This window comes from Georgenia sp. SUBG003 (assembly GCF_000715355.2).
In the GTDB taxonomy this organism is placed as follows: domain Bacteria; phylum Actinomycetota; class Actinomycetes; order Actinomycetales; family Actinomycetaceae; genus Georgenia.
Genome location: NZ_CP180204.1, coordinates 2233247 through 2288056, shown reverse-complemented (window position 1 = coordinate 2288056; position 54810 = coordinate 2233247). Strand labels below are relative to the sequence as shown.

Here is a 54810-nt window from a genome sequence, read left to right as displayed (position 1 = left end):
TCGTCCGCTGATCGTGGTGGGGGTGGACGGGTCCGAGGCGAGCAGGTCAGCTCTGCGGTGGGCGGCTCGCCAGGCGGCGCTCACCGGAGCGGAACTACGAGCGGTACAGGCGTGGCACCTCCCGATCGGCTACGGCATGCCGGTCGCCTACCCCGACGTCGACGTCGAGGCCCACGCCATCGCCGGCCTCAAGCGCATCATCGACGAGACACTGGGCGACCCTCCGGACGTCGCTGTCTCCCCCGTGGTCGTGGAGGGGCATCCCGCGGAGGTTCTGACCGAGATGGCGACGCGGGCGGATCTTCTCGTGGTCGGCAGCCACGGGCGAGGCGCGTTCGCGGGGATGCTTCTCGGCTCCGTCAGCCAGCACTGCGTGCAGCACGCGACCTGCCCCGTGCTCGTCGCACGCACCGGGGCCTGAGGCGCGTCAGCCCCGTAGCGCCGTGGGTCCGGGTCGGCCGGCCCGCCGACCGCACCGCGGCGACGACCGCTGCAGGGCGGCCGGATCGTCGTCGCCATCTCGGTGGGGCCCAGCCGAGGTGCCCCCTCTCAGCCCAGCGCGGAGTCGATGAACGGCCGGGTGGGTGCGGCGCGGTCGAGGAAGGCCGTGTCGCCGTGCAGCAGCTCGCGCGCGGCAGCGACCAGCCCGGCGAGCGCGTTCCACGCGAAGGCGCCGCCGACCGAGATGCGGGCGACGCCGGCCTCGGCCAGCTCGGCCGGCGCCGAACCGCCGCGCATCAGCAGGACGTTGACCGGCCGGTCGGTCTCCGCGCACAGGGTGCGGATCTCTCCCAGGTCGGTGAGCCCGGGCGCGTACAGGACGTCGGCGCCGGCCTCCTGGTACGCCTGCAGCCGCGCGAGCGTGTCCGCCAGGTCCGGCCGCCCGTGCAGGTAGTTCTCGCACCGGGCCGTGAGGACCATGGCCCCGGACGACGCCGCAGCCGCCTCGACCCGCTCGCGCGCCAGTCCGCCGTCGTAGACCGGATCGTCCTGCCGGCCCGTGTGGTCCTCGATGGAGCAGCCCGCCAGCCCGAGCCCTGCCGCGGCGGCCACGGTGCCGGCGACGGCGGCCGGCTCGTGGCCGTACCCGTTCTCCAGGTCGGCCGAGACCGGGACGTCGACCGCGCGGGCCAGGGCGGCGGCGTTGGCGAGCGCCTCCTCGCGGGTGATGTCGCCGTCGTGCCTGCCGAGCGTCGCGGCGAAGCCGCTGCTCGTCGTCGCGACCGCGGCGAACCCGAGCGCGGCGAGGATCTTCGCGGACCCGGCGTCCCACGCGTTGGGCAGCAGCAACGGGTTCCCGGGGCGGTGCAGGGCGCGGAACTGCTCGGCGAGGCTCTGTGCGGACATGCGTCGACGTTATCCGGACGTGCCGACGTCGTCGACGACGGCGTGGCCGGCGGCCCGGCAGCGGCGCGTCCGGAGGTCGCGCGCCGTGCCGGGCCGACAGGCCGGAGGGGCCGGCCGCCTACCCGGCGAAGTCGGCCTTGCGGATCAGCGCGTGGATCCCGGTGGTGCGGTCGACCACCTGGGAGACCTCGAAGTCCGTGGCCGCGCTGAGGTAGGCGTAGGCCACGGGCGCCGCCATGCCGAGCTCCTCGGTGAGGAAGGCGAGCGCGTGGCGCACCGCCGTCTTCATCGCGACGTCCAGGCTGGTGGCGTTGCCGCCGTTCTCCGGCCCGTCCGGGTCGCTCAGCCCGATGGGGATCCAGAAGTCCGGCGTCTCGGCGAAGGGGTAGTCGAACGCCACCCTGGGTGCGCCGTCGCCGCCGCGCGGGATCACGGTGAGCCGGAAGGTCGCGCGCAGCGAGCCCTCCATCGCGGTCAGCGCCACCTCGCCGTCGCCCTGCGCCATGTGCGGGTCGCCGCTGTAGAACATCGCGCCGGCCACCTGGACCGGCAGGTAGAGGGCGGAGCCGACGCCGAGGTCGTTGATGTCGATGTTGCCGCCGGCGTCGGTGGGCGGGACGGAGTCGACGGTCGCGGTGGTGTCGCGGGCGACGCCCATGGTGCCCATGAACGGCGCGAGGTCGAAGCCGGCCGGCACGTCGCCGGGCAGCACGCCGCGGTAGCGCCCGCCGGCCTTCTCCACCTCGGTGAACACGCTGACGTTGCCGCCCTCGTTGAGGAAGGGGGCGAACTCGGGCACCCCGCGGAACGCCTCGGGGTACTCCCCCGGCAGCGCGCCCTTGCCCTCGCGGTTGGAGATGACGCCGTACGGCACGCGCAGCGCGAGGTCGAGCACCTCGATCTTGAGCACGTCGCCCGGCTCCGCGCCGCGCACGGCGATCGGCCCCGTGATGACGTGCGGGCCCGGGCCGTCGTGCGCGGCGCCGGCCGCGACCTCGGCGGCGTCGGTGAGCACCTGCTCCTCCGCGACGCCGAAGGACGTGAAGTAGCCGACCGGGTCCTTGCCCTGGTCCTCCAGGACGCCCTCATGGGAGATGGTGTCCAGCGTGACCGTGGCGCCGGAGTCGACGACGGCGACCGGCTCGGTGGTCCGGTTGGGCAGGCGGCCCCAGAGCACCTCGTCGGGGCGGGCCGGCACGTACAGGCCGCGGGTCTTCCCCGTGCCGGGCTGGAGGATGGGGAACCCGGGACCGACGGCGGGGCCGGTGGCGCCGCGCGGGGCGGCCAGGTGGACTGCGGCCTGCCCGGCCGAGTTGCCGCCCCCGGCCACGTACACCAGCTTCCCGCGCATGGCCCGAGCCTCCGAGACGGTGGCCCCGTAGAACACCCCCCCGCCCGGTCAGTGCTTCCAGCTCCGGGACGCCGAGGCGCCGGTAGGCGGCGCCGGTGGCGACGATCACTACGGTCGAGCTCCGCACGGAGGAGTTGTCGCTCAGCCGCACGGAGAGGAGGTCGCGGATCCGGCGAGCCCGGTGGCGGCGCGCATGAAGTGGAACCGGCACCGAACGTCCAGGCCTGCTCGTAGGCGCGGAACGCCAGCCGGCTGCCCGAGATGCCGCTGGGGAAGCCGAGGTAGTTGCGGATGAGTGAGGAGGTGCCCGCCTGACCACCCACCGCCTCGGTCTCGAGGACGATCGTGCGCAGCCCCTCGGACGCCGCGTACACCGCCGCCCCCAGCCCGGCCGGGCCGGCGCCGACGATCGTCAGGTCGAACTCCTCGTCCGCGCGGACGGGTTCGAAGAGGCCGAACGCGTCCGCGATCTGGATGTCGGTCGGGTTCTGCAGCACGGTCGGGTCGCGCCGGAAGTGCAGCAGCACCACGGGGAGTCTCGGGAGCACCGCACCGGCGCCGAGCCAGAGCACGTCCGCCCCGGTCGTGGAGAGCGAGGGCCGCGTCGGCCTCCCCCGGCCCCGACGGCGGCGCGGCCGCGTCGTCGCCGCTGATGGTCAGCAGCACGTCGAACGACGCCTGCCGGGGAGCGACGTTGGCGCTGTTGCCCGACGTCGCGTCGTAGGGGAACTCGTAGCCGATGGTCACCTCCGTCGTCTCGCCGCGACCGAGCCTCACCTGCCCGATCTGGCGCTCCCCGTCGGTGTCGAGGTCGCTCAAGGAGGCCGAGCCGGCACCGTCGTCGGTCTCCCAGCTCAACGTGACGTCGTCGTAGAAGTCCCCCTGGTCCCCCGCTCCCGCGTACGGGTCGCCGAGGGGGGCGCCGCTGCCGTCGGGGTCCTCGTGGCCAGGGTTGTGGTGCTCGTCCGGGGCTCCCGGGTCAAGCAGCTCGACGTTGACGATCTCCGCCGTGAGAACGCCCCGCCGGGGGCCGTCGTTGCGCACGCTGAGGGTCCGTGCGGCGGTGTCCCCGGGCACGGAGACCGGCAGACCCACGAAGCTCTCGGTGGTCGAGGCCGCGTACCCGGAGCCGTCCCAGGACAGCGAGATGGCGTCCTCACCCTTCGTCGCGGCGCCGGCGGGGGCGGCCACGACCGCCACCAGCACCAGTGCCGTCAGCGACGTCCGGCACCATGTCTTGGTCGTCATGCCGCCTCACTCCCCCGGCCTGGTCGTGGTGTGGGTGAAGCCGAGAAGGTGCGCCGGCTCGTCGGCGGGGTCCGCGTCGCTGACGACGCGCGCCTCCCACGTGTCCTCGTCGGTGTAGGTCTGCCCGTCGACCTCGACGGAGACCGTGGCGGTGTTGGCGTACGTGCCCTCGCCCGGCAGGTCCCCGAGAGTGGCCACGACGCACCAGTACTGCGTCCCCGTCCAGGCCTCCCGGTACCCTGCCTCGACGGCCGTGGACGTCGCCCGGGTCCCGTCCCACCCGGCCGGGCCCGGCTCGTAGGTGCCGTCGCCGTCGGCGTCCGGGGGGCGTGTACGTGGCCACGAGCTCGCCGCCTGCCGTGACCGGGCAGTCGGCGGAGGGCACCTTGTGCACGCGCACGGTCGAGTTCCCGAAGATCGAGTCGGTGGGCAGGTGCGGCAGGTCGAGCGCGTAGCGCAGCCCCTTGTTGCCGTCGGCCCGCGCGTCGACCTGGATCCCGACGGCGACGCTGCCGGTCTCGAGCAGCGTCTCCGCCTCGCCGGGACCGAGCGGGAAGGCGAGCTCGTCGGCCGGTCCGGTCGCGACGGCGCGGTCGGCCGCGCCCGGCTCGCCGACGGCGAACCCGACCATGCCGGAGCCGATCTCGGCGCCGAACTCCTCGTGGTCGTCCCACAGCGCGAGGGCGGTGCCCGTGCCGGCCCCGAGGGCGACGGCGAGGGCGGTCGCGCCGACGAGGGCGCGTCGCGGTGACCTGGTGGTGCTCATCGCCCGAACCCCGTTCCGGTACGCACCTGGTCGAGGTCGACGACGATCGTGCCGAGGTCGGTGAGCTCGGCCGGGTCGGTCCCGGAGAAGGTGGTGTAGCGATCCGGCTTGGCGTCGTCGAGGTCGAGACTGACCTCGACGGTCCAGCTGTCACGGCCGACCGGGAGGTCCGCGACCTCGACCGGCTGGCCGAGCGCGGCCGAGGCGACTTCGTCGTCGTCGGAGTCGAGCACCCGGTAGGTGGCGGTGACACCGTCCGGCAGACGGGGCTGTGAGCCCCAGCCGACGCTGAGCAGCCCCAGCATGTTCTCGCCCTCCAGGGTGGTGGTGAAGCGCTGGCTGACGGTGAAGCTGTCGCCGCTCATCGCGACGAACCGCGCGAAGGACTCCCGCGTCGTGGCGGACTGCTGGTCCACGACGTCGGCCGAGGTCTCCTGCCAGGCGAAGCTGTCCGGTGCCAGGGCGATGTCGAGGTCGCCGGAGACGATCGCCCCGGCGGGGGCCTCGCCGTCGGCGGTCCAGAGGGAGTAGGTGGCGGCGCCCGCACCGACCGCGACGACCAGCGCCGCGCCGGTGACGGCGATCCGCGACGTGGCGGTCATGACGGGACTCCTTGCTCGGCGGTGGCACGGCCGGCGCCCGCGGCGGTCTCGGTCCCCTGGGCCTCCTCGGGATCCGGGGCACCCGGTCCGGGCGCGCCGTCGTCCGTGGGGCCCGGTCCGGGTGCGCCGTCGTCCGGGATGGTGCGGCGCTGCGGCCGCAGGAGCATGAACGCGGCGTAGGTCAGGAGGGCGGCGCCGGTGGCGACGACGATCCCCTGCCGGCTTCCGCCGGCCCAGACGGCGAGGTGGCCCACGTACGGGACGTGGTAGACGACCTCACCCATGATCTGGTCGGCGACGATCGGGGCGTCGTCGGCCCCGTTGGCGTCGCCGCGGGTGACGAAGGTGGTCCCCGACGACCCGACCTGCTTGGCCACCACGCGGTGGGTGATCAGCGTCGGGTCGTCGGAGACGGGCTGGAAGGTGACCACGTCACCGATGCCCACGTCGCCGACCTCCACCGGCCGGACCACGACCATGTCGCCCGGCGAGAGGGTCGGCTCCATCGAGCCGGTGAGCACGGTCAGCGCGCCCCCGCCGAGCAGGCGGGGGACGAGCGCGAGAGCGACCGCGAGCGCGACGGCCACGACCAGGACGGTCGTCGTCACGACGGAGGTCAGGCCGGCGAGCCGGCCCTGGCCGTTGAGCCTGGCGCTCATGTCGCTCTCCTTCCTTCGGGTCTGTGGAGGGGCGGCCGTGCATCCGCCCCTCCACGGTCGGGGGTGGGTCGGGGGTGGCGAGCCCGCGGACGTGCTCAAAGGACGGGACTCCTCCGCACCGACCCGACGGGTCAGCCGTTGTATCCGGGCGCGTCCTCGCGGACCTGGTCGAGCGTGATTCCGAGGTTCTGCAGGTCGGCCTGCGACTTCACGAGGTCGCGTCCGTCCTGGTCCTCGAACGTCACGGTGACGACGACCTCGAGGTCTGCGTCACCGCCGAGGTCAGCGGGCAGAGTGGGCAGGCCGCCCGGGTTGCTGTTGTCCTCCGACGCGAACTGGACCTGCGCCTCGGTGCCGAGCGGGACATCGGTCGCTCCGGAGAACGCGGAACCGCCCGCGCTCCTGAGCGTGTACGTGATGTCCAGGCCGTCGAGCAGCTCCGGCTGGTCCGTGAGGTCCACGCCGTCGAGCGCGAGGCCGAGGTCGGCGACGATGTTGTCGCCCTCGAGCGCGGCGTCGATGCCGAAGGTGCCCTGGATCGTGTCACCGGGAACCACCTTGTCGGCCGTGAGGTCGAAGGAGTGCGGGCTGTCGGTGCGGTCCGCGGAGATGTCCTTCCACACGGAGTCGCCGTGCGCGGCGACGGCCAGGTTGCCGGAGGTGATCACGCCGCCGTCGACCTCGTCGCTGTCGCTCCAGAGGGCGAACGTCGTGCCGCCCGCGAGGATCGCGACCCCGGCGACGCCTGCCAGAGCGCCTTTGGTCCTGTTGTTCATCGTCATTCCTTTCGGGGGATGGCTGCTGCTTCCAGCGGGCCAGGGGGTCAGCCCGTCACTGCCTCGCGACGGGGCCGTCTCCGGTGCAGGTGAACGAGCCACCGGCACCGAGGCTTGAGATCGTGCAGATCGGGTCGTCGGCCGACGGGGCGACGACGTCGTCCGTCACCACGAGGTCCTCCAGGTCGAGCTCGCCCGTGTTCGTCACGGTGTAGCTCCACCAGACGGTCGTGCCGGAGATGACCTCCGGACGCCGCATGCCGTCCGGGTCGAAGACGAGCTCGGCGTAGCCACCGCTGACAAGCTCCTCGCCGTCGGCCGGCTCCTGGCCGGCCGGGACGAGCCATGCGCGCTTGACGACGTCGACGCCGACCTCGAGCTCGCGGTTGTCGACGTAGCAGGTGACGGCGGAGCCGGCGGGGACCGCGACCTCGAACCCGTACGGGGCCTCGGTGGGGTCGCCGTCGGTGACCGCAAGGGCCTTCCCGCCGGCGGAGCAGACCGCGTTGCTGCCGTCCTGCGGCGCGATGGTGTAGCCCGGCTTCATCCCCTCCTCGACCGAGAGGACGGCGGTGTCCGTGCCCGAAGGGATGGAGAGCTCGAAGACGGTAGATCCGTCCGCACCGGTGATCCCGCTGCCGTCGACCGTCACGCCGGCAGGCGCCTCCGCGAGAAACTGCCACTCCGCGCCCGGCTCGTCCGGAGGCCGCACGCCGGACGGCGTCAGCCGGGGCGTGACCGTCTTGACGACCGTCACGGTGGTGAGTCGGTGGTTGACCAGGTCGCCGAGGTCGAGTGCCGGACCGACGAGCGGCGCGGGGCTCTCGTCCGTGACCGAGAAGACGATGGGCTCCGGGATCCGTTGCGGGTCGTAACCCGTCGGCACGCCGGTCTCGGTGAGTGTCCACGTGCCGGTGTAGAGGCCCTCGACCCTGAGCTTCCCTGCGACAGGGTCCGAGTCGTCCGCGCCGTCGTCGGCCACGACGACCTCGTGGTCGGCGCCGAGCAGGTCCCGGGCGTCTCCGCCGGTCGGCGTCAGGGTGAACGTGGCTCCGGCCACCGGGCTGCCGTTCTCGTCGACCTTGGCCCAGCTCGCGGTACCGAGCGGGTCGACGAATGTCAGCGTCGTCCGCCCGTAGGCCGCAGCGGTCCAGGTCTGGCTGCGGGCCGTCGGGAGGAGGTAGCCCTTCGGGGCCTTCGTCTCGGTGACCGTGTAGGGGCCGAACTCGTCCGTCTGGAGAGAGATGGTGCCGTCCCGGGTGGCGTCCGGGTCGTCGGCACCACCGTCCGTGACCACGAGACTGGCGTCGTCGCCGAGCGGACTGGGCTCGATGGTGAACGTCGCGCCCGGCACGACGTCACCGGCCTCGTTCTCCTTGACGATGGTCAGGTCGGCGCATCGCGGCGGGATGCTGACAGGGACGACGGCGTGGTCCTTGAGCTGGGACGTCATCGACTGCGACTGGCGGCTGCGCAGGTTCGCCTGCACGAACCCCGCCCGGGTGCAGGTCGTCGCCTGGTCCAGCTGGGAGAGGTTGAACGCCGCCTCGACGAACGTGCTCGTCGCCATGGGCGGGAACGGCCCCGTGGCAGGCAGGCTGCCGGCGTTGGAGAAGCCGAGAACGGCTTCGCCCGAGAACCCGACGGTGGCCCATGACCCTGCCGTCGCGGTGCCGGACCATCGCGCGACCTCCACCAGGGAGAGCGGCCCGTTCCCGGACTGCGTGAACCCGACACGGAGATCGCCGTCGGTTCGGTCTGGAACGCTGACGCCGCCACCGTTGACGACGTTGCTCCGCTGGTTCAGCTCGAGGGAGTAGCCGATCGACCCCGATCCGGTGTCGCGCGAGAAGCCCAGGTAGAGCCACTGCGTGCCGGCGTCCACGCGGTCGTGCGTCCAGATCCCGTCGATGTCAGCCTGGCCGCTCGCGGTACCGCTGCCGGGCTGCCAGCCGGAGGGCGCGTCGTTCTCCTTCGTGTCCCGCGAGCTGAACTGCGTGGAGTCGTTCAGCCCGTCGGTCGCGGAGTCGGACGAGACGTTGTCCCAGTCGTCGCCGGTGCTGCCCGGCAGGTCCCCGTGCGTGACGTTGCCGTCGACCTCGAAGCCGCCCCGCAGCGCGGCACCGGCGCTGACGACGGCCGTCGGCGTGATCTCCAGCGCGCCCGCCAAGGTGCCGGTCCCGGTGCTCGCGGACGGGTAGGCCGCCGGGGCGGTCCCGGCAGGGTCCGAGGACTCGACCGACGGGTCGGTCGTCCCGCCGCCCGCCGGCTCGACGTCCGGCACCAGCGGCTCGGCGCCGCCGGCCGGCAGGTCCGGCTCCGTGTCCGCGGCGGTCTCCTGGCAGCCGGGGACCGGCTCGCCGGCCGCGAGCGCCGTCTCGACCTGCTCCGGAGACGCCGCCGCGAAAGCCTCGGCGTCGGGCGTGCTCCCGTCCGGGCAGAGAAGCCCGGACCCGGCGTCGCCCGTGGGGGCCGGTTCCGCCGTCGTCCCGTCCGTCGTCGTCCCGGAGGCGGAGGTCTCCACCGCGGCCACGGCGGCGGTGCCGCTGCACAGGAGCAGAGCGCTCAGCAGCCCGGCGACGGAGGTGCGCGTCCGGGCGAGGGCGCTCGTGCGGCGTCGTCCTGGTGCTCGGCGCATGTCGCTCACTCCCCGGGAGGCCCTGGAGGCCAGCTCGCACGTGCCCGGGTCGGACCCTGCGGCGTCGGCCTCTCACTGCGTCCATCGCACCAGCGGGACCTCACGGGACGGGCTTTCTATACGGACGAAGACCGGATGATCTGCAGGAGGTGGTGCTCCGGACCTCCCGGGGTCAGCACGGGGTGGTCGTGAGGTGACGTCGGGGCGAGGTCGCACGAACCGGCTCACCCCTCGTGTGAGGCTGGATCACCCGCGCGGCGGCGTGGAGGCGCGGCCGCGAGCGCGGCCGCGGCCCGGGGGCGAGGGACGGGGCGGGCCGCGGAGATCCTCGTCGGCCCGCACGCACGAGAGCGGGGCCGCCCATCCCGGGGGAAGGTGGGCGACCCCGCAGTCTCTGTGGCCGGGCGGTGGTGACGCGCCGCCGTTGCCGCGCCACCGCCGTCGGCGGCGGCTCCCCGTCCTGCCCTGGAGCCGTACGTCTAGGACACCGCGGACGGCGGAACTTGTCAGCGAGAGCAGAAGGGGATGCCAGGATGAAATCCGGTCCTCACCCTCCGTACGAGTCGCGCGGCCGGGCGGGAACCGCTCCACGCGCGCGTCACGAACGCTCCCCCGGTCGCCGGCCACGGGGCGGGAGCAGCTGTGCGGAGGTGCCCGGTGCTGCGGGGAGAGTCAGTCCTGGGGCGGGAGCAGGCCGAGGAGACGCCCGCGCTCGAGCGCCTCGGCGCGTGAGTGCACGCCGAGCTTGCGGTAGATGCTGCGCACCTGCGTCTTGACCGTGCTCTCGGAGACGAACAGGCGGCGCGCCATGATCGGCACCGGCCGGCCGGTCGCGAGCTCGCGCAGGACGTGGATCTCCCGGCCGCTGAGCGGCTCGACGCGGACCGCCTCCGGGAAGGGCCCCGAGACCGAGGCCTGGTCCAGCTTCTCCAGCAGGGCCTTGCTCTGCGGCAGGCCGGCCGCCACGTTCTCCAGGTCCGCCCGGGGCACGAGCAGGAACGGGCGCAGCATCCCGGTGCGCTCGACGATCCGCGTGGCCAGGTGCATCGCCTCCTGGGCCAGCGCACGCTGCCCGGTGCGGTGCGCCGCGACCGTCCGCACCAGGCTCAGCTTCAGCGCCACCCTCGGGCGCACGGGCGCGATCGACGGGGCGTCGCGGGTCAGGTCGAGCGCCAGCTGGTCGTCGCCGGAGTACAGGGCCAGGCGTGCGAGTGCGGCGCGCAGCAGCCCGCTCTCGAGCCGTCGGGGCCCGGCCTGGCTGCCGATCTCCCGGCCGCGGGCGAGCTGGTCGGTCGCGATGCACAGGTCGATCAGCGCCGCGGAGAGCAGGGAGCGTCCGAGCCACGTGCCGGGCCGGTGGCGGTTGCGGTCGCGGTACTGCTCCACGTCACCGAGCACCTCGGCGGGGCTGCCCAGGTGCAGGGACCGGCTCACCCACACGTAGACCACGAGGGTCTCGAGCCACTGGTGCGCCTCGGGCAGGTCGGGCGGCTGCGCGGGCAGGTCGACGTCCTCGAGGCGGTCGAGGCGGAGGAACGCGGGCACGACGATCCTCGCCACGGTCTCGAGCGGCCCCGGCGGCGGGTCCGGGCGCTCCAGCACCCATTCCATCCAGCTGGTCGCCCCGTGGAGGTGACCGAGGAGCGCCGTGGTCAGCGCGACGCCCGCGCCGGCCTCGCGCACGAGCGTCCGGTCCTCGTCGGTCGCCCGCCGCACGGCGTCGTAGCAGGCGAACGCCGCTCCGATCGTGTCCGCCTCGCCGAGCAGGACGTGGGCGAGCTCGAGGAGGGTCCTGGAGACCCCCGGCTCGTCCGCCTCGTCGTGGGCGATCGCCAGGGTGCTGCTTCCGGGGTCGATCACGGGCAGGTCGGACTGGACGGCCTCGAGGAACCAGCGCGGCAGCTCCGGCGGGGCGACGTGGTCGCGCAGGGCCACCATCGTCGGAGTGCTCGCGAGCGTCTCCGGCTGCAGGTACGCCAGGGCGTCCCGCAGCTTCCCCCGGTCCGCCGCGAGCAGCCGCTGCCAGGACTGCTCCACCACCTCGGCGACGAGATCAGCGTCCTGCGACCGCACCGCGTGCTCGAGCGCCTCCGGGAACTGCCCCGCCGCGCGGCACAGCCGGGCGACGTCCGCGTTCAGCCGCCAGTAGCGGGCCGGGTCGTCCTCCCGCAGCAGGACGTTGGCGGCGTCCCGGATGATGGCCGGGTACGCGAAGGTGCCCTCCCCCTTCGTCACGAGTAGCCCGGAGCGCCGCATGCGGACGAGGATGCCCTCCATCTGCTCGACGTTCTCCGCGCCGACCAGCTGCCCGGCCAGGTCCGGCGTGAACGACTCGGGCACGGCGAGGGACGTCAGGACCGCGTCCACGCCGTCCACCGCCAGGTCCTGGAGGACGATGCGCAGGTAGTCGGCGATCGAGAAGAGGTCGACGACCGGCTCCCCGTCCTCCGTGAAGCTCGCGGTGAGCAGGGCGACCCGCACGAGCCCGGGCCACCCGGACAGCCCGGCGCACAGCCCGGCCGCCGCCCTCTCGGTCACGGGCACACCCAGCTCCTCGCCGAGCAGGCGGACCTGGTCGGCGGTCAGCACGAAGTCGGCCGCCTGCAGCACCACCGCCTCGGGGGCGGCGGCGCGGGCGAGCGAGACCACGGGCCTGACCGCCCGGGTGAGCAGGACCAGGTGGAGGTTCTCGTGCCGCTGGGCGAGGTCGACGAGCTCCTCGTCGACGCTGACGTCGGTGAGCCGTTCAAAGCTGTCCACCACGATCACCAGGTGGCGGAACCGCTTCTGGGCGGCCAGGCCGAGACCGCGGCCGTCGATGACCGGTCCCGGGTCGTCGTAGCCGGCGCGGACGACGGCGTCGTGCAGCTCGGCCCAGAACTCGTCCCGCCCGACGGCGTGCGGCGGCAGCCCCACCCAGACCAGGTCGTGGTCGGGCAGGTCCGGCCTGCGGAGCCAGGCGGACGCCGTCGTCGTCTTGCCGTATCCGCGCGGGGCTTGCAGCACCACGAGCGGCGGCAGGTTGTGCAGCGCCCGCTCGGCCGCCGGTGACGGCGTGAAGGCGGCGGGCACGCGAGGCAGGCCGCGGCCGTCCCCCCTGTGCTGCTCGGTGCTGTGGGACGGCGCGCTCATCTCACCCCGTCCCGACGTGCCCCGCCGGGCCCGCCCGGTCCAGCTCGTCCGCGCGGCGCAGGGCGCCGGAGCGGTTGGTGACACCGAGCTTGTGGTAGACGCTGCGCAGGTGCGACTTGACGGTGTTGACCGACAGCCCCAGCACCTCCGCGATCGGCACGGCGCCGGTGTGCTGGTGCAGGGCCTGGAGCACCTCCAGCTCCCGGGGGGGTGAGCAGCTCGGTCAGGCCGCCGTGCGGTTCCTCGACCGTCTCGCGCTCGCTCGGCCGGTACGCCTCGGGCCAAAGCTCGAGCACCCGCTGGTCCCCCGCCGCCAGCGCCGTGAACACGCTGTGGCGCAGCACGAGCAGGGGCCGGCGCTGGCCGGAGGCGTACGCGGTGCGCGCCGCCTCGGCGAACGCCGCGCGCGCCGCCGCTCGCTCGCCGAGCGCGTGGTGGGCTCCCGCGAGCACGAGCTGGCACTCCATGACGGAGCGCTGGGACAGCGTCGGGTGCTCGAGGGCCTCCCGTGCGCGGGTCGCCGCCTGCCGGTACTCGCCGCCCACCAGCGCGAGGCGGGCGTGCGTCGCCAGGCTCACCGCGTTGACCGGCAGGTTCCGTGCCACGTGCCGCGCGTCGTCGTACAGCCCGCCGGCCAGGAGGACCTCGACCTCGGTGGCCCGCAGCACCATCTCGGCCATGCGCCCCTGCGGCAGGTAGTGCCGGGCGGCCCGGACGTTGGCCGCCCAGCGGGCGATGTCGCCCGGCTCGCCGGCGACCGACGCGTGCACGGCGCGGACCATGACCTCGAGACCCCAGATCTCGTCGCGCCGCGTGCGCTCGAGCATCACGGACACCGCCCCGGCGGCGGCGGGGTCGAGACGGTCGAGGGCGACGAGGGCGTGGATCAGGCGCTCCCAGTAGGCCACGTACCCCGCGAGCTCCGGGGACCGCTCCTCGGAGTTGCGCAGGGACTCGTCCGCCAGCCAGGAGGCCGCGATGTCGACGTCGCCGTAGATCCCGTGGGTGCCCGCCAGCCCGAGCGTGGCGAGCCCGACGCGTCCGGCCCCTCGTCGCCCTCCTGGGCCATCGTGCGGGCACGCCCGAACGCGTACAGCGCGGAGGACTCGTCGCCCGCGAGCACCGCGGCCACCCCCCACTGCAGGAGGGCGAAGGTGGTGACTCCCATGCCGTTGCGCAGCGCCGCCGGCCCGATCTCCGCCGTCAGGCCACGGATGTCACCGGTGGGCCAGATCAGGTCCCGGCCCGGCCGGCCGGCGGCGAGCGCGCCGTCGACCTCGTCGCGGGCCACCTGGAAGCGGGGGTGCTCGGCCACGACGTCCGGCGGGATCAGCTGCGCGGCGGCCATCAGCACCGCCGGCTCCTGGGTGACGAGGTGGTGCCACTCGTCCTCCATCACCTGTTCCGCCGTCGCCCACGCGCCGGCGTGGATGGCGTGGACGAGCGCCGCGACGTGGTCGCGCTCGTGCAGGCTGCGGGTCATCAGCGCCCGGTGCACCTCGCGCAGCTCCTCCGGGCGCGACTCCGAGAGCATCCGGACGAGCGCCTGGCGCACGATGGGCGCGTACGAGTACACGCGCCGCTCCCCCACGATCTCCTCGCTGAGCAGCCCGGCGGCCCGGACGTTGCGCAGGATCGTCAGCGTGGACTCGCCGGCGGCGACCAGGTCCGCGAGCTCGGCGTCGAAGGACTCCGGGACGGCCGTGCGCAGCAGGAACGTCCGCACCTCCTCGTGGCGCAGGTCGCGCACCATGGAGGCGATGTAGTCGTCGGCGAGGGCCAGGTTGATCTTCCCTCCGTCCCCGCGCGAGCGGACCAGGACGTCTCGGATGGCGGCGGGCCAGCCGGCGAAGCCGGTGGCGAGGCGCTCGGCCTCGCGCTCGCTGAGGGGGACGTCCAGCCGGTTGGCGAGGGCGAGGACCTCGGGCGCCCGCAGCTTGAGCTCCCGCGGGGAGATCAGGGCGACGTCGACCGACAGGCTGCCGGAGGTCTCGATCACCCGGGTCGTCCGGCTGGCGACGACGACGTAGAGCTGGTCGTTCTGCCGGACCAGCTCGACGAGCTCGTCGTCGATGTCGGCGGCGGTCTCCAGCCGGCCCGCATGGTGGTAGTCGTCGATGACGACGGTGAGCGGTTCCGCGCGTCGCGTCAGCCCCTGGACCACCCGGGTGCGGTGGTCGCCGGACTCCCCGTCGAGCACGCTGGCCTGCGTGAGCTCCGCGTCGACCGCGCGCCAGAACTCGTCCGGGTCGTTCGCGTCACGGGTCAGGGAGAGCCGCACCACCTGGTGGGTGGGCGGCGCGGAGGAGAGCCAGGCGCTCAGGGTGGCGGACTTGCCGTAGCCCCGGGGGCCACGTACCACCGTCAGCGGCGCCTGCTCGACGAGAATCTCGAGGACCGCCTCGTCCACGACGAGGTCTCTGGGGACTCGCGCGCGGGAACGCGTCGCTCGCAAGGCTGTCGCCACGGCCCACACCCCTCGTACGAACCCGGCGGCGGCCCAGGGGTGGCCTCCGTCCGGATCATCAAGGTACCGAGGAAGCCCGAAACACACGGCGCTTTCAGGCTCCCAGTTCTTGCTATCCACCGCCTCTCCTGATATTGGTTCTGGCCGGTCCGCGTCCCGTGGGTGGTCGACGCCGACCTTCGGCTCCCCGCAGCGGCGTCCCGCCGCGCGGCCCGCCTGGGACGGAGGTCCCTCCTGCGGCCGGCCTTGGACGGAGGTGTTCTCGCGTCGCCGGCCTGCGGCCTCTCAGTCCAGCGCAGCGACGGCGACGCCCCGGGCGGCGAGCTGCTCCGCCCCGCCGTCGGGGGCGGTGAGGACCCAGATGCCGTGCTCGCCGATGGCGACCGTGTGCTCGAAGTGCGCGGCGCGTGAGCCGTCGAGGGTGACGACGGTCCACTCGTCGTCGAGGATCTCGCTCTCGGGGCTTCCTGCCGTGAGCATCGGCTCCACCGCGAGGCACATCCCCGGCCGCAGGCGCGGTCCCTTCTCGCGGGTCCGGTAGTTGAGCACCTCGGGCGGCTGGTGCATGGCTGAGCCGATGCCGTGGCCGACGTACTCCTGGACGATCCCGAGGGTCACGCCCCGCTCCTCGGCGGCGCGTTCGACGACCGTCTCGACGGCGTCGCCGACCACTCCGAGCCGGTCACCGGTGGCGAGCGCCGCGATGCCCGCCCACATGGCCTCCTCGGTGACCTCCACGAGCGCCCGGTCGGCCGCCGACGCCTCGCCCACCACCATGGAGAACGCCGCGTCGCCGTGCCAGCCGTCGACGATGGCGCCGCAGTCGAAGGAGACGAGGTCCCCCTCGGCGACGACGCGCTCGCCCGGGATGCCGTGCACGATGACCTCGTTGACGGAGATGCACACCGTGGCCGGGTACCCGTAGTAGCCGAGGAAGTTCGACGTCGCCCCGGCCCTGGCGATGACGTCTGCGGAGACGGCGTCGAGGTCCGCCGTCGTCATCCCTGGCGCGACGGCCTCCCGCAGGGCGGCGTGGATGTCGGCGACGACGAGCCCCGCCCTGCGCATCGTGCGCACCTGGTCCGGGGTCTTGTACTCGATCTTCTCGCGGCCGAACACGTCCGCTCCTTCCGGGTACGACGGCGGCGCGGCCCTGGCGTGCCGGGCCGCGCCGTGTCGCGTCGTCGGTGGTCAGGCCAGCTTCGGCTCGAGGGCCGTCATGATGCGGTCGGTGACCTCGTCCAGGGAGCCGATGCCGTCGACCTGCACCAGCAGGCCGCGCTCGGCGTAGAGATCCGCGAGAGGGGCGGTCTGCTCGGCGTAGACCTCGAGGCGGCGCCGGATCACGGACTCGGTGTCGTCCGCCCGGCCCTGCTCGGCGGCCCGCTTGAGGAGGCGGGTGACCACCTCGTCGGTGTCGGCGGTCAGCTCGACGACGGCGCCCAGGCGCGTGCCCGAGCTCGCGAGCATGCCGTCGAGCTCGGCCACCTGGTCGGCGGTGCGCGGGTAGCCGTCCAGCAGGAAGCCGTTCGCGGCGTCGGGCTGGGAGAGGCGGTCGCGGACCATCGCGTTGGTGACCTCGTCCGGCACGTACTCGCCGGCGTCCATGTACCGCTGGGCGCGCCTGCCCAGCTCGGTCTGCTCGGCGACGTTCGCGCGGAAGATGTCGCCGGTGGAGATGGCCGGGACCTCCAGGCGCTCGGAGATCCGGGCGGCCTGGGTGCCCTTGCCCGCCCCGGGCGGACCGAGCAGGACCAGACGTGCGCTCATCGCAGGAACCCTTCGTAGTGACGCTGCTGGAGCTGGGAGTCGATCTCCTTGACCGTCTGCAGGCCGACGCCCACGACGATGAGGACCGAGGTTCCGCCGAACGCCATCATCTGCTGGTTGATGCCCATCTGGGCGAAGATGACGGTCGGGATGAGAGCCACCAGCGTCAGGTAGATGGCCCCCACCGTGGTGATGCGGGTGATCACGTACTGCAGGTACTCGGCCGTCGGCCGGCCCGCGCGGATGCCGGGGATGAAGCCGCCGTAGCGCTTCATGTTGTCGGCGACCTCTTCGGGGTTGAACGTGATCGAGGTGTAGAAGAACGTGAAGAACAGGATCAGGAGGGCGAAGATCGCGAGGTACAACGGCGCAGCCGGGTCCGCCACGTTCACGAGGATCCACTGCACCCACCCGGCGGACTGGTCCGCGAACTGTGCGGCCAGCGTCGGCAGGGCGAGCAGCGAGGACGCGAAGATCACGGGGATCACGTTCGCCATGTTGATCTTGATCGGGATGTAGGTGGACGAGCCGCCGTACATCCGCCGCCCCACCATGCGCTTGGCGTACTGCACGGGCACGCGCCGCTGGGACTGCTCGACGTAGACGATGAGCAGGGTGATCAGCAGGATCAGGCCGATCACCACGAGGAGGCGGGCCACCCCGCCGTTGCCCTGGAGGACGGAGCCGAAGGCGCCGGGGAACGAGGCCGCGATGGACGTGAAGATCAGCAGCGACATGCCGTTGCCGACGCCGCGCTCGGTGATGAGCTCGCCCAGCCACATGATCAGGCCGGTGCCCGCCGTCATGGCGGTGATGGTCAGCAGCAGGTTGACCGGCGAGTCGTCGGGGATGGGCAGCACGGGGCAGCCGGGGAACAGCTGGGTGTTCGCCACGGTGACGATGACGGCGGACTGCAGCACCGCCAGGAAGATCGTCAGGTAGCGGGTGTACTGGGTGAGCTTGGCCGTGCCGGCCTGGCCCTCCTTGTGCAGCTCCTCGAAGCGTGGGATGACCACGCGCATGAGCTGAACGATGATGCTCGCCGTGATGTACGGCATGATCCCCAGCGCGAAGACGCTCAGCTGGAGCAGCGCCCCTCCGCTGAAGAGGTTCACCATGCCGAGCAGGTCCGCGGTTCCCGCGCTCGCGAGACACTGCTGGACGTTGGGGTACGAGACCCCGGGCGCGGGGATGAACGTGCCCAGCCGGAAGATCGCCATGATCCCCAGCGTGAAGAGCAGCTTGCGCCGTAGGTCAGGCGTGCGGAACGCCTGGGCGAATGCGCTGAGCAATCTTCCTCCTGCTGATCGGGCCCGTTCCGGGGCCGTGCTGCCCGCCTTCTGCGGCACGGGCCGTCGGTCAGACTATCGCGCCGGGATGCGGTTCATGTCACGCGCCGACTGGTGACACGGGTACGGGCCGGCGCGACGGGAGCCGGGGGGTGCGAGGCGCCGACGCCGGAGCGGCGGGCGCCCGCGCGCTCCCGCAACGCTCATGCTTTTCCTCCCTCAGCGGTCCGCTGAACGGTAGCGCGCGCCGCGGCGGTCGCGGGGCGAATCGGTAGCCCTGGCCGGCGGGCGGCGCGGTGCCCGCGCGGGCGCGCTCGGTAAGGTCGGGCGTGAGAGGCCCGGCGCGACGCCCGGCCCGGCGGCCCAGGAGGTGCGATGAGCGGCGAGATCGAGAACTGGCTGACGGACATGGACGGGGTGCTCGTCCACGAGGGGCTCGCCCTTCCCGGCGCCGCGGAGTTCATCGCGCGGCTCACCGAGCGCGAGCGCCCCTACCTGGTGCTCACCAACAACTCGATCTACACCCCGCGCGACCTCTCCGCCCGCATGGCGACCTCCGGCTTCACGGTCCCGGAGGAGCGCATCTGGACCTCCGCGCTCGCGACGGCCACGTTCGTCTCCCAGCAGATGCCCGGCGGGCGCGCCTACGTCATCGGCGAGGCCGGCCTGACGACGGCGCTGCACGAGAGGGGCTACATCCTCACCGACACCGACCCGGACTACGTGATCCTGGGCGAGACCCGCACGTACTCCTTCTCGGCGATCACCCGGGCGATCCGGCTCATCAAGGACGGCGCGCGCTTCATCGCGACCAACCCCGACCCGACCGGTCCCTCCAGCGAGGGACCGCTGCCGGCGACGGGCGCGGTGGCGGCCATGATCACGCGGGCGACGGGCCGCAACCCATACTTCATCGGCAAGCCCAACCCGGTGATGATCCGGGCGGCCCTGAACCGCATCAACGCCCACTCGGAGAACACCGCGATGGTCGGTGACCGGATGGACACCGACATCCTCGCCGGGATGGAGGCCGGGCTGCGGACCTACCTCGTGCTCACGGGGTCGACGACGGAGGCCGAGGTCGAGAAGTACCCGTTCCGGCCCAGCGAGGTGCGGGCGTCGATCGCCGACCTGGTCGATCTCGTCTGAGCCGGGCCCACCAGCCCCCGGGGTCCCGTCCTACCCGAGGTCGAGGTCGGCCAGTCCCAGCGCCGCGAGGTAGGGCACGCCCGTCCCGCCGATCCGCTCGCGCGCGCCCGTGTCGCGGTCGACGACGACGGCGACGGCCGCCACCTCGGCCCCCGCCTCCCGGAGCGCCTCGATCGCCGTCAGCGGGCTGCCGCCGGTGGTGGAGGTGTCCTCGAGGACGACGACCCGCCGGCCGGCGACGTCGGGGCCCTCGATCCGGCGCTGCATGCCGTGGGACTTGGCCTCCTTGCGCACCACGAAGGCGTCGACGTCGAGCCCGCGCGAGGCGGCGGCGTGGAGGATCGCCGTCGCCACCGGGTCCGCGCCCATCGTCAGCCCGCCCACGGCGTCGATCTCACCCGGGCCGAACCCCGCCTCCTCCAGCATGTCGAGCATGACGTGGCCGATGAGCGGGGCCGCCGCGTGGTGGAGGGTGGCGCGCCGCATGTCGACGTAGAAGTCGGACTTGAGGCCGGAGGCGAGGGTGACCTCGCCGCGCACGACGGCGAGCTCGCGGACGAGCTCGGCGAGGCGGGCGCGGGGGGTGTCGTTCGGGATGTTCACAGCGGCCAGCGTAACGGCGGGCACGGCCTGTCCCGGCGTCCGTCCGGCGGTCACGGCGGCGCCCGCCGCCCCCGGCCCGTCGTTCGTCAGACCATCGCCCGGCCGCTGGTAGCGGGGCCGGCCACCCTTCGCACCAGGGAGCGTGGGACCAGCCGCAGGACCGCCCCGGCGGCGGCGTAGCGCACCGACGGTGTGACGATCACCTTCCCGCGACGCACGGCCTTCAGCGCGTCGGCGGCGACCTTCTCCACGCCCACCCACGCGCCCTCCGGCCACACGGACGCGTCGAGGCCCGCGCTGGCGTGGAACTCGGTGCGGACCAGGCCGGGGCACAGGGCGGTGGCGGTGACGCCGGTGCCCTGCAGCTCGACCGCGAGCCCCTCGGTGAACGTCACTACCCACGCCTTGTGCGCCGCGTACGTCCCCATCGTGGTGAACGCGGACATCGACGAGACGTTGAGGATGGCGCCGCGGCCGCGGGCCGTCATCTCCTCGGCGGCCACCTTGGACAGCACGAGGACCGAGCGCACCATCACGTCCAGCGCCAGCTCCTCGCGCGCGAGGTCGCCGCCGAGCAGGTGCTGACCGAGCCCGAGGCCGGCGTTGTTGACCAGCAGCCCGACCGGCCGGCCGCCCCCCGCGCAGGCGTGCCGCGACGGCCTCCCGCCCGTCCGCCGTCGCCAGGTCCGCGGGCAGGACCTCGACGTCGACGCCGGCGGCGGAGCGGATCTGGTGGGCGATGTTCTCGAGGCGGTCCGCCGTGCGGGCGACGAGGACGAGGTGGTGGCGCGCCGCGGCGAGCTGCCAGGCGAGCTCGAGGCCGATCCCGGAGGTGGCGCCGGTGACGAGGGCTGTTCCCATGCGGCCAGGGTATGGGTCGGGGCCGGTAGCGTTCTCGTCCATGAGGCTGGCGACGTGGAACGTGAACTCCGTCCGGACGCGGGTCGACCGGGTGCTGGCGTTCCTCGAGCGGTCCGGCACGGACGTGCTCGCCATGCAGGAGACCAAGTGCCGGGAGGACCAGTTCCCCCACCTGGCGTTCCAGGCGGCCGGCTACGAGGTGGTGCACCACGGCCTCAACCAGTGGAACGGCGTCGCCGTCGCCTCGCGGGTGGGGATCTCCGACGTCGAGACGGCCTTCGAGGGCATGCCGACGTGGGGCGACCCGCCCGGCGCGGAGGCGCGGGCGCTCGGCGTGACGTGCGGCGGCGTACGCGTGTGGAGCCTGTACGTCCCGAACGGGCGCCTCCTGGACGACCCCCACTACGCGTACAAGCTGCAGTGGCTGGCCGCGCTGCGCGGCGCCGCCGCCGGGTGGCTCGCCGCCGACCCCGACGCGCAGATCGCGCTGGTCGGCGACTGGAACATCGCCCCTCGTGACGAGGACGTCTGGGACATGTCGGTGTTCCAGGGCGCCACGCACGTCTCCCCTGCCGAGCGCGAGGCGTTCCGCGCGTTCGAGGACGTGGGGTTCACGGAGGTCACGCGGCGCCACGTCGACCAGTACACCTACTGGGACTACCAGCGGCTGCGGTTCCCCCGCAACGAGGGCATGCGCATCGACTTCGTCCAGGCCTCCCCCAGGCTCGCCGCGGACGTCGTGGGCGCGCAGATCGACCGCGAGGAGCGCAAGGGCAGGGGCGCCTCGGACCACGTGCCCGTGATCGTGGACGTCGAGCGGGCATGAGCGCCGGCCCGCCCCCCGAGCCGCCCCGGCGCCGGCGCGCTCTCCTGATCACGGGCCGGCACCGGCGGGGCGCCTGACCACGGGCCGGCACCGGCGCCTTCCAGGTCCGTCCACCTAAGGGTCGCTACAAGCACGGTGCGATATCCGCACCGTTCTTGTAGCGATGCGGACCGTGGCCTGCGAAGACAGAGCCTGGCAGGGTTGACCCCCACCGGGCTCTTCTCTAGCCTTCCAGTAGGGGGAAGTCAGATTTCACATCGCGAAAGGGGGGTGCTGATGGCTCTGCAGGTCTCCTACACCGTGAGCGCCTCGATCCTGCTCACGGCGGTGCCGCTGCTGGAACGGCCGGTCGCGGTGAAGGCCGCCGGCTTCGACGGCGTCGAGCTGTGGTGGCCGTTCCCCGTCGCCGCCCCGGACGCCGACGAGGTCGACGCCCTCGTGCGTGCGCTGGAACGGGCCGACGTCCAGCTGACCGGCCTGAACTTCGTCGCCGGCGACATGCCGGCCGGCGAGCGGGGACTGATGTCCTGGCCCGGCCGTCAGGCGGAGCTGCGCGCGAACCTCGACGTCGTCACTGCCATCGGGGAGCGCACGGGGTGCCGTGCGTTCAACGCCCTGTACGGCAACCGGCTGGAGGGTGCCGATCCCACGGCGCAGGACGATCTGGGCGCCGAGAACCTGCACCTGGCCGCACAGGCCGTGGCCCGTATCGGCGGCACCGTCCTGCTCGAGCCCGTCTCCGGGGTCCCCGCGTACCCGCTGAAGACCTCCGCCGACGCCGTCGCCGTCCTCGACCGCGTGGCGAGCGAGCACGGCTCGACCAACATCGGCCTGCTCCTCGACGTCTACCACCTCTCCGTCAACGGAGGGGACGTGGACGCCGACATCGCTGCCTTCCGCGACCGGATCGCGCACGTCCAGGTCGCCGACGCCCCCCGGCCGTGGCGCACCCGGCAGCGGTGCCCTGCCGATCGCCCGGTGGATCGACGATCTCCGCGCCGGCGGCTACACCGGCCCGGTGGGCCTCGAGTACAAGACCGACGACGCCGACCCGTTCGCGTGGCTGCCGCGCGAGCAGCGCGCGGCCGAGCCCGCCGCGACCCGCTGAAGGAGCACGCATGACCGCCACTACCACGACCCGCAGCACCGACAACGAAAGGGCCACGATGACCCGCATCGCCTTCATCGGCCTCGGCATCATGGGCAGCCCCATGGCCGTCCACCTGCAGAACGCCGGCCACCGGGTCACCGGCTACAACCGCAGCCCGGAGAAGACCCAGGCTCTCGTCGACGCCGGCGGCACCGCGGCGTCGTCGGTGGCCGAGGCCGTCGCCGACGCCGAGGTGGTCGCGCTGATGGTCCCGGACTCCCCGGACGTGGCCGAGGTCCTGACCGGTGAGGGCGGTGTTCTCGAGGCAGCCCCGCCGGGCGCCTGATCGTCGACTTCTCCACGATCCGGCCCGACGTGACCGTCGAGCTCGCCGAGCAGGCGCGCGCGAAGGGCTTCCGCATGATCGACGCCCCCGTCTCGGGCGGCGAGGCCGGCGCGAAGAATGCCGCGCTGTCGATCATGGTCGGTGGGCCGGAGGAGGACTTCGCGGCTGCCCGGCCGATCCTGGACGTCGTCGGAAAGACGGTCGTCCACGTCGGACCCACCGGCTCCGGTCAGACCGTCAAGGCCGCGAACCAGCTGATCGTGGCCGGGAACATCGGCCTGCTGGCGGAGGCGATCGTCTTCCTCGAGACCTACGGCGTCGACACGACGGCCGCCGTGAAGGTGCTCGGCGGCGGGCTCGCGGGCTCGGCCGTGCTGAACCAGAAGGCCGAGAAGATGCTGGACCGCTCGTTCGAGCCCGGCTTCCGCATCGACCTGCACCACAAGGACCTCGGCATCGTCACCACGGCGGCCCGCGAGGCCGGGGTGGCCATCCCGCTCGGCGCCGTCGTCGCCCAGCTCATGCAGGCCGCGCGCGCGAACGGCGACGGCTCGCTGGACCATTCCGCTCTCCTGCGCACCGTCGAGCGCCTCTCCGGCCGCGGAGCCTGACCCGCCGGGCACAGGCACGACCGCAGCACGGGCCCGCCCACGACGCCGGCCGGGAGCGCGGTGCAGGTCCCGGTCCCCTCCATCGCGGCGCCGGTGACCAAGATGGCGAGGACCGTCCTCGAGGCCGCGCAGGTCCCGGTGTCCTCGCCCAGGCGTTCCAGCTCGTGCGCTCCGGCCGCCCGGGACCGGTGCGCGACGAGTTCGAGGACCCCGCCGTGAGCGCGGAGGATTCCCCGACGGCTCTCGCTCTGCTGGACTAGGCCCATGAAGGTGCTGCTCGCTCCGGACAAGTTCAAGGGCTCTCTCACCGCGGCCGACGTCGCCGCGCATCTGGCGGCGGGGCTGCGCCGCGCGGTGCCGGGCGTGGAGGTCGACGAGCTGCCGGTGGCGGACGGGGGCGAGGGGACGGTCGCGGCCGCCCTGGCGGCCGGCTTCACCGCGGTGGAGCTGACCGCCACCGGCCCGCTCGGGCAACCCACCCGGACCAGGTACGCCGTGCGCGGGCGCACCGCGGTCGTCGAGATGGCCGCGGTCACCGGGCTGGAGATCGGTCGAGCCCGACGACGCCACCGCCCGCACCGCACCTCGCGGGGCCTCGGCGAACTCGTGGCCCACGCGCTCGACCACGGCGCCACGTCGGTGATCGTGGGCGTCGGCGGCTCCGCCAGCACCGACGGCGGGGCCGGCATGCTCGCCGCCCTCGGCGCGCGCCTGGGTGGGCCGCACGGCGGGCTGCCCGACGGCGGGGACGCGCTCCGGGTGCTCACCTCCGTCGACGTCGCCGGGCTCCACCCCGGGCTGGCGACGGCGGAGCTCGTCCTGGCCTCCGACGTCGACAACCCGCTTCTCGGTCCGAACGGCGCCGCCGCCGTGTACGGACCCCAGAAGGGCGCCGACCCGGCTGCCGTCGGGGACCTCGAGGCGGGGCCCGACGGGGCGCGCGTCAGGTGATGTCGCGCCGCAGCGTGGTGAGCCGCCCGGCGGCGGCGAGCAGCACCGCGTAGCCCAGCAGCACGAGCAGGCCGGCCCAGGACGGCAGCAGGCCGGCCGCCATGCCGGAGTCGGCGTAGAACGAGCTGCCCGTGATGGCCTCGCCGGCGGCGCCGGGCAGGTACTTCGAGACGCCCTGCAGGGCGCCGACCTGCCCGAGCACGACCCGCAGGACGGGCTCGACGAACTGCGTGAACGCCAGCAGGACGACGACGGCCGCCACCTGGTTGGTCAGCAGCGTGCCGAAACCTACCCCCACCACCGCCCACACCGTCAGCGCGAGCACCGAGAGGCCCGCGCTGCGCAGCACGACCGGGTCGCCCAGGTGGGTCGGCTCGCCGAGCAGCGCGAGGACCCCTGCGCCGGCGCTGACGGTGGCCACCGTCCCGACGACGCCGAAGAGCAGGCCGACGGCGACGGAGGAGAGCATCTTCGCCGCCAGGAACACGGTCCGTCGTGGCTCGGCGAGCAGGGTCGGCGTGATCGTCTGGTGCCGGAACTCCCCGGTCATGGCGAGCGCTCCGACGATGACGGGGAAGACGTAACCGAGCGAGGTCGCGAGCGTGTAGACGGCCCGGGCCACCTGCTCGGGCGACATGGGGGCGCCCGGTCCGGTGCCCGGCATCCCGGCGCCCGAGGCGTCCGGCGACTGGGTGAGGGCGAACCCCATGACCCCCGCCAGGAACGCCATGTACGCGGCCATGGTCGCCAGCAGGACCCACCACAGGCGGGTCGTGACCAGCTTGCGGTACTCCGTCCTGAGCGCGGCCGTCATCGCGCCACCTCCCCGGCGTCCGCCGCGCCGGGGCGTTCGCCCACCAGGCGCAGGAAGATGTCCTCGAGGCCGACCTCCCGCGCGCTGAGCTCGTGGATCTCCAGTCCGGCGGCGTGGGCGCGGGCACCGACCTCGGCCGCGGAGACCTTCCGCAGGACGGCGACCCCGGCCCGCCTCTCGCCGTTCGGGGCGACGTGGTCGTTCCACCCCGCCGCCTCGATGAGGCGGCCCAGGCCGGCGGCGTCGGGAGAGACCACCCGCACGCTGGGCTCCGCCAGGGCGGCGAGCTCGGCGAGGGAGGACTGGTGCACGAGCGTGCCGCGGGCGATGATCACGACGTCGTCGACGGTCTGCTGGACCTCCGAGAGGACGTGGCTGGAGACCAGCACCGTGCGCCCCTCCCCGGCGAGGTGGCGCAGCAGCGAGCGGAGCCAGGCGATGCCCTCGGGGTCCAGGCCGTTGGCCGGCTCGTCGAGGACCAGCACGGCGGGATCGCCGAGCAGGGTGGTGGCCAGGCCGAGCCGCTGCCGCATGCCGAGCGAGAAACCGCCGACCCGCCTGTCGGCGACGGCCTCGAGCCCGACGAGCTCGAGCACCTCCCGGCAGCGCCGGTCGTCCACCCCGACCTGCGGCGCGTAGACACGCAGATGGTCGAGGGCGCTTCGGCCCGGGTGGAAGCTCGCTGCCTCGAGCGCGGCGCCGACGGTGCGTGTCGGTCGCCCCAGCTCGGCGTAGGTGCGGCCCGAGATGGTGGCCGTTCCCGACGTCGGCCGGACGAGCCCCAGGAGGATCCGCAACGTGGTCGTCTTCCCGGCCCCGTTGGGACCCAGGAAGCCCGTGACGCGGCCGGGCCGGGCGGTGAAGGACAGATCGTCGACCGCCCGCACCGCGCCGAACGTCTTGGTGAGGTGGTCGACAGCCACCACCGCACCCGCTCCCACCGGGCTCACTCCCCGGCGTCCGCGGGGGTCGGCTCCGCCGGCCGGGTGCCGCCCGCCGTGCGCCGGCTGAGGCGTCGTGCCAGCAGCTCCGCCGTCCACGTCAGGGTGTAGTTGATGACGATGAAGATCACCGCGGCGACGATGAGGGCGGGCACGTAGTTCGCGAACGTGGAGCCCACGAGCCGGGCGGAGCGCAGCAGCTCGCTGTAGGTGATGATGTAGCCGAGTGCCGTGTCCTTGAGGATGACCACCAGCTGGCTGACCATCGACGGCATCATCGCGATCAGCGCCTGCGGAACCTCCACGAGCCGCAGGCTCTTCGACCGGGTCAGCCCGATGGCGAGGGCCGCCTCCCGCTGCCCGCGCGGGAGGTTGTGCACGCCGGAACGCACGAGCTCCGCGATGACGGAGCCGTTGTACAGCGTGAGGCCGAAGACCACGCCGTAGAACGGTGGCTCGGCGCTCCAGGGCCCGGGGACGTAGGAGAACAGCTGCCAGAAGAAGATCATCATGATCAGGACCGGGACCGCGCGGAAGAACTCCACCACGGTGCCGCACACGCCCCGCACGATCCGGGAGTGCGAGAGCCTGCCGAGGCCGAACAGCAGCCCGAAGACGTTGGCGGTGACGATCGACACCGCCGCTGCACGAAGGGTGTTCCACAGGCCGACCAGCAGGTAGTCGGCCCACACCGACTCGGTGAGGAACGGGTTCCACTTGGCGGCGGTCAGCTGACCCTTCTGGGCCAGCCCCCAGATCACCCAGGCGAGGACGCCCAGGACGATGACGGCGCCGACGACGTTGACGAGGGCGATGCGGCGACGCGTGCGGGGACCCGGGGCGTCGAAGAGGACGGAGCTCATCGTGCGACCCCCAGTCGTCGGGACAGGTACGTGCTGACCAGGCCGATAGGCAGGACGATGATCACCCAGCCGAGCGCGATGACGAGGAAGATCGCGACCATCAGGTCCGGCCGGAACTCGATCATGGTGGCCATGACGGAGGCGGCCTGCACGACGCCGGCGGCCTGGGCGACCGTGGTGTTCTTCGCGAGCGCGATGAGGGTGTTGCCGAGCGGTGCGATCGCGCCACGGATGGCCTGCGGCAGGATGATCATGCGCATCGACTGCCCGAACCCGAGACCGATGGCGCGTGCGGCCTCGGCCTGGCCCACCGGCACGGTGTTGACGCCCGAGCGCAGGGACTCGCACACGAACGCCGCGGTGTAGGCGGCGAGGCCCAGCACCGCCAGGCGGAAGCTGTTCGACGCGATGTCGACCCGTCCGGCCTCGTTGGTGGCCAGGATGACCCCGAGCTGGCCCCACAGACCCAGCGAGCACGCGAGGATGATCAGCGTGAGCGGGGTGTTGCGCACGAGGTTGACGTACGTCGCGCCCGCCCAGCGCAGGCTCGGCGCCGGCGAGACCCGCATGACAGCGAGCACCGTGCCGATGACGAACGCGAGCACGGCCGACCAGAAGGTCAGCTGGATGTTGACCCAGAACGCACCGAGGACGTCGTAGGTGCTGAGAAGCTCGGCCATGTCGGCCAGGTAGCCGCCCACTCAGGACTCCTTGTCTGCCGCTGGTGAGCGGCCGGACGGGGCGGTGCCCGGGGCGGCTGCCCCGGGCACCGGACGATCAGCTCAGGCGCAGGGCTGCGGCTCCGGCGGGTTGAGCTCCTCGTTCCACTGGAAGCTGTCGCCGACGTTCGCCTTCAGCAGCTCCTCCCAGGTGCCGTCCTCGACCATCTCGGAAATGGCGCTGTTGACGTCCTCGCAGACGTCGTTGTCCTGCGGGAGGCCGACGCCGTAGTTCTCCTCGGAGAACGGGTTGCCGACCACCTTGAACTGGCCCTCGTACTGCGGCTGCGCGGCGTAGCCGGCAAGGATGACGTCGTCGGTGGTCACCGCGTCCACGTTGCCCGCGGAGAGCAGCTCGACGCACTCGGAGTAGGTCTGAGCCGGGTAGAGCTCCACGCCCTCGGAGTGCTCGTCGCGGATGCGCTCGGCCGAGGTCGAGCCCTCGACGGAGCACAGGACCTTGCCGTCGAGGGTGTCCGGCCCGGTGATGTCGGTGTTGTCCGAGGCGACGAGGAGGTCCTGGCCGGCGACGAAGTACGGCCCGGCGAAGGCGACCCGCTCCTTGCGCTCGTCGGTGATCGAGTAGGTGGCGAAGATCATGTCGACGGAGCCGTTCTCGAGCAGCGTCTCGCGCTGCGAGGAGACCGACTCGACGAACTCGATCTGGTCCTCGGAGTAGCCGAGCTTCTCGGCGACGTACTTCGCGACGTCGACGTCGAAGCCGGTGTAGTCCGAGCCCTCCTGCAGGCCGAGACCGGGCTGGTCGTACTTGATGCCGATGGTGAGGCTGTCCCCGCCACCCCCGGTGGCGGTGCCTCCGTCACCGGCCGGCTCGTCGGTCTGGCCGGGCTCGCCGGCGGAGCAGGCGGTGAGGGCCAGGGCGGCGGCCAGGCTCAGGGCGGCGAAACCGGCTGTGCGAGTGCGTCGCATGTCGTCTCCTTCTGGTCTTTCCCCCGGCGGGGGATCTTCGCTGGTGGTGCGCGGGTCAGTGGCTGAGCAGCTTGGACAGGAAGTCCTGGGCCCGGGAGGACCGGGGGTTGGTGAAGAACTCGTCGGGGGTGTTCTCCTCGACGATCTGGCCGGCGTCCATGAAGATCACGCGGTCGGCGGCCTTGCGGGCGAAACCCATCTCGTGGGTGACGACGACCATGGTCATGCCGTCCCGGGCGAGCGAGGTCATGACGTCGAGGACCTCGGTGATCATCTCGGGGTCCAGCGCGGAGGTCGGCTCGTCGAAGAGCATCACCTTGGGCTGCATGGCCAGCGCCCGCGCGATGGCGACGCGCTGCTGCTGCCCGCCGGAGAGCTGCGCGGGGTACTTGGCGGCCTGGTTGGCGACGCGACCCGCTCGAGGAGGGCCATCGCCCGTTCCTTCGCCTCCGCCGGCCGGACGCCTTTCGCCTTGACCGGCCCCAGGGTGACGTTCTCGAGGATGGTCTTGTGGGCGAAGAGGTTGAAGGACTGGAAGACCATGCCGACGTCGGCGCGCAGCCGCGCGAGCGCCTTGCCCTCCGCGGGCAGCTCCCGCCCGTCGATCGTGATGGCTCCGTCGTCGATCGGCTCCAGGCGGTTGATGGCCCGGCACAGCGTCGACTTGCCGGAGCCGGAGGGGCCGATGACGACGACGACCTCGCCGCGCGCCACGGTGAGGTTGATGTCCCTCAGGACGTGGAGATCCCCGAAGTGCTTGTTCACCTCGCTGAGGACGACCAGCGGCTCGCCCCGGGCAGCCTGACCCCCCGCCGGCGCTGTGAGAGAGGTCTCGTTGCGTTCGGTCATGGAGGTCAACCTAACGTGCCCGAAGGCCCGCAGACGCCGATGCCGGTAACAAGGTGGAAACGAAGGGCCTGCTAAGTGCCCCTTTCCCGGCCGCCTACACTTTCTCCACCATGTCTTCCACCACCGCGGCCGCACCGAGCACCGCCGAGACGCGCACGTACCTGGTGCGCACCCTCGGCTGCCAGATGAACGTCCACGACTCCGAGAGGCTCGCCGGCCTGCTCGAGGAGCGGGGCTACCTTCCCGTCGCCGACGTGCCGGAGGCGGCCGCCCGCGCGACGGAGGCGGGCGACGGCGGTGCCGACGTCGTCATCATCAACACGTGCTCCGTCCGCGAGAACGCGGCCACCCGCCTCTTCGGCAACCTCGGCCAGCTCGCCGCGGTGAAGCGGGAGCGGCCCGGCATGCAGATCGCGGTCGGCGGCTGCCTCGCCCAGCAGATGCGCGAGGGCATCGTCGAGAAGGCGCCCTGGGTCGACGTCGTCCTGGGCACCCACAACCTCGACGTGCTCCCTGCCCTGCTCGAGAGGGCCCGGCACAACGCCGAGGCGCAGGTGGAGATCGAGGAGTCCCTCAAGGTCTTCCCCTCCACGCTGCCGACCCGGCGCGAGTCCGCGTACGCGGCGTTCGTGTCCATCTCGGTGGGGTGCAACAACACCTGCACGTTCTGCATCGTGCCGCACCTGCGCGGCAAGGAGCGCGACCGCCGTCCGGGCGACGTCCTGGCCGAGGTCCAGGCCGTCGTCGCCCAGGGAGCCATCGAGGTGACGCTTCTCGGGCAGAACGTCAACAGCTACGGCGTCGGCTTCGGCGACCGCGGCGCGTTCGCCAAGCTGCTGCGCGCCTGCGGGGGCGTCGACGGGCTGGAGCGGGTGCGCTTCACCTCGCCGCACCCCGCCGCGTTCACCGACGACGTCATCGAGGCGATGGCCTCCACGCCGAACGTCATGCCCAGCCTGCACATGCCGCTGCAGTCCGGCTCCGACACGGTGCTGCGCGCCATGCGGCGCTCGTACCGGCAGGCGAAGTACCTCGGCATCATCGAGCGCGTCCGGGCGGCCATCCCCGACGCCGCCATCACCACCGACATCATCGTGGGATTCCCCGGGGAGACCGAGGAGGACTTCCGGGCCACCCTCGACGTCGTCGAGGCGTGCCGGTTCTCCTCCGCCTTCACCTTCCAGTACTCGCCGCGTCCCGGCACCCCGGCCGCCGACCTGCCGCAGGTGCCCGCCGAGGTCGTGGCCGAGCGTTACCAGCGCCTCGCCGCGCTGCAGCAGCGCATCTCCACCGAGGAGAACGAGGCTCAGGTCGGCCGCACCGTGGACGTGCTCGTGGCCGAGGGGGAGGGCCGCAAGGACGGTGCCACCCGCCGGGTCACCGGACGAGCCGCCGACAACCGACTGGTGCACGCCGCGCTGCCCCCGGGCCTGCCGGGCGAGAACCGGCCCCGTCCCGGCGACATGGTCACGGTCGAGGTCACCCACGGCGCGCCGCACCACCTGGTCGCCGACTCCGCCCTCTCGGGCGGGACCTTCGCGGTGCGCCGCACCCGCGCCGGCGACGCCTGGGCCCGCCGCGAGGGCCTGGTCGACGAGCCCCACTCGCACGGGGAGCCGCCGTCACGCCCGGACGGCCCGTCCGGGTTCCCGCGTGCCGACGGCGGCACTCGGCCCGGCGCGGGGTCCACGGGTCCCGCGCCGGCCGGGAGAGGATGGGAGGCGGAGGCCGACGGAAGGGGACGGTGTGGACGAGGGACTGCGTGTCTGCGTGATCGGGGACGAGCTCGTCGCGGGCCTGGGTGACGCCCGGGGCCTGGGCTGGGTGGGGCGCGTGATGGCCCGCACGTCCGCCGAGGAACCCGTCTTCGTGTCCGAGCTCGCCGTCCCCCGCGAGTCCACGACCGCGCTGTCGGCCCGCTGGGAGGCCGAGGCGCAACGACGCTTCGGAGCCCACAGCGACAACCGACTCGTGGTCGGCCTGGGCTCCGCGGACCTGGACGAGGGCCTCTCCCTGGCCCGCTCGCGCCTGAACCTGGCCAACATCCTCGACGGCGCCGCCACCTCGCGCATCGGCTGCTTCGTCGTCGGGCCCCCGCCGAGGCCCGACGTCGACGGCGACGCGCTGGCTCAGCTCTCCCTCGCCTTCGCGGACGTGTGCCAGCGCCGGCACGTGCCCTACGTGGAGACGCACGAGCCGCTGCGCACCCACGAGCAGTGGCACGCCGACGTCGCCGCCGGTGACGGCGTCCACCCCGGCCAGGCCGGGTACGGCCTGCTGGCCTGGCTCGTGCTGCACAACGGCTGGCACGCGTGGCTCGGGGTCCCCTCCGACGCCGCCTGACCTGCCGGCCCGGAGCCGGACCCGACACTCGACGTCCCTGTCGGGGCGAAGGTCCCGGGTGGTCCTGGCTACAGTGGGGAGATGCCCACAGTTGATCTCGGTCTGCCCGGTCCGCCCCGCACGGCGGCCCGCGGCGCGGCGACGCCCCGGCCCGCCACCGACGCGCTCGTGGACACCTTCGGGAGGGTGGCCCGGGACCTGCGCGTCTCGCTGACCGACCGGTGCAACCTGCGCTGCGAGTACTGCATGCCGCCGGAGGGCTTCGACTGGCTGCCCACCGCCGAGGTCCTGTCCGACGCCGAGGTGGTCAGGCTGATCACCGTCGCCGTCGAGCGGCTCGGCATCCGCGAGGTGCGCTTCACCGGGGGCGAACCGCTGCTGCGCAAGGGCCTGGAGAGCATCGTGGCCGCCACCACGGCGTTGCGCACGGACACCGGCGAGGTCCCCGAGACGTCCCTGACCACCAACGGGCTCGGGCTGGAGAGGCGCGCCGCCGGCCTGGCCGAGGCCGGGCTGCACCGCGTCAACGTCTCCCTCGACTCCCTGGACCGCGAGACCTACGCGACCCTCACCCGGCGCGACCGCCTGCCCGACGTCCTCGCCGGCATCGACGCCTCCGAGGCCGCGGGGCTGACGCCGGTGAAGATCAACGCCGTCCTCATGCGCGGCCTCAACGACGCCGAGGCGCCCGAGCTGCTCGCCTTCGCGCTGCGCCGCGGCTTCGAGCTCCGCTTCATCGAGCAGATGCCGCTCGGCCCGCCCGAGATGTGGAAGCGCGGCGAGATGATCACCGCCGGGGAGATCCTCGAGCGCCTGAGCGCCCGGTTCACCCTCACCGCCCACGACCCCGGCGAGCGCGGCGCCGCCCCCGCCGAGCGGTGGACCGTGGAGCCGACCGACGACACTCCCGGCGGCACGGTCGGCGTCATCGCCTCGGTGACCCAGCCGTTCTGCGGTGCCTGCGACCGGACCCGGCTGACCGCCGACGGTCAGGTGCGCACGTGCCTGTTCTCCCGCACGGAGACCGACCTGCGCGGCCTGGTCCGCTCGGGCGCGTCCGACGCCGAGATCGCCGAGCTCTGGCGGACCGCCATGTGGGGGAAGAAGGCCGGGCACGGCATCGACGACCCCGGCTTCCTGCAGCCGCAGCGCCCCATGAGTGCCATCGGAGGATGACATGACCACCCGTCTCGACACCGCCGCGGTCGGCACGCTCACCGCCCACGTCCGCTACTTCGCGGCGGCCGCGGAGGCCGCGGCCGTGCCCGCCGAGGACGTCCCGCTCGCCGACGGCGCCACCGCCGAGGACCTCGTGGCGGCCCTCGCCGAGGCGCACGGGCCGACCCTCGGCCGGGTCCTGGCGATCTGCAGCCTGCTCGTGGACGACGTCGTCCGCGAGGACCGGGACACCCCTCTCGCCGCGCCGGGGGCCTCCGGGGTGCGCGTGGACGTCCTGCCGCCCTTCGCCGGCGGCTGAGGCTCAGGCGCTGCCCGTCCACTCGTGGCTGCCGTCGGGGAAGACCTGGCGCTTCCACACCGGCAGCCGCCGCTTGACCTCCTCCACCAGCTCCGCCGTCGCCTGGAAGGCCTCGGCACGGTGCGCGGCGGAGACGGCCGCGGCGAGCGCCACGTCACCGATCCGCAGGTCGCCCACCCGGTGAACGACGGCGACGGCGTCGACCGGGAACCGCGCGGCGACGTCGGCGGCGACCTCGGCGACGACGCGGCCGGCGGTCGGGTGACCGACGTACTCGATCTCGGTCACGCTCCGGCCGCCGTCGTGGTTGCGGACCACCCCGCCGAACGTCACCACGGCGCCGGCCGCGGGGTCGTCCACGGCGGCGGCGCACTCGGCGACCTCGATCGAGCTGTCGCGCACCTCCGCGAGCACCACCCGGCCCCGGGCGGGCTCAGGCGGGAGGTCTCGGGCGCCGTCATCCCTGACGCTCCGCCCAGCGGCCGGTGCCACCTCGTCGGCGCCTCGTTCGGTGCGGGCGTCGCGGTCGAGGTGGCACTGGGCAGGCCCGCCCTCGTGGCCTCCCTGCTGCTGAGCGCGCCCGGCGGGGCCCTCATCCCGGCGGCCACGGACGACCTGCGGGCGTTCGTCCGGGCGGAGACGGCCGCGCTCGAGGTCGAGGACCTGGACGGTGCCGTCGAGGCGAATCTGTCGTGGTGGGTCGACGGCCCCTTCCGGGAGTCCGACGGCGTCGATCCGGCCGTCCGCGAGAGCGTGCGGGGCATGCAGCGGCGGGCCCTCGAGATCGCCGCCGCCTGGGGCGACGTCGAGGAGGACGAGCTGGACCCGCCCGCGCTCGACCGGCTCGGCGAGGTCGCGGCGCCCACCCTGGTGGTCCAGGGCGGGCTGGATCTCGACGCCATCCGCGACGCGGCGAGACAGGTGACCGAGGGAGTGCCCGGCGCCCGCCGGATCGACTGGCCCGACGTCGCGCACCTGCCGTCCATGGAGCGTCCGGAGGACTTTCTCGACGTGCTGCGCGCCTGGCTGAGGACGTCGAACGTTGCCGCGCCCCGCCCGGCCCTCAGCTGATGTGGGTGTGGATCCAGCGCCTGGCCTCGGGGCGCAGACCGGTCCACGACGCGACGTCCGGGGTGAGCGCCGTGACGAGGAGGCCATCACCGGGGTGCAGGTGCGGCGTGAGCTCGTCGCGGACGTCGTCGGCGGAGCCGTCGGAGACGACGAAGCAGCTCGAGTCGAGTCCCTGGCACGAGGCCGGGAACTGGCTCAGCCGTTCGAGCAGGCCCTGGTACAGACATGCGGGCCGATGCAGGTCGTATGTCACCAGGTATGCCGCCACGGATCCCAAGATATGGGGATACGTCTGACGGCGCGCACTTTTGGAGTGCGACGTTCCAAAACCTCCACCAGGCGTCCGATGGAGACGCGAGAGGCGCTCACAGCCGGTGGATCCCGGCACGGAGCCCGCCGGCGCGGCGCTCGACGAGCCCGTCGGTGTAGAGCACGAGCGTGGTGCCCGGCTCGAGGATAAGCCGCGACTCGGAGCGCCGAGTGCCGGGCCGGACGCCGAGGAGCAGGTCGGAGCCGTCGAGCACCTGCACGGTGCCGTCCGGCCGGACGAGCATCGGGGGCGGGTGACCGATGGTGGCGTGGTGGTCGGGCGCGAAGACGTCGTATCAGTCGACGCTGACGACGTCGCCGCTGGCCAGGGCACGGTGTCTGCGCAGGGTTCTGGCGGAGCAAGGTGGCTGGGTGCGCCGGCGGCCACGCGTGGCTGGGTGCGCCGACGGGGGACCGGCAGGGCCACCCACCGGGCTGGGGTCGGCGCGAGCGCTGCTCGACACCGCGAGCGCGGGTGGTCCGCCACCAGCGCTCACGGTGTCGAGGCGCGCTCGTGCCCGGGGCGGCAAGGTGCGCGAGGCGGGATGCGCACTCGTGCCCGAGGTGGGGGGAAGCACCGACACCGGGAGGACGACGGGGGAGCGGGTCGATTCCGTCGCCTCGCCGTCGTCGCTGCGGCCTGGGCCTCGCCGTCGTCGCTACGGCCTGGGCCTCGCTGTCAGCGCGCCCCTGAGCTCGCCTTCTCGGTCCGCTCGGCGGAGCCGCGCTCCGCCGCCTCGGCGAGGTCCTGCTCCGTGGGCGCGGGAACGGCCTCCTCCCCGGCGTCGGGCAGGACCGCCGCGGCGAGGTCGCCGTCGGCGGGAGCCTCCGTGGCTGCCGGGCCGCCTTCCCGGGCAGTCGCCTCGGCGTCGTCCGCGGGCTCGTCGGTGTCAGCCGGCGCGGCGTCGTCCTGCGCCGCCTGGCCGCCGTCGGCCGCCACCTCGACGGAGACCGCCTGGCCGTCGGCCGCCGCCTCGGCGGGCACCACCTGCGGCGCGGGTGCCGCGAAGGCGTCCAGCGGGACGTTGGTGCCGGTGAGCGTGGCGAGCATCTGCCGGACGTGGCGAGCTGGGCGTTGATGCTGTCGCGCCGCTGCGTGGCGGCCGAGAGCTCGCGCTCGGACTCCGTGCGCACCCGCTCGGCGCGGGCCCGGGCCTCGCCGGGCACGGCCAGGGCCGACGCCCTGGGGCTGACGGCCGGACGCCTCGGGCGCCCGGGACGCGCCGGCATCACCGACCCCGGGACGGAGACCCGGTTCCCCCCGCCACGCCCCGGCGTCGACCCTGGTGGACGGCGTGCCACGCTCGCTGCGCGTGGCGGCCGGGTGGTCCTGGCGGCTGATCGTCGTGGCGGCGGCGATCGCGCTGCTCGTCTATCTCGTCGCCACGTTCCAGACGATCGTCGTGGCGGTGCTCGTCGCCCTGCTGCTGGCGGTCCTCGTCGAGCCGATCGCCGTCTGGCTGCGGCGGGTCCTGCACTTCCCCCCGGACCCTCGCCGCGCTCACCGCGCTCCTGGCGCTCGTGGCGTTCGTCGTCGGCCTGCTCGTCCTGGCGGGCCGCTCGATCGTGGAGGGCTTCGGCGCACTCGCCGACCGGGTCGAGGTGGCGGCGCAGGACGGCATCGACTGGCTGGCGGACGGTCCGCTCGGCATCGACGAGCAGCAGGTTCAGGGCTACCTCGACCAGGCGACCGGCCAGCTGCAGGCGAACTCCGACCGGCTCGTCAGCGGCGTCGTCGGGGTCACCAGCTCGGTGACGTCGGTCGCGACCGGCGCGGTGATCGCCCTGTTCTGCCTGTTCTTCTTCCTCAGGGAGGGACGGCGGATCTGGCACTGGTTCGTCCGCCTCGCCCCCGTGGGGGTGCGCCACAGGATCAACGAGGCCGGCATCCGCGGCTGGACCACGCTCGGCGGCTACGCCCGCACCCAGATCCTGGTGGCGTTCGTCGACGCCGTCGGCATCGCCGCCGGTGCGGCGATCCTCCAGGTGCCCCTCGCCCTGCCCATCGGCATCCTCGTCTTCCTCTTCTCCTTCATCCCCATCGTGGGTGCGTTCATCTCCGGCGCGGTCGCCGTCGTCGTCGCCCTGGTGGACCAGGGCCTGGTCACGGCCCTGATCATGCTCGCCATCGTGCTGGCGGTGCAGCAGCTTGAGGGCAACGTGCTCCAGCCGTGGCTGCAGGGCAACGCCGTCTCCCTGCACCCCGTCGCGATCCTGCTGGCGGTGACCGCCGGCACCGGCATCGCGGGCGTCCTGGGCGCGCTGTTCGCGGTGCCGGTCGTGGCCACCATCAACACGGTGGTCCTCTACCTCTACGGGCACGACAAGTACCCCCAGCCTCGACCACGACATGCACCGGCCCGGCGGTCCGCCCGGCGCCGTCTTCGAGTCGATCGCCAGCGCCTACGCCCACATCGCCGACTCCGACAAGAACGCCGACGGCGGCGACCCGTCCGCCGCCACCCCGGAGGACGGCGCGGCGCACCCCGCGGAGGCCCGGTCCGCCGACGACGGCGCCCCCGACGAGAACCACCGGCTCCAGGGCCCGCGGTGACGACGTCCGAGCGCGCGAGGTCTGCGACCGCCGACTTCGACCACGACACCTTCGCCGCGGCGGCCCGGGCGCTCGCGGGCGTCGTGCAGCGAACCCCGGTGGAGGAGTCCACCACGCTGGGCCGCGTCCTCGGGGCGCCGGTCCACCTCAAGGCGGAGAATCTGCAGCGCACGGGGTCGTTCAAGATCCGTGGTGCGTACGTGCGCATCAGCCGGCTCAGCGAGGCGGAGAAGGCCCGCGGCGTCCTCGCCGCCTCGGCCGGCAACCACGCCCAGGGCGTGGCGCTGGCGGCCCACCGGCTCGGCATCCCGGCGAAGATTTTCATGCCGGTCGACGCCGCCCTGCCCAAGGTCGCGGCCACGCGGCAGTACGGAGCGGAGGTCGTGCTCGAGGGCGAGAACCTCAACGGCGCCATGGCGGCGGCGCTCGCCGAGGTGGAGCGCACCGGCAGGGTTCTGATCCACCCGTACGACCACCCGGACATCGTGGCGGGCCAGGGGACCATCGGGCTGGAGATCCTCGAGCAGGTGCCCGGCGTGCGGACCGTCGTCGTGCCCACCGGGGGAGGGGGCCTGCTGGCCGGGATCGCCGCGGCCGTCCACAGCGTCGACCCGGGCATCGACGTCGTCGGGGTGCAGGCCGCCACGGCCGCCGCCTACCCGGCCTCGCTCGCCGCGGGGCACCCGGTGCTGCTGGAGGACCTGCAGACGATGGCGGACGGCATCGCCGTCGGGATGCCCGGCGACGTCCCGTTCCGGCTGATCCAGGAGCACGTGCGCGAGATCCGCACCGTCTCCGAGGAGCAGCTCTCGCGCGCCGTCCTGCACGTCGTCGAGCGTGCCAAGCTCGTGGTCGAACCCTCGGGAGCGGCGGGTGTGGCCGCGCTGCTCGCGGACCCGGCGGCGTTCAGGGGCCCCGTGGTGGTGGTGCTCTCCGGCGGCAACGTCGACCCGCTCGTGCTGCTGCGCATCATCCGCCACGGCATGACGGCGGCCGGGCGCTACCTGCAGATGCGGGTGCTCGTCCAGGACGCCCCGGGCAGGCTCGCCGGGCTGCTGGACAGGCTCGCCGCCTCGGGCGGGAACGTCGTCAGCGTCGAGCACACCCGGACCTCGGCGGGGCTCGCGGTCGGCGAGGTCGAGATCTCCGTGGAGCTGGAGACCAAGGGGCCGGAGCACTGCCAGAGCGTGCTCGAGGCGCTCCGTGCCGCCGGCTACACGATCCTGGCGCCTGAGCGCACGGCCTCGGGGGCTGCCGCCTGGTCGCGGCGCCGCCTGCGCCGCCCGGCGCCGAGGCAGCACGGCACCGACGCGCATCGTCGCGGACACGTCCGGGCGTGGACGCGCAGACGACGACGGGCCGCCCCCAGGGGCGGCCCGTCGTGAGTTCTCGCTCAGCCCCGGAAGGGCTTGACCTCGCCGATCCTGACCTCGATCCGGGCCCCGTTCGGCGCTTCGTAGGTCACGGTGTCGCCGGCCGACCGGCCCACCAGCGCCGCACCGAGCGGAGAGGACTCGGAGTACACGTCGATGTCCACGTCCACGGCGCCCTCGCGGGAGCCGAGCAGGAACGTGCGTTCCTTGCCCGCGATGGTCGCGGTGACGACCATGCCCGACTCGACGATGCCGTCGTCCGGCGGCGGCTCGCCCACGTGCGCGTTGCGGAGCAGCTCGGTGAGCTGGACGATCCGCGCCTCCTGCTTGGCCTGCTCCTCGCGCGCGGCGTGGTACCCGCCGTTCTCCTTGAGGTCGCCCTCCTGGCGCGCCGCGTCGATCTTCTCGGCGATGTCGTGCCGCCCGCGGGTCGTGAGGTGCTCGAGCTCGGCCTTGAGCCGGTTGTACGCGTCCTGGGTGAGCCAGGTGGTGCTCGTCTGTGTCACGGCTCCTCCTCCGAATACGTTCGTGCCCCCGGTCGCAACGCGTGTGCGGCCGAGGCAACGGGACTGGTCTCGCCCGGGCGCTCGCACCACGTGCGCCGCTCCGGGGCGGCGTGTAAAGGCTCGAGTGTAACAAAGGCGGCTCCGCGCCCGGTGCTTCCCCGCGCCGTGGGGGGCGCGTGCCGGGTAGCAGGTATTGGGGGGTGGACTCAGCCGGCGTCGAGGGTCCGGCACTGCTCCACGCTGCCCGTCGTGGCCTTCTCGGTGGTCGCGACGTGGACCTGGTGGGAGGTGACCTGCTCGTCCAGCGGGCCGATCTCCACCTCGCGGAAGCCGACCTCGGTGAAGGACTCGTTCAGCGCGATCACCGTGCAGGTGACCGTCGACCCGGGCTGCGCACGCAGGTTGAAGCGCACCGTCGTGGTGCCGGCGTCCTCGACCGTGAAGCCCAGGTTGTCGGCGACGACGGCCGGCCGGGTGAGGTTGGACGCCTGGACGGCCAGCCCGCCCACGACCAGCAGTGCGGCCACGACGGCGAGGACGACGAGGCCCCGCCGCCCTCGCCGCGCTCCGCCGTACCGGGCCGCCATGACGGCCGGGTCGCCGCCGCGTGGCTGTCCTGCGGGGTCGGTCACCGAGGTCCCTCCTTCCGGGCGCCGGCCTCCACCGGGAATGGCGTAGGCACCCCGGGCGCTGATGCGAGACCATTGTCCCCGGAAACGACGACGAGAGGCGCCGCGCAGGCGGCCGACCTGGAGGAACACGGTGACCCACGAGGCGTTGCGGCTCATGGCCGTGCATGCGCACCCGGACGACGAGTCGAGCAAGGGGGCCGCTACCTCTGCCCGGTACGCGGCGGAGGGCAACCGGGTGCTGGTGGTGACGTCCACGGGCGGCGAGCGCGGCGACATCCTCAACCCCAAGCTCGAGGGCGACCCCGAGATCCTCCGGGACATGCCGGGCTACCGCCGTCGGGAGATGGCCGCGGCCGCCGAGGCGCTGGGTATCGAGCACGTGTGGCTGGGGTTCGTCGACTCCGGTCTGCCGGAGGGTGACCCGCTGCCCCCGCTGCCCGAGGGGTGCTTCGCGCTCGAGCCGCTCGAGGTGCCCGTCGGGGCGCTGGTGCGGCAGATCCGCGAGTTCCGGCCGCACGTCATGACCTGCTACGACGAGAACGGCGGCTACCCGCACCCCGACCACATCATGGCGCACAAGGTCGCCGTCGCCGCGTACGAGGCGGCCGCCGACCCCGACGCCTACCCCGAGGCGGGCGAGCCGTGGGCCGTGCAGAAGCTGTACTACGACATCTCCTTCTCCGTCGCCCGCATCGAGGCGGTGCACACGGCGCTGCAGGAGCGGGGGATCACCTCGCCCTTCGAGGAGTGGTTCGAGACGCGCCGGGACCGTCCGCACCGCAGGGCCACGGCGCGCATCGAGTGCGCCGCGTACTTCCCCCGGCGCGACGCGGCGCTGCGTGCGCACGCCACGCAGATCGACCCGGACGGGTTCTTCTTCCAGGTGCCCCGTGACGTCGAGAGGGAGATCTGGCCCTTCGAGGAGTTCCAGCTGGCCCGTGCCCGGATCGACGTCGGCGACGAGATCGAGGACGACCTGTTCGCGGGCGTCGTCCCCGAGGGGCTGCCCGTCTCGCCCGTCGCCTCCGGCGCGGACGACGGCGGCCGCGATGGCAGGCTTGAGGGATGACCTACGTGCTTTTCGCGGCGTCGCCCACCCCGGCGCCGGAGCCCACCGAGATGGAACCGTGGGAGGTCAGCCCCGGTCTCATGGGCTTCCTCCTCGGGTTCTTCGTGCTCGCGGTCGCCGTCGTCCCGCTGTTCCGCTCGATGGCCAAGCACATGCGCCGCGTCGACCACAACGAGCGCCTGCGGCGGGCGGCGGAGGAGGCCTCCCGTGACGGAGCGCCCTCGGGCGGCGGCACGCCCGGCGGCGCGGCCGCCCGCACGGCACGTCGGTCCGCCGCGCCAGGGACGGGCGAGGCGCGCCGGCCGGGGTGTGCAGGATCACGGCGCCGGAGCGGCGGAAGGGTTCGGTGACGGACCGGCGTGCGTGCTAACGTTTCGTTCGCTGTCCGAGCGAGCGCGAGTGGCGGAATAGGCAGACGCGCACGGTTCAGGTCCGTGTGCCCGAAAGGGCGTGGGGGTTCAACTCCCCCCTCGCGCACAGCAGAGAGTGGCGGGATCCCGGCGATGCTGGGGCCCGCCACTTTTTTCATGCTCTGTTGTGGGTGAGTCTGTCGTCCTCACATGGCCGGAACTCTTGATCACCTTGGCCCTGTGGCCCTCGCACGACACCTCTCCGCTGCATGGCGTCTTCCGGTGCGTGATGGTCGCCGTCGCCGGGGTGGTGGTGCTGGTGGCGCTCGTGCCGCCCGCCCGGCGGCCACGGCTGCCGGGTCCGGTGCGGCACGTGGTCCCCCGGCCGGCGGGCGCGATTCGGCGGTGGTGGGCGGACGGGACCGCCGGACCGTTGCGGTGACTCGATCCGCCCCGTGCGTGAAGATCCCATGGGATACCCGGATGCCGTCGAGGGTCGTGCATCGTTGCAGGAGCGCGCGTGAAACGGCGAACTTCTCGTCTAACCTGCGCACTTTCCGGTCGGGTCTTCCGGCAGGCGATATCGGGTTACTACCGTCCTGCCCGCGGCAACGACGCCGCACACCGCTCCCTCCCCCCCAAGGAATGCCACCATGACCCAGACGATGCCGTGGGCCCGCGAAGCCGCCTGCGCGAATACCCCGCCCGAAACCCTCTTCGTGCGCGGTGCCGCGCAGCGCTCCGCACGCGAGATCTGCTTCAGCTGCCCGGTCCGGACCGCCTGCCTGGTCGAGGCGCTCGGGTCCGAGACCGAGTTCGGGGTCTGGGGCGGCCTGACCGAGCGGGAGCGCCGCGCACTGCTCAGGCAGAACCCCGGCGTCACCGACTGGGCCAAATGGCTGGACGCCAACGACCTCGAGAGCGAGTACCCCTCGCTGCGGGCCGCCCGGATCCGTGCGGCGCGGGCGTTGGCCGGCGTCTGAGCTCCGACCACGTGCGCCTGGATGTTTCGAACCTGACCGCCTGACCCGCGATCGCGCCGCGTCGAGTGGCTCGCCGACGTGCGTCGGAGCCTCGCGGCACAGAGGCAGTCATGGACTACATCGACTCATGCGTAAGGGCGAGATGGGCGCGGAGGGCGACAACTCGTCGGCGCACCCGTCGACATCGTGCGGCCGCCAACGCTTCTCACGGCGGCCGGGGGCGACTCAGAGGCCGTCGCTGCCGGTCAGCTCGTCGCGGCGAAAGGTCCGGTGGTCCTCACGCACCTGCACTGACGGACGGCCCTCCGGGTGCGCCGCACGTCGCCGGCGCGTCGATCCCTTGCCCATGGAGATGATCCACAGCGTGAGCAGGACGAGGATGACCGCGGCGAGGATCCATGCGCCCGTGTCCATGTCGGCCTCCTCGCCGTCGAGGTATCACCAGGCTCCTCCTCGGCGCTTCGCCGGTCAACGACTTCTCCACCGGCGATGGCCTGGAACGGCAGGTGCCGACTCCCTCATGACCCCCGGCACAACCTTGAGCAAGCCGCTCACCTCGGACGGGCCTGGCGAGCCGGCTGCCTCGCCGACCGAGGGCATGACGGCCGGCCGACTCCTCCTTCGGAAGGCGGACAGCAGTTCGGTCCTGCGACCGAGGCGCCAGCGGAGCGACCGCCGCCACCATGGACGCATGACCACAACCCGCGTCACCACCGACACCCTCCAGATCCGCTTCACCCGCAGGGAGAAGATCGCCGGCCTCGTCCGAGACATCGACCTGCCCCTCGACATCGTGCGGGACGCGAGGGTGGTCCCGGACGGACTGGCGGCGACCCGTGGGCTTCGTGCCCCCGGCCTCGGCCTCCCCGGCCTCCGCATGATCGGCACCTGGCGACGTCCCGGGCACAAGACCGTCGTCTCCGTCCGCCGCGACCGCCCGGCGGTCCAGATCGTCGTCGACCACCCCCCGGTTCGACGGCCTGCTGCTCGCCGTCGACGAGCCGGAGGAGCTCGTGGCCGCCATCCACGGCCGCTGACCGACGGCGCGACAGCAGACACCCGGTGACGCTCGGCGAGGCCTTCGACGCCTGAACGAGCGGCGGACGGTGACCGACCATAACGTGGACTCATGAAGCTACTGGGGTACGTGCGGGTCGACCGGATGGGCGACGACGACAGCGAGCAGCACGACACCCTGCGTGGCGTCGGCGTCCGGCCGTCAGGCATCTTCGCCGACGTGGCGGGCGGCACGAGCCCGGCGAGCTCGCGGCCCGGATGGCGACTGCTCCTCGAGGAGCTGCGCCGCGGCGATGCCGTCGTCGTCACCGAGCTGCGCACCTTCGGGGAGGACTGCACGGACGTCGCGCTCACGCTCGGGGCGCTCGAGCACATGGGCGTGACCGTGCGCGCGATCCGCGAGGGCCTCGACACCGGTGAGCGGCCCGGGCCGACGCTCCGTGCCCTCGCCCACCTGCTTCAGCGCGGCCGGTCCGCTCCGAACCCGGCCGCAGCCTGAGCGCGACCGGCTGGCGACCGGGACGCACCCGGGAACCAGTTCCGACGTCCGAGAACTGACCTGCAAGGGCAGGACTTCTGTCCCGCTTTGCCGGGTTTGGCCCGTCCTACGTTTGTCCCGTAGGAAGCAGGACCGGTCCGATACCGGGACTGCCGCAACGCGCGGGCCGCTCATGGGGAGTCGCCCGCACCTGACGGGAACACAGCCATGAACAGCAGCATCGCCAAGGTCGCCGGCATCCTCGCCATCGTCGCCGGAGCGCTCTTCGTCCTCGCCGGGGGCGTGACGTGGGGTCTGATCACCACCAACCTGGCCGAGCAGAACATCACGGTCGCCGAGGACTCCAAGATGCTCCCGGGCGACGACGTCAACGGCCCGTTCTCCGCCTTCGCGCAGGCGCAGATCATCGACGAGCACGCGATGGCCGGCACCGAGGGGCGTACCTACGCCGAGCTCGGGGGGCCTGGTGAAGGAGGCCGAGGCGGCGGGTGACACGGCCCTGGCCGAGGAGCTGCAGGGCCAGCGCACCACGGTCATGAACGCCTCGTTCCTGCGGGCGTCGCTGTTCACCTCGGTGGTCTCCTACGGGGTGGCCGCCTTCGTGATGGGCATGGGTGTGCTGATGGTGGTCCTGGGTGCCGCGTTCCGCTCGCTCGTGCCGGCGGCCGCCCCCGAGGTCGCCCGCGCCGTCCGCGCCGACGCGGTGCCGGTCCCCGTGACGGCCTGACCCCCAAGGCAGCCACGCACAGCGGCCCGCCGGACACCTCGTCCGGTGGGCCGCTTCTTCCGGTGCGCGGTGGTCGCGGCCGCAGCCTTGGCCACGCTGGTGACCCTGGTGCCGGCGGACCGGCGGTCCCGGTACGTGCCCGGACCGCTCAGATCGCTGGGGCGTGCGGTGACCAGGGTCGTGGACACGATGGCGTCCTAGCGGGCCGGCCCACCGCATCTCCAGGCCCAGCATCAAGTGCGTCCAGATGCGGGAGGGGCCGGCCGGGTCCACGCTCGGTGCGACATCGCCGCAAGGAGCAGCAGATGACCCACCCCGACCCCCGCCAGCACGGGGAGACCGAGAGCCCTCTCGAGGACGAGCTGGAGGCCGCCTTCGCGCGGCAGCTGGGCGAGGGCGTGCAACGGGTCCACCGCCCCTGGTACGCGCTGCTGGTGACAGGGTTCCTCGGCGGCACCGACATCGCGATCGGGGTGCTGGCGATGCTGATCGTCTATCACGAGACGGGCAGCCACCTTCTCGCGGGCGTCGCCTTCAGCATCGGCTTCCTGGCGCTGCTGCTCGGCCGCGCCGAGCTCTTCACCGAGGGTTTCCTCGTCCCGGTGATGACCGTCGCGGCCAAGCGGGCGACCTGGGTGCAGCTGGTGCGGCTGTGGGGCGGGACCCTCGTCGCCAACCTCGTCGGCGGGTGGACGATCATGTGGCTGGTGATGACGGCGTTTCCCCAGCTGCACGGGGACACGGTGGAGATGGCCGCCCATTTCGCCGAGGCGCCCCTTGCGCTGCGGACGTTCAGTCTCGCGGTTCTCGCGGGCATGGTGATCACCCTGATGACCCGCATGCAGCACGGCACCGACTCCATGCCCGCCAAGGTCGCCGCCGCGGTCGCCGCAGGGTTCCTGCTGGCGTCCGCCCAGATGTTCCACTCGATCCTGGACTCGCTGCTGATCTTCGGCGCCCTGCACACGGGTCAGGCGCCGTTCGGATACGGCGAGTGGGCCTACTGGTTCGCGTACACCGTCGTCGGCAACATGGTCGGCGGCCTCGGGCTGGTCACGCTCCTTCGCTTCGTGCGCAGCAAGGAGCGGTTCAAGGACGAGCGCCGCGCGGTCGACCAGGGTGACGGACGGGGACGCGGGTGACGCCGTTCGCGCCTCAGACGCCGTAGGCGTTGGCGCTCATCGCCATCGCGATGACGAAGATGATGCCGCCGATGATCCCGATGATCACCAGGGCGATCGAGATCCAGCCGAGCACCTTGCCCGCGGTGGCGGGTTTGCCGAGCCGCTCGGCCTTCTTGGCCTGCCACAGGGCGAGCGGGCCGAAGACGATCGGGAGGAGCACGACACCCAGGATGCCGAAGACCAGGGAGAGCGTCGCGGCGCTGTTGGCCTCCTGGCTGGAGGAGTCGTAGCCGTACGCGGCCGGGGCCGCGGGCATCGGGCCGCTGCCGTAACCGCCGGCGTTGTGTCCCCCGGCGTTGTAGGAGCCGTACTGCCCCTGGGTCTGCGGCTGGTTGTGCTCGTACGGGTTCTCGGACATCGCTCTCTCCTGATGATGACGGCAGGACATGGTCCCTCGCTGTGCACGAAGCGTACGGGTGCCGCGCCACTTTCGGGACGGAAACGGTCGGGAGCGTGCCCCGCGCCGTGCCCCGTGCCGCGAGTGTGGCAGGAAATGGCCATGGCACCTAGTCCCCGCAGAAATGGACGCTCCTGTCTGTTTCGCCTTGACAGGGTTTGGAGCGAGGGTCCCGGTGCTGCGCGGTCGCCGCCAGCCGGTGCGTCCACCCTCGTCGCGCTCAGGGGGTCCGTCGTGTTCAGCAAGACCGTGCTCAACGCCGTCGTCACGGCGTCGGCCGGCGCCGGCATTCTGCTCGTCAGCGGCATCCCGCAGGCCTTCGGCACCGTGGGCGCGGGCGCACCGGTCGCACCGGGCGCGATCCACGTCGAGGCGACGCAGTCCACCGTCGCCTCCTCCGGGCACGGCACAGGCGGCGAGCTGGTGGTCGTCCCGGGCGAGACGGTCACGTTCACGACGTCGGCCCGCGTGACCGTCCAGGGGGAGGGGGTGAGCGCCGTGCTCCGTCTCGACACGGGCGAGCTCTTCGCCGTCGCGCCGGAGCCGCTGCGCGGCGAGCTCGACGACGCCGTGGACGTGGAGCTGGACGGGCTGCCCCCCGCACCCGGTGACGACAACGCCTGGGTGGTGCCCGCGCGCACCGAGCCCTACGACGTCACCGCCGCACCGAGCCCTACGACGTCACCGCCGTCGTCACCGTCGAGATGCCGGACCTCGACGGCGGGCAGGGCCGGGCGCTGTCGACGGGCGAGCTCACCTGGTCCGTGACGCAGTCGGCCGGCGGAGGTGGCCCGAGGTAGTCCGGCGTAGCGTGTCTCCGTGTCGACGGTGACCGCCCTTCCCGGCCCGACGCCGGTGCCGCTGTTCGGCAACGCGCTGCAACTCCGCCGCGACCGGCTCGCGTTCCTCACCCGGTGCGCGCGAGAGCACGGAGACACCGCGACGTTCCGGATCGGCTCCACCGGCGTCGTCCTGCTGTCCCACCCCGACGCGGTCCGGGAGATGCTCACCGCCAGGCAGCACGACCTGACCAAGAGCCCGGTCCTGCAACGGGCGCGCGCCGTCCTCGGCGACGGTCTGCTCACCAGCGAGGGAGAGGCGCACCTGCACGACCGGCGGCTGCTGCAGAGCGCCTTCAGCAGGCGCCGCGTGGCCCGCTACGGCGAGGAGATGCTCGACGTCGCGGCGGCGACCGTGGAGAGGTGGAGGCCCGGGCGCGCGCTCGACCTCCACGCGGAGACCGTCCGGTCGACCCTGACGGTGGCGGGCCGCACGCTCTTCGGCACGAGCCTGGACGACGACGTCGCGCTCGTCTCGTCGGCCGTGCGAGACCTGCTCTCGGCCTACCCGGTGCTCATGCTGTCGCTGGGCGCCCACCTGGTCCGGCTGCCGCCGACCCGCTGGCGCCTCCGACGCGGCGCGCAGGCGCTCGACGCGCTGACGGACCGGCTCGTCGCCGAGCGCGAGCACGGCGGTGGGGACGACCTGCTCTCCGTGCTGCTCGAGAACTCGGACCCGGACCACGCCCGCGACCAGATCGTCACGATGCTGCTGGCCGGGCACGAGACGACGGCGAACGCCCTCGCCTTCGACGGGCACCTCCTCGCGGCGCACCCTGAGGTGCAGGAGAGGGTCGCCACCGAGATCCGCGAGGCCGCCGGCGCGGAGCGTCGTCCCTCCGTCGACGACGTCGGGCGTCTGCCGCTGACCCGCGCGGTGCTGGCGGAGGCGCTGCGCCTGTACCCGCCCGCCTGGGCGACGGGCCGGCAGGCGCGGGTCGCCACCGAGCTCGGAGGGGTCAAGATCCCGGCCGGCGCCGTCGTGCTGGCCTCGCAGTGGGTGGTCCACCGCGACCCGCGCTGGTGGCGGGATCCGGCGTCGTTCGAACCCGACCGCTTCCTCGCGCCCGACGCCGGGCGGCCGCGGTTCGCGTACTTCCCCTTCGGCGGCGGCACCCGGCAGTGCATCGGTGAGCAGTTCGCGTGGACGGAGGGTGTCCTGACGCTCGCGACGATGCTCGCCCGCTGGCGCCTCCGGCCCGTGCCCGACAGGCCCCTGCGGCTCGAGGCGCTGCTCACGCTGCGCCCCCGTGACGGGGCGTGGATCGTGCCGGAGCCGCGGGTCTAGGAGCTGCTCGGCGGCGCCGGCGTTCCCGCTGGGGTCGGGTCGCCGTCGGCGGTTGGATCCTCGACCACGCGTCGAACGTGCTGCTGCGCACCATGCGATCGAGCCGCTCCACGGCGCGGAGCCCCTCGCTATGACGCGGAAACGGTGCGCTTCCGCCGCGCGCACGGACGGCGCCGAGCGCTCAGCGGGAGCGCCGTCGGGTCCCGTCCGACGCCAGGAAGGAGTCCGGGGCGAGGATCCCGGCGGGGTCGAAGACCTGCTTGACCGCCCGCTGCAGCTCGAGCTGGCGGTGCCCGAGCTCCCGCACGAGCCAGGGCCGCTTGAGGGCGCCCACCCCGTGCTCGCCGGTGATGGTGCCGCCGAGGTCGAGCGCCGTGCGCACCACCATGTCGGCCGCGGCGTGGATGCGCGGCGGCGGAGCAACCTCCCCGGGCCGCATCGGCGCGGACAGGCCGACGTGGAGGTTGCCGTCCCCGGCGTGGGCCACACAGCCGACCTCGACGTCGTGCCGCGCGCCGATCTCGCCGATGGCGGCGAGCATCTCGACCAGCCGCGACCGGGGGACCGCCACGTCCTCCCCGATCCGCCAGGTGTCCTTGAGGCTGCCGCGCCCCGAGCGCCGGAGCTCGACCATCCGGTCGGCCTCCTCGCCCTCGAGCCGGTGCGGCGCCCCGCCGGCCGCGGACACGACCTGTGTCAGCTCGTCCATCTCCGCCGTCGCACCGTGACCGTCCGTCTGGAGCAGGAGCATGGCTCGGCCGCGCCGCGCCAGGTCGGTGCCACGGTTGTCGTCGATGCTCCGCAACGAGGACTCGTCCAGGAGCTCGACCGCCGAGGGCTGCACACGGGAGCGGGTGATGGCCTGCACGAGGGTCCCGACCGACGCTAGCGAGTCGGCGAACACGACCATCGTCCGGGTGTCGACCGGCAGCGGGCGTAGGCGGACGGTCGCGGAGACGACGACGCCGAGGGTGCCCTCGCTGCCGACGAAGAGGCCAGTCAGGTCCAGCCCGGTCACGCCCTTGATGGTGCGGTGCCCCACGGTGAGGAGCGTGCCGTCGGCGAGGACGACCTCCAGGCCGAGCACGGACTCGCGGGTGACGCCGTACTTGCAGCACCGCAGGCCACCGGCGTTGGTCGCCACGTTCCCGCCGACGGTCGAGAAGTCGGCGCTGGCCGGGTCGGGCGCGTAGCGCAGCCCGTACTGCCCGGCCGCCCGGTCCAGGTCACCGGTCACGACACCCGCCTGCACGACGGCGATCTCGTCCTCCGGGCAGATCTCGAGGATCCGGCCGAGCCGCTCCGTCGACAGGACGACCCCGCCGGGCGGGGCGACGACGCCGCCGGAGAGGCCGCTGCCGGCACCACGCACGACCACCTGGAGCCGCAGGGCTCCCGCGACCCGCATGACGGTCTGCACCTCCGCCGTGCTGCCCGGAAGGACGACGGCGGCCGGCGGCGCGTCCGCGCGGAGCCCGGAGCGTCGGAGGCGTAGCGCGCGAGGTCGGTCAGCTCACCGAGGACGGCCTCGGCAGGGAGCTCGCGCCGCAGCGCCGTGGCGACCCGTCTCGCGTGCGCGTCGGGCGAGCCGGGCCACGGCGCCCGGCCGCGCGTGAGGACCGGGACGGTGCCCGGGACGGAGGACACGTCACCCGTCTCAGCGAGGCTGCTTGACGGCCAGCACGGGGCAGGGCGCGTCGAGGAGCAGGCGCTGGGCCGAGCTGCCCATGAGGAACTTGCCGACCGGGGAGCGCCGGCGCATGCCGATCACGAGCATGTCGGCGCCTGTCTCCTGGGCGACCTTGAGGATCTGGTCGACCGTGTCGCCCTCGCCGTCGAGCCGGCGGATCTCGTGGTCGACGCCGCGGGCGGTGAGCCGCTCGGCGACGGCCTGGCGCTCCTCGTCCCCGAGGACGTCGGCGTCGACGTAGGCGCCGGACCGGACGGCGTTGACGACGACGAGGCGCGAGCCGCGCAACGCCGCCTCCTCCGTGGCCGCCTCCAGGGCGGCGCGAGCCGCGGGTGTCGGGACCATGCCCACGACGATGGTCATCGTTGCTCCTTCGTGCCGCTCTGCGGCGGTTGTGGTTCGGATCTGGCGGAGGTCATCGTGGCAGGCGGAGGACGCCGTCGACGCGCCGGGGCACGGCGTCGTAGCCGTCACGCAGCTCCTCGGGCAGGACCTCCTCGGGCGCGCCCTGCCACGTCACCGGGCGCAGGAAGCGCCGGACGGCGGAGGTGCCCACGGAGGTGTGCTGCGAGTTGGTCGACGGCCACGGGCCGCCGTGGTGCTGCGCCCACGAGACGGCGACACCGGTGGGGTAGGCGTCGTAGACCAGGCGGCCGGCCCGGCCCAGGAGCTTGTCCGACACCCGCGACGGCAGGGCGGTCTCGCCCGATCCGCGCTGGACGGTGGCGGTCAGGGAGGACGGCAGGGCGTCCACCGCGGCGAACAGCTGGTCCTCGCCGTCGTAGCGCGCCACGACCGCCACGGGGCCGAAGCACTCCTCGGTGACCTCGTGCGGCAGCTCGGCGGCGGAGGTCTCCAGCAGCGTCGGCACCCCCTGGAACCCGGTGCCGTCCGCGTCGGCACCGCGAGCCACCTCGCGCACCCCGGGCGCCGAGGCCAGCGAGGCGGAGATGCGGCCGTAGGACGCCGCGATGCCGGCGTTGAGCATGTACTGCGGCGAGCTGGAACGGACGGCCGCGGCCATCGCGTCCACCACCGTGTCGCCCTCCGCGCCGGCCGGGACGAGCACCAAGCCCGGCTTCGTGCAGAACTGGCCGGCGCCCAGCGTGAAGGACCCGACGAGCTCCTCGCCGATCCGGTTCCCTCGCTCTGCCGCGGCGGCCGGCGTGACGACGACGGGGTTCAGGCTGGAGAGCTCGCCGAAGAACGGGATGGGGTCGGGGCGGCCCTCGATGATCTGCAGCAGCGCCTTGCCGCCGGCGACCGAACCGGTGAACCCGACGGCGCGGACGGCGGGGTGCGCGACGAGTGCGGCACCGGCCTCGAGCCCGTGCACGATGCCGAGCGTGCCGTCCGGGGCACCGGCCTCGTGGGCCGCCCGGTCCATCACCTCGAACGCGAGTTGCGACGTGGCCGGGTGGGAGCCGTGGGCCTTGACGATGACCGGGCAGCCGGCGGCGAGGGCCGAGGCCGTGTCCCCGCCCGGGACGGAGAAGGCCAGCGGGAAGTTGCTGGCGCCGAAGACGGCCACCGGGCCGACCGGCAGGAGCATGCGGCGCAGGTCGGGACGCGGCCCCATGGGGGTGTCGGCGGCGTGGTCGATCGTCGCCTCGAGGTAGCTGCCCTCCTCCAGGACCTCGGCGAAGAGGCGCAGCTGGTAGGTGGTGCGCGTGAGCTCGCCGTTGAGGCGGGTGGTGCCCAGGGCGGTCTCCCGGTCGGCGACGGCGACGATGTCGTCGCGCCGCGCCTCCAGGGCGTCGGCGAGGGTGCGCAGCAGGGCCGCCCAGCGAGACGTGCGCGAGCTCGGCCCCGCCGACACCGCCGGGACCGGCCTCCGGCCAGACCGGACGGGGACCCTGGTCGGGCGAGGCGTCGAGCACCTCGACGGCGTCGGCGCGCCAGAAGCGCGAGCGACGGTCGGTGACGGCGATCCGCACCCGCTCGCCGGGCAGGGTGTGGCGCACGAACACCACCCGGCCGTCGAGCCGGGCGACGCAGTGCCCGCCGTGCGCGGGCCCGCCCACCTCCACGACCGGCCGCTCCTCCTCGGCCCCGCGCGTCTCGTCGGGGGCGGGAGGCTGGTCGGGCTGGTGCGTCATGAGTGGTCTCCGGATCGGGTCTCGAGGCGGTCGACGACGTCGACCTGGAAGGGCACCGACGCCATCACGACGCCGGGCGTGAAGAGCAGGCGGCTCTTGAGGCGCAGCGCGCTCTGGTTGTGCAGGAGCTGCTCCCACCAGTGGCTGACGACGTACTCGGGGACGAAGACGACGACCAGGTCGCGCGGGGACGCGCGCCGCACGGAGCGCACGTGCTCGACCACCGGCCGGGTGATCTCGCGGAACGGGGAGTCGAGCACGGTGAGCGGCACGGGTATCTCGGCATCCTCCCACGCCCGGCGCAGCGCCTCGGTGTCCTCCGGCGAGACGTTGACGGTCAGCGCCTCGAGGGTCGACGGCCGGGTGGCGCGCGCGTAGGCGATCGCACGCATCGCCGGCTGGTGCAGCTTCGCGACGAGGACGATGCCGTGCACCCGTGCGGGCAGGGCCTTCGCCGCGCGCACGTCCGGCACGACGAGCTTGGCCGCCACCGTGTCGTAGTGGCGGCGCACCCCGTTCATGGTCACGTAGAGCACGGCCATGAGCAGCAGCGCGATCCACGCGCCATGGGTGAACTTGGTGATCAGCACGATGACGAGCACGGCCCCGGTCATCGCCAGCCCGAACCCGTTCACCACGCGCGAGCGGCGCATCGCCCGGCGCGCGCGCGGATCGGTCTCGACCCTCAGATGGCGGGTCCAGTGCCGCACCATGCCGGTCTGGCTGACCGTGAAGGAGATGAACACCCCGACGATGTAGAGCTGGATCAGGCGCGTGACCTCGGCGTCGAAGAGCGCGATCAGGAGGCCCGCGGCGACGGCCAGCGCGAGAATGCCGTTGGAGAAGACGAGCCGGTCCCCGCGCGTGTGCAGCTGGCGCGGCAGGAAACCGTCGCGCGCCAGGATCGACCCGAGCACCGGGAACCCGTTGAACGCGGTGTTGGCCGCCAGCACGAGGATGAGCACGGTGACCGCGGTGACGATGACGAACAGGCCGGGGACGCCCTCGAACACGGTGGCCGCGAGCTGGCTGATGACCGGGTCCTGCAGGTACCCGTCCCCCACGGGCACGCCGTCCCGCAGCAGCTGGCTGGCCGGGTCCTGCGCGAAGCGCACGTCCGCCGCACGCGCCAGGAGCAGGATCGACGTCAGCATCGAAGCACCGATGAGCCCGAGCAGCAGCAGCGTGGTGGCGGCGTTCCTCGAGCGGGGCTTCTGGAAGGCGGGCACCCCGTTGCTGATGGCCTCCACGCCCGTGAGGGCCGCGGCCCCGGACGAGAAGGCCCGCAGCACCAGGAACGCGCCGGCCAGACCGACCAGGCCCTGCTCGTGCGCGGCGTCCGGCGCCACGTCGAGGGACGCCGAGGCGGCCGGCTCGAGGGTCCCGGTGACGTGCTGGACGAGGCCGACGACGGCGAGCAGGGCGATGGACCCCAGGAACAGGAAGCCCGGGACGGCGATGGCGCGGCCCGACTCGCGCACCCCGCGGAGGTTGAGCAGCGCCAGGACGGCGACGAGGGTGACGGCGACGCCCGTGCGGTGCTCGGCGGCGGTGGGGAGGGCGGCGGCCAGGTACTGCACCGCGGACGAGATCGACACGGCCACCGTGAGGACGTAGTCGACGAGGAGCGCGCTCGCCACCGTGAGCCCGGCCCGGGGCCCGAGGTTGGTGGTGGCCACCTCGTAGTCCCCGCCGCCGCTGGGGTAGGCGTGCACCGTCTGCCGGTAGGAGGAGACGACCGTGAGCATGACGACGACGACGGCCAGCCCGACCCACGGGGAGAGCGTGAGCGCGGCCAGGCCGGCCAGGGACAGGGTCAGCAGGATCTCGTCGGGGGCGTACGCCACCGAGGACCACGCGTCGGCGGAGAAGACCGGGAGCGCGTACCGCTTCGGCAGGCTCGCCGCGTGCAGACGGTCGCTGCGCACCGGACGCCCCACGAGCACCCGCTTGAACGCCCCTCCGAAACCTGGCACGAGGCCCCATGCTAGGCCTGCTCGGCGGTAGCGTCGTGCCGTGCACTTCGTCATCATGGGCTGCGGCAGGGTCGGGGCGTCCCTCGCCGAGCAGCTGGAGTCGAGCGGCCACTCGGTCGCCGTCGTCGACCAGAACCCGGACGCCTTCCGCCGCCTGCCCGCCGACTTCGGCGGCCGGCGGGTGACCGGGCTCGGCTTCGACCGCGACGCGCTCGCCCAGGCGGGCGTCGAGGACGCGCACGCGTTCGCCGCCGTGTCCAACGGCGACAACTCCAACATCATCGCCGCGCGGGTCGCCCGGGAGGTCTTCGGCGTCGGAAACGTCGTGGCCCGGATCTACGACCCCCGCCGCGCGGAGGTCTACCAGCGGCTCGGCATCCCCACCGTCGCCACCGTGCGATGGACCGCCGACCAGGTGCTGCGCCGGATGCTGCCCATGGGGGGCGTCGTCGGAGTACCAGGACCCCTCCTCCTCCGTCAGCCTCGTCCGCTGCGACGTCCACGTGGGCTGGGTGGGGCAGGAGGTCGAGCGCGTCGAGAGCAGCACCGGCGCGCGGGTGGCCTACCTGACGCGCCTCGGGCGCGGCGTGGTGCCGCCGCCGCGCACGGTCGTGCAGGAGAACGACGTCGTCCATCTCATGGTGCCGACGGAGCGGATCGGGGCGGCGCAGCGGGTGCTCGCTGGCCCGCCCGGAGAGGAGGAGTGATGCGGGTCGTCATCGCCGGGGCGGGATCCGTCGGCCGTTCGATCGCCCGGGAGCTCCTGGGCCACCGACACCAGGTCACCCTGGTCGACCGCAACCCGGCCGCCATGCGCGTGGCCTCGGTC

General features: G+C 73.3%; 54 protein-coding genes, 1 tRNA gene and 9 pseudogenes (2 of these 64 only partly in view). 28 read left to right on the top strand and 36 right to left on the bottom strand.

Features of this window, described 5'->3' with window-relative positions:
* A protein-coding gene (locus tag DA06_RS11395) for a universal stress protein (RefSeq protein ID WP_043500097.1) crosses the window boundary here: on the top strand, positions 1 to 421 show its 3' portion. The gene continues 17 nt to the left of window position 1, outside the view; 421 of the gene's 438 nt are visible here — the last part of the coding sequence; its start codon lies beyond the left edge, outside the window; the stop codon is at positions 419 to 421.
* Between the two features lie 128 nt (positions 422 to 549).
* Here the strand turns inward: DA06_RS11395 and DA06_RS11390 are convergent, their stop codons facing one another.
* The 10 genes and pseudogenes from DA06_RS11390 to DA06_RS11345 form a co-directional block, all read right to left on the bottom strand.
* Positions 550 to 1347, bottom strand: coding sequence for an isocitrate lyase/PEP mutase family protein (locus tag DA06_RS11390; RefSeq protein ID WP_043500095.1), 798 nt, complete (start codon positions 1345 to 1347; stop codon positions 550 to 552).
* A 118-nt stretch (positions 1348 to 1465) separates the two neighbouring features.
* The gene (locus DA06_RS11385; protein WP_418607745.1) at positions 1466 to 2698 is read right to left on the bottom strand and encodes an acetamidase/formamidase family protein; all 1233 of its coding nucleotides are present in this window, start codon (positions 2696 to 2698) and stop codon (positions 1466 to 1468) included.
* A 323-nt stretch (positions 2699 to 3021) separates the two neighbouring features.
* A pseudogene (locus tag DA06_RS11380) lies at positions 3022 to 3072 on the bottom strand (hypothetical protein); the annotation flags it as partial.
* A 782-nt stretch (positions 3073 to 3854) separates the two neighbouring features.
* Positions 3855 to 4712 (bottom strand): hypothetical protein, encoded by an 858-nt coding sequence (locus tag DA06_RS11375; protein WP_418607744.1) that lies wholly within the window; start codon positions 4710 to 4712, stop codon positions 3855 to 3857.
* The gene (locus tag DA06_RS11370; RefSeq protein ID WP_043500078.1) at positions 4709 to 5314 is read right to left on the bottom strand and encodes a hypothetical protein; all 606 of its coding nucleotides are present in this window, start codon (positions 5312 to 5314) and stop codon (positions 4709 to 4711) included. The genes DA06_RS11375 and DA06_RS11370 overlap by 4 nt, the downstream gene beginning before the upstream one ends.
* Positions 5311 to 5973, bottom strand: coding sequence for a signal peptidase I (locus DA06_RS11365; RefSeq protein ID WP_052436659.1), 663 nt, complete (start codon positions 5971 to 5973; stop codon positions 5311 to 5313). The genes DA06_RS11370 and DA06_RS11365 overlap by 4 nt, the downstream gene beginning before the upstream one ends.
* A 131-nt stretch (positions 5974 to 6104) precedes the next feature.
* Positions 6105 to 6749, bottom strand: a complete 645-nt coding sequence (locus DA06_RS11360) for an alternate-type signal peptide domain-containing protein (protein WP_052436658.1) — start codon at positions 6747 to 6749, stop codon at positions 6105 to 6107.
* Between the two features lie 55 nt (positions 6750 to 6804).
* Complete coding sequence (locus tag DA06_RS11355) at positions 6805 to 9387, bottom strand: SpaA isopeptide-forming pilin-related protein (protein WP_418607741.1); 2583 nt, start codon at positions 9385 to 9387, stop codon at positions 6805 to 6807.
* Positions 9388 to 10059: 672 nt separating this feature from the next.
* Positions 10060 to 12519: a LuxR C-terminal-related transcriptional regulator gene (locus tag DA06_RS11350; protein WP_043500075.1), complete on the bottom strand. Its 2460-nt coding sequence runs from the start codon at positions 12517 to 12519 to the stop codon at positions 10060 to 10062.
* Position 12520: 1 nt separating this feature from the next.
* Positions 12521 to 12679 carry a helix-turn-helix transcriptional regulator gene (locus tag DA06_RS11345; RefSeq protein ID WP_418607980.1) on the bottom strand — a complete coding sequence of 53 codons (159 nt, stop codon included), beginning with the start codon at positions 12677 to 12679 and terminating at the stop codon, positions 12521 to 12523.
* Positions 12680 to 12840: 161 nt separating this feature from the next.
* Here DA06_RS11345 and DA06_RS11340 point away from each other — a divergent pair, with 161 nt between their 5' ends.
* Positions 12841 to 13218 (top strand): hypothetical protein, encoded by a 378-nt coding sequence (locus tag DA06_RS11340; protein WP_418607740.1) that lies wholly within the window; start codon positions 12841 to 12843, stop codon positions 13216 to 13218.
* A gap of 187 nt (positions 13219 to 13405) precedes the next feature.
* Here DA06_RS11340 and DA06_RS11335 read toward each other — a convergent pair whose 3' ends face one another.
* The 4 genes from DA06_RS11335 to secY all read right to left on the bottom strand — a co-directional run bounded on the left by DA06_RS11335 (position 13406) and on the right by secY (position 18048).
* Positions 13406 to 14929: an AAA family ATPase gene (locus DA06_RS11335; RefSeq protein WP_043500072.1), complete on the bottom strand. Its 1524-nt coding sequence runs from the start codon at positions 14927 to 14929 to the stop codon at positions 13406 to 13408.
* Between the two features lie 342 nt (positions 14930 to 15271).
* Entirely contained in the window at positions 15272 to 16105 is an 834-nt protein-coding gene (gene map, locus DA06_RS11330; RefSeq protein WP_043500070.1) for a type I methionyl aminopeptidase, read from the bottom strand.
* Positions 16106 to 16177: 72 nt separating this feature from the next.
* Positions 16178 to 16756: an adenylate kinase gene (locus DA06_RS11325; protein ID WP_418607738.1), complete on the bottom strand. Its 579-nt coding sequence runs from the start codon at positions 16754 to 16756 to the stop codon at positions 16178 to 16180.
* Positions 16753 to 18048, bottom strand: a complete 1296-nt coding sequence (secY, locus tag DA06_RS11320) for a preprotein translocase subunit SecY (protein ID WP_043500068.1) — start codon at positions 18046 to 18048, stop codon at positions 16753 to 16755. Before secY ends, DA06_RS11325 begins: the two co-directional genes overlap by 4 nt.
* Before the next feature lie 372 nt (positions 18049 to 18420).
* On the opposite strand from secY, the gene DA06_RS11315 reads away from it, so the two are divergent.
* On the top strand, positions 18421 to 19194 hold the full coding sequence (locus DA06_RS11315) for an HAD-IIA family hydrolase (RefSeq protein WP_043500062.1): 774 nt from the start codon (positions 18421 to 18423) through the stop codon (positions 19192 to 19194).
* 30 nt (positions 19195 to 19224) lie between these two features.
* On the opposite strand, the gene pyrE is transcribed toward DA06_RS11315, so the two are convergent.
* From pyrE to DA06_RS11300, 3 genes and pseudogenes are all read right to left on the bottom strand, one after another.
* Complete coding sequence (gene pyrE, locus DA06_RS11310) at positions 19225 to 19791, bottom strand: orotate phosphoribosyltransferase (protein WP_043500064.1); 567 nt, start codon at positions 19789 to 19791, stop codon at positions 19225 to 19227.
* A 92-nt stretch (positions 19792 to 19883) separates the two neighbouring features.
* A complete protein-coding gene (locus DA06_RS11305; protein WP_418607978.1) occupies positions 19884 to 20375 on the bottom strand; it encodes an SDR family NAD(P)-dependent oxidoreductase in 492 nt (163 codons plus the stop codon).
* A gap of 121 nt (positions 20376 to 20496) precedes the next feature.
* Positions 20497 to 20658, bottom strand: a pseudogene (locus DA06_RS11300) (SDR family NAD(P)-dependent oxidoreductase); the annotation flags it as partial.
* A gap of 40 nt (positions 20659 to 20698) precedes the next feature.
* Between DA06_RS11300 and DA06_RS11295 the strand changes: the two are divergent.
* From DA06_RS11295 to DA06_RS11280, 4 genes and pseudogenes are all read left to right on the top strand, one after another.
* Positions 20699 to 21484, top strand: coding sequence for an exodeoxyribonuclease III (locus DA06_RS11295; RefSeq protein ID WP_043500059.1), 786 nt, complete (start codon positions 20699 to 20701; stop codon positions 21482 to 21484).
* 276 nt (positions 21485 to 21760) lie between these two features.
* A pseudogene (locus DA06_RS11290) lies at positions 21761 to 22592 on the top strand (hydroxypyruvate isomerase family protein).
* Positions 22593 to 22650: 58 nt separating this feature from the next.
* Positions 22651 to 23531: pseudogene (locus DA06_RS11285) on the top strand (2-hydroxy-3-oxopropionate reductase).
* A gap of 264 nt (positions 23532 to 23795) precedes the next feature.
* Complete coding sequence (locus DA06_RS11280; RefSeq protein ID WP_418607736.1) at positions 23796 to 24482, top strand: glycerate kinase; 687 nt, start codon at positions 23796 to 23798, stop codon at positions 24480 to 24482.
* On the opposite strand, the gene DA06_RS11275 is transcribed toward DA06_RS11280, so the two are convergent.
* The 6 genes and pseudogenes from DA06_RS11275 to DA06_RS11250 form a co-directional block, all read right to left on the bottom strand.
* Positions 24475 to 25296: an ABC transporter permease gene (locus DA06_RS11275; protein ID WP_043500050.1), complete on the bottom strand. Its 822-nt coding sequence runs from the start codon at positions 25294 to 25296 to the stop codon at positions 24475 to 24477. The two genes, DA06_RS11280 and DA06_RS11275, sit on opposite strands and share 8 nt — an antisense overlap.
* Positions 25293 to 26219 carry an ATP-binding cassette domain-containing protein gene (locus tag DA06_RS11270; protein WP_418607735.1) on the bottom strand — a complete coding sequence of 309 codons (927 nt, stop codon included), beginning with the start codon at positions 26217 to 26219 and terminating at the stop codon, positions 25293 to 25295. Before DA06_RS11270 ends, DA06_RS11275 begins: the two co-directional genes overlap by 4 nt.
* Positions 26220 to 26242: 23 nt before the next feature.
* The gene (locus DA06_RS11265) at positions 26243 to 27100 is read right to left on the bottom strand and encodes an amino acid ABC transporter permease (protein WP_043500048.1); all 858 of its coding nucleotides are present in this window, start codon (positions 27098 to 27100) and stop codon (positions 26243 to 26245) included.
* Positions 27097 to 27801 (bottom strand): amino acid ABC transporter permease, encoded by a 705-nt coding sequence (locus tag DA06_RS11260; RefSeq protein WP_418607732.1) that lies wholly within the window; start codon positions 27799 to 27801, stop codon positions 27097 to 27099. The genes DA06_RS11265 and DA06_RS11260 overlap by 4 nt, the downstream gene beginning before the upstream one ends.
* An 81-nt stretch (positions 27802 to 27882) precedes the next feature.
* Positions 27883 to 28749 (bottom strand): glutamate ABC transporter substrate-binding protein, encoded by an 867-nt coding sequence (locus DA06_RS11255; protein WP_043500046.1) that lies wholly within the window; start codon positions 28747 to 28749, stop codon positions 27883 to 27885.
* A 55-nt stretch (positions 28750 to 28804) separates the two neighbouring features.
* Positions 28805 to 29598, bottom strand: a pseudogene (locus DA06_RS11250) (amino acid ABC transporter ATP-binding protein).
* 110 nt (positions 29599 to 29708) lie between these two features.
* Between DA06_RS11250 and miaB the strand changes: the two are divergent.
* The 4 genes from miaB to DA06_RS11230 all read left to right on the top strand — a co-directional run bounded on the left by miaB (position 29709) and on the right by DA06_RS11230 (position 33418).
* The gene (gene miaB / locus DA06_RS11245) at positions 29709 to 31403 is read left to right on the top strand and encodes a tRNA (N6-isopentenyl adenosine(37)-C2)-methylthiotransferase MiaB (protein WP_418607731.1); all 1695 of its coding nucleotides are present in this window, start codon (positions 29709 to 29711) and stop codon (positions 31401 to 31403) included.
* Positions 31345 to 31941 (top strand): GDSL-type esterase/lipase family protein, encoded by a 597-nt coding sequence (locus tag DA06_RS11240; protein ID WP_043500041.1) that lies wholly within the window; start codon positions 31345 to 31347, stop codon positions 31939 to 31941. Before miaB ends, DA06_RS11240 begins: the two co-directional genes overlap by 59 nt.
* An 81-nt stretch (positions 31942 to 32022) precedes the next feature.
* Positions 32023 to 33117 carry a GTP 3',8-cyclase MoaA gene (moaA, locus tag DA06_RS11235; protein WP_043500038.1) on the top strand — a complete coding sequence of 365 codons (1095 nt, stop codon included), beginning with the start codon at positions 32023 to 32025 and terminating at the stop codon, positions 33115 to 33117.
* A gap of 1 nt (position 33118) precedes the next feature.
* The gene (locus DA06_RS11230; RefSeq protein WP_043500036.1) at positions 33119 to 33418 is read left to right on the top strand and encodes a MoaD/ThiS family protein; all 300 of its coding nucleotides are present in this window, start codon (positions 33119 to 33121) and stop codon (positions 33416 to 33418) included.
* Between the two features lie 3 nt (positions 33419 to 33421).
* Here the strand turns inward: DA06_RS11230 and DA06_RS11225 are convergent, their stop codons facing one another.
* Positions 33422 to 33910, bottom strand: coding sequence for a molybdenum cofactor biosynthesis protein MoaE (locus DA06_RS11225; RefSeq protein WP_418607728.1), 489 nt, complete (start codon positions 33908 to 33910; stop codon positions 33422 to 33424).
* Between the two features lie 39 nt (positions 33911 to 33949).
* Between DA06_RS11225 and DA06_RS11220 the strand changes: the two genes are divergently transcribed.
* Positions 33950 to 34489 (top strand): alpha/beta fold hydrolase, encoded by a 540-nt coding sequence (locus DA06_RS11220; protein ID WP_418607726.1) that lies wholly within the window; start codon positions 33950 to 33952, stop codon positions 34487 to 34489.
* On the opposite strand, the gene DA06_RS11215 is transcribed toward DA06_RS11220, so the two are convergent.
* The 3 genes from DA06_RS11215 to DA06_RS11205 form a co-directional block, all read right to left on the bottom strand.
* Positions 34482 to 34742, bottom strand: a complete 261-nt coding sequence (locus DA06_RS11215; RefSeq protein WP_043500027.1) for a hypothetical protein — start codon at positions 34740 to 34742, stop codon at positions 34482 to 34484. The genes DA06_RS11220 and DA06_RS11215 overlap by 8 nt on opposite strands.
* 112 nt (positions 34743 to 34854) lie before the next feature.
* Positions 34855 to 35061 carry a PP2C family protein-serine/threonine phosphatase gene (locus DA06_RS11210; protein ID WP_418607976.1) on the bottom strand — a complete coding sequence of 69 codons (207 nt, stop codon included), beginning with the start codon at positions 35059 to 35061 and terminating at the stop codon, positions 34855 to 34857.
* A 416-nt stretch (positions 35062 to 35477) separates the two neighbouring features.
* The gene (locus DA06_RS11205; RefSeq protein ID WP_052436656.1) at positions 35478 to 35849 is read right to left on the bottom strand and encodes a hypothetical protein; all 372 of its coding nucleotides are present in this window, start codon (positions 35847 to 35849) and stop codon (positions 35478 to 35480) included.
* Positions 35850 to 36319: 470 nt separating this feature from the next.
* Here DA06_RS11205 and DA06_RS11200 point away from each other — a divergent pair.
* Together DA06_RS11200 and ilvA are read left to right on the top strand one after the other, a co-directional pair.
* Positions 36320 to 37045 (top strand): annotated as a pseudogene (locus DA06_RS11200) (AI-2E family transporter); the annotation flags it as partial.
* 390 nt (positions 37046 to 37435) lie between these two features.
* Positions 37436 to 38575: pseudogene (ilvA, locus tag DA06_RS11195) on the top strand (threonine ammonia-lyase); the annotation flags it as partial.
* Positions 38576 to 38745: 170 nt separating this feature from the next.
* Here ilvA and greA read toward each other — a convergent pair.
* The gene (gene greA / locus DA06_RS11190; RefSeq protein WP_043500012.1) at positions 38746 to 39231 is read right to left on the bottom strand and encodes a transcription elongation factor GreA; all 486 of its coding nucleotides are present in this window, start codon (positions 39229 to 39231) and stop codon (positions 38746 to 38748) included.
* Between the two features lie 206 nt (positions 39232 to 39437).
* A complete protein-coding gene (locus DA06_RS11185) occupies positions 39438 to 39863 on the bottom strand; it encodes a DUF4307 domain-containing protein (RefSeq protein WP_052436654.1) in 426 nt (141 codons plus the stop codon).
* A gap of 154 nt (positions 39864 to 40017) precedes the next feature.
* On the opposite strand from DA06_RS11185, the gene mca reads away from it, so the two are divergent.
* The 5 genes from mca (at position 40018) to DA06_RS11160 (ending at position 42265) form a co-directional block, all read left to right on the top strand.
* Positions 40018 to 40932: a mycothiol conjugate amidase Mca gene (mca, locus tag DA06_RS11180; RefSeq protein WP_052436655.1), complete on the top strand. Its 915-nt coding sequence runs from the start codon at positions 40018 to 40020 to the stop codon at positions 40930 to 40932.
* Positions 40929 to 41282, top strand: coding sequence for a hypothetical protein (locus tag DA06_RS11175; RefSeq protein WP_418607724.1), 354 nt, complete (start codon positions 40929 to 40931; stop codon positions 41280 to 41282). The genes mca and DA06_RS11175 overlap by 4 nt, the downstream gene beginning before the upstream one ends.
* A gap of 43 nt (positions 41283 to 41325) precedes the next feature.
* Positions 41326 to 41409 (top strand) — tRNA-Leu (locus DA06_RS11170).
* 105 nt (positions 41410 to 41514) lie between these two features.
* Positions 41515 to 41724: a hypothetical protein gene (locus DA06_RS11165; protein WP_418607722.1), complete on the top strand. Its 210-nt coding sequence runs from the start codon at positions 41515 to 41517 to the stop codon at positions 41722 to 41724.
* A gap of 211 nt (positions 41725 to 41935) precedes the next feature.
* Positions 41936 to 42265 (top strand): WhiB family transcriptional regulator, encoded by a 330-nt coding sequence (locus tag DA06_RS11160; RefSeq protein WP_043499999.1) that lies wholly within the window; start codon positions 41936 to 41938, stop codon positions 42263 to 42265.
* Positions 42266 to 42490: 225 nt separating this feature from the next.
* On the opposite strand, the gene DA06_RS11155 is transcribed toward DA06_RS11160, so the two are convergent.
* A complete protein-coding gene (locus tag DA06_RS11155; protein WP_043499997.1) occupies positions 42491 to 42679 on the bottom strand; it encodes a hypothetical protein in 189 nt (62 codons plus the stop codon).
* A gap of 277 nt (positions 42680 to 42956) precedes the next feature.
* Here DA06_RS11155 and DA06_RS11150 point away from each other — a divergent pair, with 277 nt between their 5' ends.
* From DA06_RS11150 to DA06_RS11130, 5 genes are all read left to right on the top strand, one after another.
* On the top strand, positions 42957 to 43331 hold the full coding sequence (locus DA06_RS11150) for a hypothetical protein (protein WP_418607721.1): 375 nt from the start codon (positions 42957 to 42959) through the stop codon (positions 43329 to 43331).
* 63 nt (positions 43332 to 43394) lie between these two features.
* Positions 43395 to 43781: a recombinase family protein gene (locus tag DA06_RS11145; protein ID WP_052436653.1), complete on the top strand. Its 387-nt coding sequence runs from the start codon at positions 43395 to 43397 to the stop codon at positions 43779 to 43781.
* A 207-nt stretch (positions 43782 to 43988) separates the two neighbouring features.
* On the top strand, positions 43989 to 44273 hold the full coding sequence (locus DA06_RS11140; protein ID WP_052436652.1) for a hypothetical protein: 285 nt from the start codon (positions 43989 to 43991) through the stop codon (positions 44271 to 44273).
* A complete protein-coding gene (locus tag DA06_RS11135; protein ID WP_052436651.1) occupies positions 44248 to 44508 on the top strand; it encodes a hypothetical protein in 261 nt (86 codons plus the stop codon). Before DA06_RS11140 ends, DA06_RS11135 begins: the two co-directional genes overlap by 26 nt.
* A 305-nt stretch (positions 44509 to 44813) precedes the next feature.
* Positions 44814 to 45650, top strand: coding sequence for a formate/nitrite transporter family protein (locus DA06_RS11130; protein ID WP_043499995.1), 837 nt, complete (start codon positions 44814 to 44816; stop codon positions 45648 to 45650).
* 13 nt (positions 45651 to 45663) lie between these two features.
* On the opposite strand, the gene DA06_RS11125 is transcribed toward DA06_RS11130, so the two are convergent.
* Entirely contained in the window at positions 45664 to 46050 is a 387-nt protein-coding gene (locus tag DA06_RS11125; protein ID WP_052436650.1) for a DUF4190 domain-containing protein, read from the bottom strand.
* A gap of 273 nt (positions 46051 to 46323) precedes the next feature.
* On the opposite strand from DA06_RS11125, the gene DA06_RS11120 reads away from it, so the two are divergent.
* Complete coding sequence (locus DA06_RS11120; protein ID WP_043499993.1) at positions 46324 to 46857, top strand: hypothetical protein; 534 nt, start codon at positions 46324 to 46326, stop codon at positions 46855 to 46857.
* Between the two features lie 51 nt (positions 46858 to 46908).
* Entirely contained in the window at positions 46909 to 48216 is a 1308-nt protein-coding gene (locus DA06_RS11115) for a cytochrome P450 (RefSeq protein ID WP_052436649.1), read from the top strand.
* Between the two features lie 181 nt (positions 48217 to 48397).
* On the opposite strand, the gene DA06_RS11110 is transcribed toward DA06_RS11115, so the two are convergent.
* From DA06_RS11110 to DA06_RS11090, 5 genes and pseudogenes are all read right to left on the bottom strand, one after another.
* The gene (locus DA06_RS11110; RefSeq protein ID WP_052436648.1) at positions 48398 to 49636 is read right to left on the bottom strand and encodes an FAD-linked oxidase C-terminal domain-containing protein; all 1239 of its coding nucleotides are present in this window, start codon (positions 49634 to 49636) and stop codon (positions 48398 to 48400) included.
* Between the two features lie 237 nt (positions 49637 to 49873).
* Positions 49874 to 50269, bottom strand: a complete 396-nt coding sequence (locus DA06_RS11105) for a universal stress protein (RefSeq protein ID WP_043499991.1) — start codon at positions 50267 to 50269, stop codon at positions 49874 to 49876.
* Between the two features lie 52 nt (positions 50270 to 50321).
* On the bottom strand, positions 50322 to 51725 hold the full coding sequence (locus tag DA06_RS11100) for an aldehyde dehydrogenase (NADP(+)) (RefSeq protein ID WP_418607716.1): 1404 nt from the start codon (positions 51723 to 51725) through the stop codon (positions 50322 to 50324).
* Positions 51726 to 51849: 124 nt separating this feature from the next.
* Positions 51850 to 52005, bottom strand: a pseudogene (locus DA06_RS11095) (TRAM domain-containing protein); the annotation flags it as partial.
* Positions 52002 to 53981 (bottom strand): APC family permease, encoded by a 1980-nt coding sequence (locus DA06_RS11090; RefSeq protein ID WP_052436647.1) that lies wholly within the window; start codon positions 53979 to 53981, stop codon positions 52002 to 52004. The gene DA06_RS11090 and the pseudogene DA06_RS11095, both read right to left, overlap by 4 nt.
* 55 nt (positions 53982 to 54036) lie before the next feature.
* On the opposite strand from DA06_RS11090, the pseudogene DA06_RS11085 reads away from it, so the two are divergent.
* Positions 54037 to 54312: pseudogene (locus tag DA06_RS11085) on the top strand (potassium channel family protein); the annotation flags it as partial.
* Between the two features lie 375 nt (positions 54313 to 54687).
* Positions 54688 to 54810, top strand: partial view of a potassium channel family protein gene (locus DA06_RS11080; RefSeq protein WP_043499984.1) — the 5' portion only. Its footprint extends 594 nt past the window's final position; 123 of the gene's 717 nt are visible here — the first part of the coding sequence; it begins with the start codon at positions 54688 to 54690; its stop codon lies beyond the right edge, outside the window.

Bases quoted from the DNA above. Each gene is read 5' to 3' on its own strand.
- DA06_RS11140 (WP_052436652.1), top strand. From the start codon at position 43,989: ATGAACAGCAGCATCGCCAAGGTCGCCGGCATCCTCGCCATCGTCGCC.
- DA06_RS11385 (WP_418607745.1), bottom strand. From the start codon at position 2,698: ATGCGCGGGAAGCTGGTGTACGTGGCCGGGGGCGGCAACTCGGCCGGG.
- DA06_RS11205 (WP_052436656.1), bottom strand. From the start codon at position 35,849: ATGCTCGCCACGCTCACCGGCACCAACGTCCCGCTGGACGCCTTCGCG.
- DA06_RS11355 (WP_418607741.1), bottom strand. From the start codon at position 9,387: ATGCGCCGAGCACCAGGACGACGCCGCACGAGCGCCCTCGCCCGGACG.
- DA06_RS11365 (WP_052436659.1), bottom strand. From the start codon at position 5,973: ATGAGCGCCAGGCTCAACGGCCAGGGCCGGCTCGCCGGCCTGACCTCC.
- DA06_RS11295 (WP_043500059.1), top strand. From the start codon at position 20,699: ATGAGGCTGGCGACGTGGAACGTGAACTCCGTCCGGACGCGGGTCGAC.
- DA06_RS11350 (WP_043500075.1), bottom strand. From the start codon at position 12,519: ATGAGCGCGCCGTCCCACAGCACCGAGCAGCACAGGGGGGACGGCCGC.
- DA06_RS11105 (WP_043499991.1), bottom strand. From the start codon at position 50,269: ATGACCATCGTCGTGGGCATGGTCCCGACACCCGCGGCTCGCGCCGCC.
- DA06_RS11160 (WP_043499999.1), top strand. From the start codon at position 41,936: ATGACCCAGACGATGCCGTGGGCCCGCGAAGCCGCCTGCGCGAATACC.
- DA06_RS11275 (WP_043500050.1), bottom strand. From the start codon at position 25,296: ATGACGGCCGCGCTCAGGACGGAGTACCGCAAGCTGGTCACGACCCGC.
- DA06_RS11175 (WP_418607724.1), top strand. From the start codon at position 40,929: ATGACCTACGTGCTTTTCGCGGCGTCGCCCACCCCGGCGCCGGAGCCC.
- DA06_RS11130 (WP_043499995.1), top strand. From the start codon at position 44,814: ATGACCCACCCCGACCCCCGCCAGCACGGGGAGACCGAGAGCCCTCTC.
- DA06_RS11230 (WP_043500036.1), top strand. From the start codon at position 33,119: ATGACCACCCGTCTCGACACCGCCGCGGTCGGCACGCTCACCGCCCAC.
- DA06_RS11280 (WP_418607736.1), top strand. From the start codon at position 23,796: ATGAAGGTGCTGCTCGCTCCGGACAAGTTCAAGGGCTCTCTCACCGCG.
- DA06_RS11370 (WP_043500078.1), bottom strand. From the start codon at position 5,314: ATGACCGCCACGTCGCGGATCGCCGTCACCGGCGCGGCGCTGGTCGTC.
- DA06_RS11150 (WP_418607721.1), top strand. From the start codon at position 42,957: ATGACCACAACCCGCGTCACCACCGACACCCTCCAGATCCGCTTCACC.
- DA06_RS11145 (WP_052436653.1), top strand. From the start codon at position 43,395: ATGAAGCTACTGGGGTACGTGCGGGTCGACCGGATGGGCGACGACGAC.
- DA06_RS11315 (WP_043500062.1), top strand. From the start codon at position 18,421: ATGAGCGGCGAGATCGAGAACTGGCTGACGGACATGGACGGGGTGCTC.
- mca (WP_052436655.1), top strand. From the start codon at position 40,018: ATGGCCGTGCATGCGCACCCGGACGACGAGTCGAGCAAGGGGGCCGCT.
- DA06_RS11255 (WP_043500046.1), bottom strand. From the start codon at position 28,749: ATGCGACGCACTCGCACAGCCGGTTTCGCCGCCCTGAGCCTGGCCGCC.
- DA06_RS11265 (WP_043500048.1), bottom strand. From the start codon at position 27,100: ATGAGCTCCGTCCTCTTCGACGCCCCGGGTCCCCGCACGCGTCGCCGC.
- DA06_RS11390 (WP_043500095.1), bottom strand. From the start codon at position 1,347: ATGTCCGCACAGAGCCTCGCCGAGCAGTTCCGCGCCCTGCACCGCCCC.
- DA06_RS11325 (WP_418607738.1), bottom strand. From the start codon at position 16,756: ATGAGCGCACGTCTGGTCCTGCTCGGTCCGCCCGGGGCGGGCAAGGGC.
- DA06_RS11125 (WP_052436650.1), bottom strand. From the start codon at position 46,050: ATGTCCGAGAACCCGTACGAGCACAACCAGCCGCAGACCCAGGGGCAG.
- DA06_RS11360 (WP_052436658.1), bottom strand. From the start codon at position 6,749: ATGAACAACAGGACCAAAGGCGCTCTGGCAGGCGTCGCCGGGGTCGCG.
- moaA (WP_043500038.1), top strand. From the start codon at position 32,023: ATGCCCACAGTTGATCTCGGTCTGCCCGGTCCGCCCCGCACGGCGGCC.
- DA06_RS11155 (WP_043499997.1), bottom strand. From the start codon at position 42,679: ATGGACACGGGCGCATGGATCCTCGCCGCGGTCATCCTCGTCCTGCTC.
- DA06_RS11375 (WP_418607744.1), bottom strand. From the start codon at position 4,712: ATGAGCACCACCAGGTCACCGCGACGCGCCCTCGTCGGCGCGACCGCC.
- miaB (WP_418607731.1), top strand. From the start codon at position 29,709: ATGTCTTCCACCACCGCGGCCGCACCGAGCACCGCCGAGACGCGCACG.